Source organism: Butyrivibrio sp. Su6 (assembly GCF_900108105.1).
In the GTDB taxonomy this organism is placed as follows: Bacteria; Bacillota; Clostridia; order Lachnospirales; family Lachnospiraceae; genus Butyrivibrio.
This window is the reverse complement of record NZ_FNUR01000009.1, coordinates 115343-162327: the sequence shown is the minus strand read 5'-3', so window position 1 is coordinate 162327 and position 46985 is coordinate 115343. Positions and strand designations below refer to the sequence as shown.

Annotated in this window: 38 protein-coding genes (1 of these 38 cut by a window edge); 2 read left to right on the top strand and 36 right to left on the bottom strand. The window is 41.4% G+C overall.

From position 1 onward, the window contains the following. Positions 1 to 756 precede the first annotated feature (756 nt). The 32 genes from C4S54_RS11120 to gmd all read right to left on the bottom strand — a co-directional run bounded on the left by C4S54_RS11120 (position 757) and on the right by gmd (position 41067). A complete protein-coding gene (locus C4S54_RS11120) occupies positions 757 to 2028 on the bottom strand; it encodes a DegT/DnrJ/EryC1/StrS family aminotransferase (protein ID WP_200821067.1) in 1272 nt (423 codons plus the stop codon). A gap of 23 nt (positions 2029 to 2051) precedes the next feature. Continuing rightward, positions 2052 to 3989, bottom strand: coding sequence for a polysaccharide biosynthesis protein (locus C4S54_RS11115; protein ID WP_103869592.1), 1938 nt, complete (start codon positions 3987 to 3989; stop codon positions 2052 to 2054). A 2-nt stretch (positions 3990 to 3991) separates the two neighbouring features. After that, entirely contained in the window at positions 3992 to 6616 is a 2625-nt protein-coding gene (locus C4S54_RS11110; protein ID WP_103869591.1) for an O-antigen ligase family protein, read from the bottom strand. 71 nt (positions 6617 to 6687) lie between these two features. Continuing rightward, positions 6688 to 8346 (bottom strand): DUF6020 family protein, encoded by a 1659-nt coding sequence (locus C4S54_RS11105; protein ID WP_146059991.1) that lies wholly within the window; start codon positions 8344 to 8346, stop codon positions 6688 to 6690. Positions 8347 to 8392: 46 nt separating this feature from the next. Continuing rightward, positions 8393 to 9334 carry a glycosyltransferase family 2 protein gene (locus C4S54_RS11100; RefSeq protein ID WP_103869589.1) on the bottom strand — a complete coding sequence of 314 codons (942 nt, stop codon included), beginning with the start codon at positions 9332 to 9334 and terminating at the stop codon, positions 8393 to 8395. Beyond that, positions 9331 to 9846 (bottom strand): GNAT family N-acetyltransferase, encoded by a 516-nt coding sequence (locus C4S54_RS11095; RefSeq protein ID WP_103869588.1) that lies wholly within the window; start codon positions 9844 to 9846, stop codon positions 9331 to 9333. Before C4S54_RS11095 ends, C4S54_RS11100 begins: the two co-directional genes overlap by 4 nt. A 79-nt stretch (positions 9847 to 9925) precedes the next feature. After that, positions 9926 to 11689, bottom strand: coding sequence for a glycosyltransferase family 39 protein (locus C4S54_RS11090; protein ID WP_103869587.1), 1764 nt, complete (start codon positions 11687 to 11689; stop codon positions 9926 to 9928). Between the two features lie 15 nt (positions 11690 to 11704). Further along, entirely contained in the window at positions 11705 to 12841 is a 1137-nt protein-coding gene (rffA, locus tag C4S54_RS11085) for a dTDP-4-amino-4,6-dideoxygalactose transaminase (RefSeq protein WP_103869586.1), read from the bottom strand. A gap of 26 nt (positions 12842 to 12867) precedes the next feature. After that, complete coding sequence (locus C4S54_RS11080; protein ID WP_103869585.1) at positions 12868 to 13323, bottom strand: GtrA family protein; 456 nt, start codon at positions 13321 to 13323, stop codon at positions 12868 to 12870. 13 nt (positions 13324 to 13336) lie between these two features. Continuing rightward, entirely contained in the window at positions 13337 to 15082 is a 1746-nt protein-coding gene (locus C4S54_RS11075; protein ID WP_103869584.1) for a hypothetical protein, read from the bottom strand. Further along, on the bottom strand, positions 15076 to 16188 hold the full coding sequence (locus C4S54_RS11070; RefSeq protein ID WP_103869583.1) for an acyltransferase: 1113 nt from the start codon (positions 16186 to 16188) through the stop codon (positions 15076 to 15078). The genes C4S54_RS11075 and C4S54_RS11070 overlap by 7 nt, the downstream gene beginning before the upstream one ends. Further along, positions 16185 to 17933, bottom strand: a complete 1749-nt coding sequence (locus C4S54_RS11065) for an ABC transporter ATP-binding protein (protein WP_103869582.1) — start codon at positions 17931 to 17933, stop codon at positions 16185 to 16187. Before C4S54_RS11065 ends, C4S54_RS11070 begins: the two co-directional genes overlap by 4 nt. A 20-nt stretch (positions 17934 to 17953) precedes the next feature. Beyond that, the gene (locus tag C4S54_RS11060; protein WP_103869581.1) at positions 17954 to 19024 is read right to left on the bottom strand and encodes a glycosyltransferase family 52; all 1071 of its coding nucleotides are present in this window, start codon (positions 19022 to 19024) and stop codon (positions 17954 to 17956) included. A 1-nt stretch (position 19025) separates the two neighbouring features. Beyond that, positions 19026 to 20084 (bottom strand): glycosyltransferase family 2 protein, encoded by a 1059-nt coding sequence (locus C4S54_RS11055; protein ID WP_103869580.1) that lies wholly within the window; start codon positions 20082 to 20084, stop codon positions 19026 to 19028. Next, the gene (gene pseG, locus C4S54_RS11050; RefSeq protein ID WP_103869579.1) at positions 20081 to 21166 is read right to left on the bottom strand and encodes a UDP-2,4-diacetamido-2,4,6-trideoxy-beta-L-altropyranose hydrolase; all 1086 of its coding nucleotides are present in this window, start codon (positions 21164 to 21166) and stop codon (positions 20081 to 20083) included. Before pseG ends, C4S54_RS11055 begins: the two co-directional genes overlap by 4 nt. 12 nt (positions 21167 to 21178) lie before the next feature. After that, the gene (gene pseI, locus C4S54_RS11045; RefSeq protein ID WP_103869578.1) at positions 21179 to 22252 is read right to left on the bottom strand and encodes a pseudaminic acid synthase; all 1074 of its coding nucleotides are present in this window, start codon (positions 22250 to 22252) and stop codon (positions 21179 to 21181) included. Next, positions 22253 to 24181, bottom strand: a complete 1929-nt coding sequence (gene pseF, locus C4S54_RS16385; RefSeq protein WP_103869577.1) for a pseudaminic acid cytidylyltransferase — start codon at positions 24179 to 24181, stop codon at positions 22253 to 22255. After that, positions 24178 to 25383, bottom strand: coding sequence for an ATP-grasp domain-containing protein (locus C4S54_RS11035; RefSeq protein ID WP_103869576.1), 1206 nt, complete (start codon positions 25381 to 25383; stop codon positions 24178 to 24180). Before C4S54_RS11035 ends, pseF begins: the two co-directional genes overlap by 4 nt. Before the next feature lie 76 nt (positions 25384 to 25459). Further along, positions 25460 to 27025 (bottom strand): hypothetical protein, encoded by a 1566-nt coding sequence (locus C4S54_RS11030; protein WP_103869575.1) that lies wholly within the window; start codon positions 27023 to 27025, stop codon positions 25460 to 25462. Next, positions 27022 to 28029 (bottom strand): glycosyltransferase family 2 protein, encoded by a 1008-nt coding sequence (locus C4S54_RS11025; protein ID WP_103869574.1) that lies wholly within the window; start codon positions 28027 to 28029, stop codon positions 27022 to 27024. The genes C4S54_RS11030 and C4S54_RS11025 overlap by 4 nt, the downstream gene beginning before the upstream one ends. Beyond that, positions 28022 to 29257: a hypothetical protein gene (locus C4S54_RS11020; protein ID WP_103869573.1), complete on the bottom strand. Its 1236-nt coding sequence runs from the start codon at positions 29255 to 29257 to the stop codon at positions 28022 to 28024. Before C4S54_RS11020 ends, C4S54_RS11025 begins: the two co-directional genes overlap by 8 nt. A gap of 7 nt (positions 29258 to 29264) precedes the next feature. Further along, entirely contained in the window at positions 29265 to 30458 is a 1194-nt protein-coding gene (locus tag C4S54_RS11015) for a glycosyltransferase family 4 protein (RefSeq protein ID WP_103869572.1), read from the bottom strand. Positions 30459 to 30467: 9 nt separating this feature from the next. After that, complete coding sequence (locus C4S54_RS11010) at positions 30468 to 31745, bottom strand: glycosyltransferase family 4 protein (protein WP_103869571.1); 1278 nt, start codon at positions 31743 to 31745, stop codon at positions 30468 to 30470. Further along, positions 31742 to 32686, bottom strand: coding sequence for a glycosyltransferase (locus C4S54_RS11005; RefSeq protein WP_103869570.1), 945 nt, complete (start codon positions 32684 to 32686; stop codon positions 31742 to 31744). The genes C4S54_RS11010 and C4S54_RS11005 overlap by 4 nt, the downstream gene beginning before the upstream one ends. A gap of 10 nt (positions 32687 to 32696) precedes the next feature. Then, positions 32697 to 33809, bottom strand: a complete 1113-nt coding sequence (locus tag C4S54_RS11000) for an EpsG family protein (protein ID WP_103869569.1) — start codon at positions 33807 to 33809, stop codon at positions 32697 to 32699. Next, positions 33810 to 34619: a glycosyltransferase gene (locus C4S54_RS10995; protein WP_242973791.1), complete on the bottom strand. Its 810-nt coding sequence runs from the start codon at positions 34617 to 34619 to the stop codon at positions 33810 to 33812. A 15-nt stretch (positions 34620 to 34634) separates the two neighbouring features. Further along, positions 34635 to 35720 (bottom strand): YveK family protein, encoded by a 1086-nt coding sequence (locus C4S54_RS10990; RefSeq protein WP_103869567.1) that lies wholly within the window; start codon positions 35718 to 35720, stop codon positions 34635 to 34637. A 29-nt stretch (positions 35721 to 35749) separates the two neighbouring features. Beyond that, positions 35750 to 37156, bottom strand: a complete 1407-nt coding sequence (locus C4S54_RS10985; protein WP_103869566.1) for an exopolysaccharide biosynthesis polyprenyl glycosylphosphotransferase — start codon at positions 37154 to 37156, stop codon at positions 35750 to 35752. Positions 37157 to 37174: 18 nt separating this feature from the next. Continuing rightward, a complete protein-coding gene (locus C4S54_RS10980) occupies positions 37175 to 37924 on the bottom strand; it encodes a glycosyltransferase family 2 protein (protein ID WP_103869565.1) in 750 nt (249 codons plus the stop codon). Further along, a complete protein-coding gene (locus tag C4S54_RS10975; RefSeq protein WP_103869564.1) occupies positions 37924 to 38856 on the bottom strand; it encodes a glycosyltransferase family 2 protein in 933 nt (310 codons plus the stop codon). Before C4S54_RS10975 ends, C4S54_RS10980 begins: the two co-directional genes overlap by 1 nt. 154 nt (positions 38857 to 39010) lie before the next feature. After that, complete coding sequence (locus tag C4S54_RS10970; RefSeq protein ID WP_334293926.1) at positions 39011 to 39952, bottom strand: GDP-L-fucose synthase family protein; 942 nt, start codon at positions 39950 to 39952, stop codon at positions 39011 to 39013. Between the two features lie 23 nt (positions 39953 to 39975). Next, positions 39976 to 41067 (bottom strand): GDP-mannose 4,6-dehydratase, encoded by a 1092-nt coding sequence (gene gmd / locus C4S54_RS10965; protein WP_022772648.1) that lies wholly within the window; start codon positions 41065 to 41067, stop codon positions 39976 to 39978. Between the two features lie 155 nt (positions 41068 to 41222). Here gmd and C4S54_RS10960 point away from each other — a divergent pair, with 155 nt between their 5' ends. Together C4S54_RS10960 and C4S54_RS10955 are read left to right on the top strand one after the other, a co-directional pair. After that, positions 41223 to 42083 (top strand): helix-turn-helix transcriptional regulator, encoded by an 861-nt coding sequence (locus C4S54_RS10960; RefSeq protein WP_103869562.1) that lies wholly within the window; start codon positions 41223 to 41225, stop codon positions 42081 to 42083. A 208-nt stretch (positions 42084 to 42291) separates the two neighbouring features. Then, the gene (locus C4S54_RS10955; RefSeq protein ID WP_103869561.1) at positions 42292 to 42726 is read left to right on the top strand and encodes a CAP domain-containing protein; all 435 of its coding nucleotides are present in this window, start codon (positions 42292 to 42294) and stop codon (positions 42724 to 42726) included. Between the two features lie 82 nt (positions 42727 to 42808). On the opposite strand, the gene C4S54_RS10950 is transcribed toward C4S54_RS10955, so the two are convergent. From C4S54_RS10950 to C4S54_RS10935, 4 genes are all read right to left on the bottom strand, one after another. Further along, positions 42809 to 44620 carry an LIC_10190 family membrane protein gene (locus C4S54_RS10950; protein WP_103869560.1) on the bottom strand — a complete coding sequence of 604 codons (1812 nt, stop codon included), beginning with the start codon at positions 44618 to 44620 and terminating at the stop codon, positions 42809 to 42811. Positions 44621 to 44644: 24 nt separating this feature from the next. Next, positions 44645 to 45103: a divergent PAP2 family protein gene (locus C4S54_RS10945; protein WP_103869559.1), complete on the bottom strand. Its 459-nt coding sequence runs from the start codon at positions 45101 to 45103 to the stop codon at positions 44645 to 44647. Between the two features lie 17 nt (positions 45104 to 45120). Then, positions 45121 to 45990, bottom strand: coding sequence for a dTDP-4-dehydrorhamnose reductase (gene rfbD, locus C4S54_RS10940; RefSeq protein ID WP_103869558.1), 870 nt, complete (start codon positions 45988 to 45990; stop codon positions 45121 to 45123). A 69-nt stretch (positions 45991 to 46059) separates the two neighbouring features. Further along, on the bottom strand, positions 46060 to 46985 hold the 3' portion of the coding sequence (locus C4S54_RS10935; protein ID WP_160110751.1) for a DUF3048 domain-containing protein. 250 nt of this gene lie beyond the right edge of the window; 926 of the gene's 1176 nt are visible here — the last part of the coding sequence; its start codon lies beyond the right edge, outside the window — the gene reads right to left on this strand; it ends in the stop codon at positions 46060 to 46062.

Below are 46985 nucleotides of genomic sequence, written 5' to 3'. Positions count from 1 at the left end.
TAGCTCTCTGAGAGGGCATAGCCTGGTACGAGTAAAATCAGAACCAGGTCTTTTTACAAACGGTGATGGATCCGCAACAATAGAATCAATAGTTTCAAAAAACTTCTTTTTGATGTATGATGCTTTCATGAGTGCCTCCTTAAATCAATGTGTGGTCGGATACCTTTGATTTAAGGGGCCGCCTTTGCTAAAGCTTCTTTAGCAAAGGCGGCCGCACTTTTTGAGGCCTGTGTCAAGCCCTAATTTAAAAATTTTCAAATAAAAAAGTGATTCTTACGTTCTTTGTAGAATCACTTTTTCTTTTGCAATAATGTTTTTGATATGAAAGTATATATGAATTTCCTTAACTAAATGACATTGCTACTGTTCTCGGAGTCAGAGCCCGAGGCCCTGGTACCTAGCCACACCGAAGGTGCTTGCCATTGACGGGTTCTGAGGGAAACGCTACAATGCTGAATCCGACGGTGCGCGAATCTAATTACTGTTCCCATCATCCTCACCGTCGGCTCTAAGGCCAGGGCGTTTCCCTCAGGTTCAGTCAATGGTGGCGTACAGAGCCGCAATCTAAACTTTTCTTACAATAAAAGTAGAGTATCATTTCCAATACATATATTTATCTTCATGTGGTTTGTTCTATAAAGGATGAACTGATAATTAAAGAATGCTTACGCCACCGGCGTAAGCATTCGTAACAAAGATCAATTCAATTTATCAAACTCTCGCTGTAACACAAGAGTAAGTTTTTCCACGGCCACTTTATTTGAAACACCTCTTAACAACTTCGATGATCACATCCTGCTGCTCAGGGGTCATCTTGTTATCACTTGGAAGGCAAAGGCCTCTCTCAAAAATGTCACTTCCAACATCCTCAAAGCCGGTCTCCTTGATGTAGGCGTTACTTCTTGCTCTTCCGTTTCCTGCCTCTGTTACAAAGCCGTTCATGCGGTAGATTGGCTGCATGTGCATAGGCTTCCAGATTGGACGGCCTTCCGCATTTATAGCTGCGATTGCTTCCAGGATTTCTGTAGGACAGCTCTTTCCGGGTTCTGAAATGTAGAGAACATCTTTTTCTCCGCGAACCTGTTTGCACATAGCATCTTCATTGATGAGAAGACATGAGAGCCAGAAGTTAGGCTCACTGTTCTCTGCATCAAATGGGTTCATTGTAACAGGAAGATCCTTAAAGCCCTCTTTGTATCTCTCATAGATTGCCTTTTTCTGCGCGATGTGCTCCTCTAGGTATGGCATCTGACCTCTTACTACGCCTGCGATAACGTTACTCATGCGGTAGTTAAAGCCAAGCTCCTCGTGTTGATACCAGGCCGCATCTTCTCTTGACTGAGTTGACCACTTGCGGACCTTGTGGGCGTCATCTACATTATTTGTCAGGAACATTCCGCCTGATGAGCCTGTGATTATCTTATTGCCGTTAAAAGAAATAACGCTGTAATCGCCAAAGAGTCCTGTCTGCTGTCCCTTATAGGTTGCACCAAAAGACTCTGCAGCATCCTCAACTATAAGAGCTCCGTGTTCATCACAGATCTTTCTTATCTCATCTACTTTGCCGGGAGTTCCGTAAAGATGGGCAATTACTACAAGTTTTACCTCAGGATAGATCTCAAATGCTTTCTCAAGAGCAACCGGGTCCATGTTCCAGGTATCTCTTTCAGTATCGATATATACTGCTTCGCCGCCCTCATAAGCAACAGGATTTACTGTTGCATCGAATGTCATATCTGAACAAAAGACTTTTCTGCCCTCGAGGCTTCCGTGTCCAACCTTTGGCTGGCCATAAAGTCTTTCACCTGCAAGTTTGATTGCAAGGTGAAGGGCTGCTGTTCCGCAGGAAAGAGCTACAGCGTCCTTGCAGCCGATCTTTTCTGCTACAAGTCTCTCTGTCTCATTGATATTAGCTCCAACAGTTGACATCCAGTTGGTCTCATAGGCTTCCTGCATGTACTTAAGCTCATCTCCGTGCATTGTAGGAGATGAAAGATAAATTTTTTTCTCAAATCTTTTTATTTCCATGATATCTAACCTCAGCAAGTGCTCTACTCTTCGTTTATCTTTTCTGCTGCCTTTTTAAGAGCTTCCATATGCTCTGCTGTCTTGTCATCTTCGTTGTCTGTTGGATGATAGGTTGTTACTATCTCGCGTACTATTGATTTAATGTCCGGCGACTCAGCTCTTGCAGCCTTATGAAGTCTCTCAAGCTCCGCAAAGAACTTCATCTCATCGAGCTCGATTGGCTTTCCTATGTGGATCATCTTATTTGCTGTATCCTGAAGGCCTTCCTCGTCCATGAGCATCTCTTCATAGAGTTTTTCTCCGGGACGAAGTCCTGTAAATTCAATCTTTATATCCTCGCCAACCTTGAAGCCGGAAAGCTTAATAAGGTTCTCAGCAAGATCAAGGATCCTTACAGGCTCACCCATATCAAGAACGAAGATCTCTCCGCCCTTTGCAAAGGCTCCTGCCTGAAGCACGAGTGAAACTGCCTCGGATATAGTCATGAAGTATCTGATAATGTTAGGGTCTGTTACTGTAACCGGTCCACCTGCCATGATCTGTTTTTTAAAGAGCGGGATAACAGAGCCGTTTGAACCAAGTACGTTACCAAATCTAACTGCAACAAATTCTGTGTCATAGTGCTTGTTGAAGGTCTGTACGATCATCTCGCAGATTCTTTTGCTGGCTCCCATGACGTTTGTGGGGTTAACAGCCTTATCGGTTGAGATAAGGACAAACTTCTTGGTTCCGTTCATGGCTGCTGCCATGGCTGTCTTCCAGGTACCAAATACGTTATTCTTGATAGCCTCTCCCGGGCTGTCCTCCATAAGAGGAACATGCTTGTGAGCTGCTGCGTGATATACGATATCAGGCTGGTACTGCTCAAAAATAGTGTTTATTCTAAGTGTATTTCTAACTGAAGCAATAAGAACAACAAGATCAAGGTCAGGGCACTTTGTCTTAAGCTCCTGCTGAATGTCATAGGCGTTGTTCTCATAAATATCAACAATGATAAGTCTCTTTGGTGAGTGCTGGGCGATCTGTCTGCAAAGCTCAGAGCCGATTGAACCGCCACCACCTGTGACCATGACAGTCTTGCCGCTTACGTAGCCTGCAATGGAATCAAGGTCAACTGCGATGGGATCTCTTCCAAGAAGGTCCTCAACTTCTACGTCACGAAGTCTTGATACATTTACTTCGCCATTAACAAGCTGATACATTCCGGGAAGTGAACGGAGCTTACAATCTGTGTTCTTACAGATATCAAGTATTTTCCTGAGCTCCTGTCTGGAGATTGATGGCATTGCCACGATTATCTCATCGATGTCATAAAGGTCAGCGCACTCAACGATTCTCTCTCTTCCGCCTACAACTCTGATCCCCTGAATATATTTGCCCCACTTTTCTGTGTCATCATCAATGATGCACTTGATTGACATTGTGGAGTAGTTGCTTGTAATTATCTCTTTTATGATGATATTGGCAGCTTCTCCTGCGCCGATGATCATAACGGCCTTGGAGTTGTGCTTGTTCTCAGCTCTGTGTTTTTGTCCCCTTAAGAATCTGTAAGAGAATCTGCTGATAAAAATAAATGTTATGAGCAAAAACGTATACAGAAAATAGTAGCTCTGAGGAACAGGCTGATCTTCTGATTTAAAGAACTGAAGGCCAATGGCATTGATAACACCTGAAAGGACGCAGGCCATTACAAGGTTCTGCATCTCTCTTTCGCCGGCATAGGCCCACAAGCTGTCATAGAGCTTAAAGAAATAGAACACAGCCAAAGTTATCAATATATTAAGGGGCAAAAAGGTAGTTACAGGATCCAGGAAGTGATCAGGTATAGTACCGATCCTGAACTCATATCTTATAAGGATCGCCACGTAGCTTGCCACGATAACGCTTATGATATCGTAGATAATAAGGCCTGTTCTTCTATATAGTTTTTGATAGTTAAAGGGTTCTTTTTCTTTGCGCATTTTTATTTTGCCTTTTTCTGAAATAATAATGGAGCAATTGCAAACATGAGAGCAAGTGTCATAGGATTGCTGAACATAAATACCCACTCACTTATTCCTGCCACGGCAAAGCCCAGTACAACAGCAAAGGGCATAAGGGCGAGAGGCTCTTTTTTCTCTCTCTTGTAATATGCCGCACCGCATACAATTCCACCAATTATGAACAGTATAAATAAAGCTCCGACAATAACTCCGTGGTCGTATGCCACCTGAATGTAAGTATTGTGGGCATGTACTGCTATTTCACCATTTGGAAGCTCTGCTCCCATCTCATCATGTCCTGAAAGATTCAGCTCTTTTAAATAGGACCTGAATATAGTAATTCGGCCGTTTGAAAGGACATCAATGATGTTGGAAGAGTCAACGTATTCATTGACCTCTTCTGTAAGCATCAGGATTCCAAGCTCTGCCCTTGTTATCGCAGCGCTGGCCAAAAGCTCATCAGGATCATAGTCTGTTACAAATCCATATTTTTGCTCCTGCTCATCGCTTCCCTCGTAATCATTGCCATAGTAATCGAGGTAAGGGTCACCGGTTACGGGATCGTAGTTGTACAGATCCACCGGATAATTATAGTCGCCAACAGATATTCCAAGAATCTTACCTGCAAAAAGACCTGCAAATCTCTCCACGCACATAAAGTTAGGGCTATCCCACGCTGCGCCGCCTCTTATGAACTCATCAGTGTCGTCAATTGCGTACACAACAGGTCTTGCCACCATGGCAGGAATTATCCTCTGAAGGGTAAACGCACCAGGGAAGCACACGATTACTGACACTATCATGACAAGGAGCATTCTAAAGAACTGCTTTTTATATCTTGCTGCAGTTACAATAAGCACAAGCAAGATGCAAACGCCCATGGCAAGGTAAGCTGTCCTTGATACAGTAAATATCGCGTAGGATGCGATCCATCCAAAGAGCACAATTTCTTTCCAGGCTGTCTTTATAACCTGCTTAATTCCGATGTGGTTTGGAAGGGCTACTATCTTTGCTGTCAAAAGAACTGCTGCCACAGCCCCCATGAATGTGAAATACTCAGCAGTCACGGTAACTGTGTGGAAAAGAAATCCAAATCTTCCGCTTACGTATCCTGCAAAATAGCGGTGAAGAAGGCTAAACACAAGTGAAATAGCAAAGTTCATCATAAGTCCGCCGGATACGATCTTTATAAAGTCTTCTCTGTTTTTCCAGACTGAGAGTCTGATATACAGACAGGTAAAAGTAACTGCAAGTGCCACTCCCCACCATCTGGTATTTCTCATAATAACAATTGATGCAAGGAATACGAGCACCAAAAATCCATAAGGAGAAAGCCTGTACTCTGAGCTCTTTTTCTGAATGTCTTTTGACAAAACATCCATAACAAATCTCACAAGGAGTCTTATAAGGTTAAGTACAAGAAGTCCTCCGAGGATCACGATAATAATGCCGTATTTAAGAATCATATTGTGGAGGTCATATTCTTTTTCTGTATCTGCAAGGGCATTTACCTGATAGTAATGAACTCCGTAGATAACTGAGCCAATAAGCCAAAGGATATTGACCATGTTAACAAGCTCTTTGTAGCTGAGAGTAAAGATCATGAAGATCAAAAGCCAGATGAGCATCCTTCTCTCAGAAAGAGTGTGGTAAATATCGTAAAGGTCATTCATGTAATCGCAGGCATACCAGATGGACATTGCCATTGAGAACATCATGAGGATGTATCTAACCTTGTTTCCTGAATCAATTCCTTCCCAGAATGAAATACCAACCTCATGCCTTACAGTCTTGTGGTTAACTGCATAGAAGGCGATCCCTGCACTAATCATGAGACCAATCTCGTAAAAGACAATATCCAGAACTCTCATGTCAAATATTCTAAGCGGGAATACCATAACCATGAGGCTTCCAAAGAAGATTGCAATGATGGGATTAGCAACTACTTTAAGTGCCTGCCTTACAGTAACTAAGGTATTCCTGTCAGGTCTTTTCCTGAAATATAATCCTATGGCTGCCCACAGAATAAGGGCTACAGCAAGGATCCCTGCAATAAGCTCAAGTGAAAGAGTCTTGGAAATCGGAAGTCTGTAGTTGTAGATTGCCGCAAGGTGACGGGCAGGAACATCCACTCCATCCCTGAACACTCCGCCAACATAGGCAGAATCGGACTCAACACTCTCGTAGGCCACGCTGTATTTGGATCTGCAGCCACTAAGGTACAGGTAATAAACCTCGCCAACCTCAACATCGTATTCGATAGGAATAGTCACATAGCCCGGAATCTGGAACTTGCTGGTATCAACATATGCGTAAAAGAGCTCTCCATAGTACTTATCCATGAGAGTTGCACTTATGTATCTTCCTTTTTCCACGTCTGTAACATAGATCTGGATAGAGCTGAGCCTGTCATACTGAGTGACAAACTGCTGTGAGAGGTGATATTCGATGTTTACGAATTCGCTCTCATCAAGGCGCTGTCCACCTGCAGTGAAGCTGTCCACCTTTGTCCAGATCCTGAATGGAAATATACTAAGCACTGCCAAAAGAGCCAGCAATAACACCACGGCTCTGCATGCTGTTTTTTTATCTATAACTTTTCTCATATTTATTAAGCCTTTTCTCAAAAATGGTACAAAACACCATCGTTTAATAATACCATATAGGCCCTGGCTTATCAAATTTGGGTACTGCCTGTGTCAAGAAGTAGAGGCAACGCAAACCATAAGATCACAACGTAGCGGACAAGGTAGGTTGGGCCTAAGATCACGGTCAGCCAAACCAGGAGTATAGGCAAAAATGGCAGTATATTCCTGTAATCCTTTTTATAGAGCCTGTAAGCAAGTACATACAGATAAATGATTATAAGTAGTCCCGGTGAAAACAAAAGGGCCTGAACCTTGTGGTCTGTATGAAATGATCCGATGGATATGTATCTGTAAAACTTATCGATCATAGGAATTAAGCTGTGGCGCTCTCCGGGAAGTTCTACCTCGTAGCCAAAGTATGAGCTTTCATCGTAGGTAAAGGTGTAAACGGTGGTTCCTTTGTAGACGTTTATATTAGCCGGAGGATACCAGTATCCGTAGGATGTGAGAAGCCAGGCATTTACGTAGGTCATAGGATGGGCCTTAAAGAGCTTGAAATAGAGCTTCCAGAAATCCGCCTTATTCTGCTCGTAAAGTTCATTATTAAAGCCAACCTTCACAAGGTCAGAAACTCTTGGGGTGTATTTTACAAGGTTCTCTTCAGGAACATAGGACTCAAGAGTCGTAATGTCCTCTTTAGTCATGGAGTCTTTGTCATAGGTGTAGACCCTTGCCATCTGCATGATGGGCACAGTGAGCATCTCCTGATGATGTGGCGCAGCTGTTGTAAGAGCAGCCGACAGCGCTGTACTTATAAGGAGATACAGAATAACGGGTGTTACTGTTATGGCAACAAGTACCTTTGAAAGCTTTTTTCTGAAATAAATAAGGAAAAATGGTATAAATACCAGATAGGCATAAAAACCATTGTGTCTAAAGCAAGGCATCAAAACAGCTGCAGCTATAAAGGCTGCGCATTTGCTTTTATTATTCAGAAACGCCTCAGGATTCTCTAAGAGCTGTACCAAAAGAACTGTCATAAGAAGGAGCATTGCCGAAAAAAGCCCGTCCTTACTTGAACAGAGGCTGTACATGACAATTGTAGGGAAAACTCCATAATAGACTGTCCACAAAATGCGGCTCTTTTTACCCATGCCTCTTTTTTGCATATAGGTGATGACATAGGCCAGAATGCAAGTAATTACAAGCATCTGCAAAAAGATATATGCAAATATGCCAAGGTTCCAGGAACCTGTGATCTTGTGGAAAAGAGCTATTGTGCCCCCAAGGAGCAGCACGTGAAGAAGAGGGTGATGAGTCGTGAAGGTCCTTGTAAGCACTTCATTGAGCTCTTCCTGGGCATCATAGACAAAAAATCCCGGAAATTCTGCAAGAAGGACCACAAGTCCAAGGGCTGCTAAAATGCCCCAGGTACATAAGTGCTCCTTTGATAAAAATATCTTTTTATCTGAGGTATCAAGTGGTGATGCACTCTTTAAAGGAAAGAGGCCAAAAAGTTTCTGACCGCTGTGGGCCTGCTCGTAATTGCGCCATACATATCTGGTGTCAATTGCAATGACCAGCATAAGACAGGCCATGGTAAGCATGGCATTTCTGTCAGAAAGATCCACCTTATCAAGTGTTTCCAGCTGATAACCTATTACCAGGAAAAAACCTGTCAATATGCCAAATAAGCCTGACATAAGCCAGGCTCTGTAATTGATCTTATTATTTTTTTCGTTCCCCATTCTTTTATCCAAGTACACTTTAATGCCCCCAAAACTGATCTTTTCATTACTGTTTATGGGAAGTTGTTTCTCTTATGACATACTGAGGATTTTTATTCTGAGAGATGTAAACTCTTCCCAGGTACTCTCCTACCATACCAAGCATGAGCATAACCATTCCGCCAATGAACATGATGGCGCTCATAAGTGCAGAAAATCCAACCGGAACGTTAGGATTTACAAATTTCTTTATAACTGTATAAATACCATACAAAAATCCAAAGCATGCAAGCATGCTGCCGCTCATTGTAGCAATCCTGAGGGGTTTGATACTAAAGGCAGTAAAGCCGTTTATCCACAATCCAAGGAGCTTTGCGAATGTGTATCCACTGGTTCCGACTTCTCTTTTTCTGTGATTGACATCGACATTTACCACGTGCTTGGTAGTTCTAAGCACAAGGCCTATAACGTAAGGGTATGAGCTGTCATACTTGATCATCTCATCCACTACGAACCTTCTGACACCAAAATAGCTTGATACAAAAAGATCTTTTGGCTTACCAAGCATCACGCTTGCCATCCACTCATTCATGGCAGTTCCAAAGTTTCTGAAAAGGTTGTGCTGCTTGTGGCCGTATCTTGCATAGACTGCATCTGCGTCGCCTTCAAGGGCGGCAAGGAGTTTGCCCACTTCATTGGCAGGAGTCTGTCCGTCATCATCAAGGCATACCACAAAATCGCCCTTTGTATGTCTAAGGCCCGCCATCAGGGCTGCGTGCTGACCAAAGTTCTTGGCAAAGGTTATGCCAAACACTCTTTCATCAGTTCTTTTGCCTGCTATTTCCTGGATCTTACCCCAGGTATTGTCAGGGGAACCATCATTAACAAGGATGATCTCATAGTCATAATCCATCCCTGCCATAGTCTCGTCTATTTCATTTATAACTGATTCCAGAGTCTGCTCTGATCTGTAGCATGGAATCACAAAACTCACCAATTTTTTGCTCATATCTTCTGCTCCATAAGTATCATATCACTTTTCTCTCCATCACTGCATTCAACCAGCGGGAGGTCTTTTATCTTAACAAAGCCTGCGTGCTCATAGCTTCTTATGGCAACTTCGTTGTAGGTAAATACCCTGAGGATAAGCTTTGTAAGGCCAAGCTCTTTTCTTGCATACTCTGTTGCAAGGACTGCTGTCTCGTTGCCATAGCCCTTTCCTATGGCATCATCCTCACCAATAAATATACCATACTCTGCGCTGTGGGCGGTATTATCAATATCTCTGAAATACACGCTTCCTACAGGCCTGTTGTCATTGTTCTTCTCACAAATGATAAGCTGAACTACTTCTCCTGTCTCAACCTTTGTCTTTATCCAGTTCTCGTGGGTCTCATTTGTAAACTTTTCCCGATAAACAAAATTGTCTCTGACTCTTTGGTTGTTACGCCACTTGACGATAAGGTCGGTATCTTCTCTTGTCATGAGGCGAAGAGCCACTTTCTCCCCAACAACTAACATAAATCCTCCACATAAGTATTTATAAATTTTCAGGTTACTATATCAAATATCAAATATATCTACCGCTTAATAACTATCATCAATCATTCAGACTAACCTTGTAGATTCCAAAGGCGTCAGCCACTGTGTCCACTTGTGTGACCCCAATATCATAGCCTTTCTCGGTGTAGTAGTCAGTGAGCCACTCTATATCCTCAGACTTATTCTGAACCACGTACACATTATCAAGAAGGATCGCATCCTGCATGGAATCAAAGCCAAAGGCCTTAAATTTCTTTTCTGTGAGAGGGCTCTTTGACGCCCAGCCTCCCATGAGATCATGATTTGCATAGGTGTTATCCACATTCTTGAACATTTTTTCTGAAAAGAATGTCTCGCCCTCTGCCATGTCCTCGCCGCAGGAAACGCTTGTATAAACATCTATAAAATAAAAGTTATCCTTATTATCTGCAAAATAGTCATAGAGTGCATCGTAGTGCTGGCGCATCTTTTCCCTGGATGCCATCTCAGCTTTCAAGACAAAAACCTGATTAGGAATGGATACAAGAGAAACAATTATAAGAGCTGCCAAAGTTCCCAAGGCTATTTTTAGGCTCTTTTCTGCCCTTAAATACAGCATTCCCAAAAGAACTACGATTTCCATAAGGTACATGGGATGGGTGATCCTTATTGGGTCCCTGCCTCTAACGATAATATAGAGCCAGAGCGTGGTTCTGCAGGCAAACAAAAGAGCCAGCAAAGCTATTGCAAGAAGGGAAGTTTTCTTTTCCCTATTATTCTTAGGAAAAAGATACATCAGGAAAACTCCAACATACAAAATAAATGCAACCAGGTTCCAAGGAAAATCTGTCATTGGGTACTCAAAGCTCTTTTGATAGGAAACCTGTCTTAATCTGTACAGGTACTTGCCTGCTGCCTGGCGAAGCTGCGCAGGAAGCGGGATCTCATCAGTCTTTAGCTTATCTGCGTACTCAGCCACAGCCCAAAGCGTGTCCGCATTTATCTCATCATCAAGGCCAAAATTGTAGTTCACAAGAAGGTGCTGTTCGCTCTCAGAAAGGCCGATGCTCTCATAGAACTCCTTATTCTCCGCATAATCAGGGATGTACTGGAAGTCGTAGAGCTCTGTCCTTGCATTGAAAAGGTCTGTAAAATCCTTCCAGTCAGTGGATGAATAGGCCACTTTGTGGATAACCTGGCTTGCAACAATGATAAGGGCAATGGAAATAAGGAGTTTTAAGTAATTCATGAACTCTTTTCCTGTAAGCGCCCATTTTATCAGTATTCCAACCATTACAACAGGAAGTGTCAAAAGAAGCATCTCGGAGCGGAGAAGATATGCTATGGCTATTAGAACGGCTGCAAGGTACAGATTTTTGTCTTTTTCCTTGTGGGTGAAAATTAAAATAACAGCTGTTGCCGATAAAAAGCCACAGGTGAAGGTATATTGAACAAATAAGAAATGCGCTCCGATAACTCCAAGCATCAAAAACAAGCTCGAAGCAAGGGACATAAGCCAAAGCTTATTATCCTTAGATATCTCCAGTATCTTGTAAGTGATGATAAATACACAAAGAGCCTGAAGTAAACATAAAAAGATGCCGTACCAGTCAAGAGCCCCTGAAATTCTGTAAAGGACAGAGATCAGGGCACTTATTGGATACAGCATCTGTATATTGTGTCCCTCCGGAACGCCTGTGTAGGCACCGGAGAGAATATCCTTCATAAGGACGTCATCATTTAAGTCAAAAAAGTAGTCTCCACCAATAGCATTAAAGAGCATAACAAGGAAAGCAACTGCTGCACTCCCTTTTAGATTTAAGCTTTTTGATGTGTTCCCCATAATCTGACTCCAAATTTAAGTAAATCTATAGTACTCCTTTACCCTCATAACAACTTCATCAAGGTCCTCTTCCTTAAGGTTGTAGTACATAGGAAGACGAAGAAGTCTCTCGCTCTCTTTGGTAGTGTATTTATCCTCTCCTCTGAACTCACTAAAGCGAAGTCCTGCCTTGGAAGAGTGGAGCGGAATATAGTGAGAAGCAGGAAGAATATCATTGGCTTTAAGGTAATCAATAAGTCCCTGTCTCTCCTCAAAGTCTTTACACTTGATATAGAACATGTGAGCATTGTGAACGCACTCAGCAGGCACATAAGGAAGCTCGATAAGTCCCTTCTCAGCCATATCTCTGAAAGCGTCATAATATCTGTTCCAGGATTTAAGTCTGTTATTATTTATCTCATCTGCAAGCTGAAGCTGGGCATAGAGATAAGCTGCATTCATATCACTTGGAAGATATGAAGATCCCAGCTCGATCCAGCTGTATTTATCAACCTTACCAAGCTTGTAAAGTGTACGGTTAGTACCCTTTTCTCTGATGATGATGGCATCGTCAACATAGGTCTCATCTCTTAAAAGAAGTGCACCGCCTTCACCCATGCTGTAGTTTTTGGTCTCATGGAAACTGTAGTTACCAAAGTCACCGATTGCACCAAGAGCCTTGCCCTTGTATGTAGCCATTACGCCCTGAGCTGCATCCTCAATAACAAGGAGGTTGTGGCGTTTTGCTATATCCATGATAGTATCCATTTCACAGCCAACACCTGCGTAGTGTACAGGTACGATTGCTCTTGTCTTCTCTGTGATGGCAGCCTCGATCTTGGTCTCATCGATATTCATGGTATCAGGTCTGATGTCCACAAATATGATCTTAGCTCCACGAAGTGCAAAAGCATTGGCAGTGGAAACAAAAGTAAATGAAGGCATGATAACTTCATCGCCCTCTTTTATTCCTGCAAGGATTGCGGCCATCTCTGTTGCATGTGTGCAGGAGGTTGTAAGAAGCGCCTTAGATACTCCTGTCTTTTTCTCTATCCACTCGTTATCAAGAGCAGTGTATTTACCATCTCCACAAATTTTCTGGGCTTCAACACACTCTTTTATATAATCGAACTCTTTTCCGGTAAATGGTGGAACATTAAAATTAATTCTCATAACTTTAGCCTCTCTTCGCAAGTAAGTTATTTCTTTTCAAGGAAAATCTTTCTTGATATGAAATTATAAACCATTACTACGCCGGTTGCACCAAATTTAAAGAATACGTCCTTGGCAAAGCCTGCGCTCATGAAGCTCTGAAGCCATGGCCAGTTGAGATAGATCACGTCGAATCCAATGAAAAGACATATCTCGTTGATTCCAAGACCGATGATGCTAAGAACAAGGAAGATAACGAACTCTTTCTTCCTGCTCATATCCTCTTTTCTCTCAAATACGAACTTAAAGCTGAGGATGTAGTTGGCTATAACTGAAACTGTAAAACCAAGAAGCGCTGAGATCAGGTAATACTGTGGAAATACAGTGCTAAAACCTGTAGTCTCGAACACTACGTTAAAAATTCTGTAAATTACGTAATCGATGATGAAGGCAATGACTCCAACAACACCAAATTTAGCTATCTGCGCCAAAAGTTTATTCATAACATTACTCCTATTATCTGTTTTCGGCGAACACAATAAAACGATCGCCCTCGAAGATTTTATTATAATCGTGATTTACAATATAGTCCAATAAAATATCATATTTCATTCCTATGTTGGCGTACTCAGCCATGTCTTTTCCAATGATTATGGTAGGTGTAGGTGCACCTGAAACTGACAGCTCCATAAGCTGACTATCGAAGTTATCAACGCTGTAGCTGTCAAGGTCAGGCCAAGTAGTGTCAATTGCAGGATACAGGTCAAAAAGATATGAGATTCCGGGGATTCCACCGAATAAGATGACCTTTGTATCGCAGAGATCATTGGCTTTAAGGATTTCTGAAAGCTCCTCCAGAGTTTGGGCATTATAATCTGTTGTGACCATATGCTCTGCCTTTGCTATACTCACGTAAGAATCCCTCGGTGTTCCATCTGCGCCGTCCATAAATGAATATCCCAGGTGGAAAAGAGCTCCCTGGATAAAAAGAACTATGAGGACAAATGTAAACATAGCTTCCCAGGCAAAGTTAAAATGTCCTTCTCCGGCTCTTTGCATCATTCTTCTAAAGAGCCATAAAATAATAGGTGCTATTAAAAACAGGTCGTTTAGAATTGGGAATGTATAGTTGTTGCTGCCTATTGGAGTTACAAGGATGAGCAAAAGAGCTGCAAAGGCAAGTGTCTGCTCCTGCCTGCTTCCATTTAAGATCCCAAGGCTTCCGATAAGGGCTAAAATGATGCCAAATATGATGAACATCATGGCCGCCTGGAACATTGAATCGTAGTAGTAATAGTTTCTTGTGAAAACTCCTGTCGCAAAATAGTACTTTGTAAGAACTAATAATCCGCAGATAAAGAGTATCTTTTTTACCATCACGTATTTCTCAGGAATAAGTAAAAACATGATGATCCCTGCAGCTACGCAGGGCACCATTATGGCCATGTTGGAAATTGAAGTCATATAAGCTTCAAGAATAAGGCCTATCATTCCACCTGATGAGTAGTCAGATGCTCCCTCTGTCATGCCAAAAAGCCCCATGATCCCGGAAACATAGGCGGACGGGCCATATTTCGCAACTGTGAATATAAATGGCACTGCAAATCCTGCTACAAATCCCAGTATACAAACACCGGTCTTTTTAAGGATCTCCTGAAACTTATCTTTAGTTATAAATCCGTAAAACCACAGAACAAGGATAAGCGCTGTTTCAACAATATTTGGAAACCTTACCATTACGTTAAGTCCAAGGCAGACTCCTGCCACAAAGAGGTAAAGGTTCTGCCTTTTCCAGGCAAAAATTCCAAGCAAAAGAAAGACCGTTCCAAGAGTAAAAAAGAGATATGTAAGGTAGTTATAGAGGATAACTCTCGGGCTAAAGCAGATGCTCTCTGCTATAAACTCGCCGATAAAGATCATCCATCCCGGCATAAAGCCCTTTAGGAAATAGTAGGAAACAAGGGCAATAATGCTTGTTACAAAGCTGCAATAGATGCTAAAGCCAAGCATGGTTCCTGCCCCGGGAAGATGCATGATCGCAGCCCCGAATACATTACTTAAATATGTGGAAAAGAGCCACATAGGATTTAGGGTCTCTATAAATTCATAATTGGTAAGGGAATACATGGTGTCAGATATATCAAGTCCCTGATTGACACCGATCAAAGGGTATAATAGCAGAACCACCGGAAAGAAATATCTTTCCAGCGGTGATTGATACTTTTTTAAATTGTAAAAATAGCTTCTGATATTTTTTAACATAAGTCCTGATCCAACTGTCTTATTTTGTTAAAGAGCCAAGTGTCATGCAAGACTCTGCCTACGTACTCAAATATCATCTTGCGGATCCAGTCAACAAATACGCCTGCCGCAAAAATGATCACGATCGAAGCTGCCAGATGAAGGGCATAGAGAGGTACGCTGTAAGTTGGAACTTCGCCGATAAGATGCTCGATCCACTCTACCCATCTGTCTTTCATCTCAATATGCATATGAAGCAGGTAAACCCCAAAGGTAAATGGGGCAACAAATCTGATAACATCCGCAGCCTTATTTTCTTTTACCCTGTAATATCTAAAGAATGAGAACAGCCCAAGGGACCCTGTCAGAGTGAAAAAGAAATTAAGGTGGATAGGAACTTCTGCGTAATAGATAAAGCCACCTGTCATCAGGTTGATATAGTAAAGAACAAAGCTCATGGCAGCGATAATAACGCCTGATGCAAGGAAAACTATCATGCTGTTTCTGGCATTATAAAATACCTTTACATCGTACTTGCGAATGTATGCGGCAATGAGATAAAGAACTATGAACCATCCATAATCGTATCCAGCGTGGTCTGTGACAAACATTACAGGTACAAAGCTCTTTATGATGCAGAACCAGATCAAAAGTCCTATGATAACTGCCTTCATCTGCTTTCTTGAAAGGTTGTGGATACCTGCGTTAAGTACAGGCGCCAGCACATACATGATGATATAGGCTGTCACGAACCAGTAGTGCTCAGAAGATATCGGGAAAATATACTGAGCCATCTTGTAGATGTTATCAGCAGGGTGAACCACGTAGGTTCCTGCAATCATCATAGCCACTGAGATCAGTATAGTATAAAAATAAACCTGAAAAATGAGCTGAAGGATACGGCTAACTTTGACCTTTGATCCTGAAAGGAAATAACCACTAATAAATACATAGGTGTTAAGTCCTGTGATGCAAAAGGCCTCTAAGATAGTGGCATATGCCTGAACTCCTGTGACATTCTCCCCAAGGTGAAGAAGTGTGTCGCAGTGAGCGTTATAGTGCAAAACCAATATCATAACCATTGCTATTATTCGCAAGAGTTCAAAGTTAGCATTTCTTTTTGTCATTTGATCACGGCCTTTCCGTCATTTATGCTGTAAACCATATCGCATTTTTCAATAGTCTGAAGCCTGTGGGCGATGATAACAAGAGTCTTTCTGCCATGGAGACGGTTGATAGAATCCATGATAGCTGCCTCTGTCTCGTTATCAAGAGCAGAGGTAGCCTCATCAAGAACAAGTACCTCAGGGTCCTCAAAAAGAGCTCTGGCAATGCCGATTCTCTGTCGCTGACCACCTGAGAGTCTTATTCCTCTCTCACCGATCTTGGTATCGAGTCCTTCAGGAAGGCTTCTTACGAATTCATCAAGGGATGCCTCTTTAAGGGCCTGCCATACCTTGTTGTCGTCGATCTCATCATCAGCATAGCCAAAAGCTACATTTTTCCTGATTGTAGAATCGATCATAAAGATTGTCTGCGGAATGTATCCAATATTTTTAAGCCACTGTGGATAGTGCTCCATTACATCCACGCCATCGGCATAGATGTGGCCACTAACAGGCTTTAAAAGCCCCAGCATGACATCGACAATAGTTGTCTTTCCTGCGCCTGATGTTCCAACGATACCAACTGACTTTCCAACAGGTATCTCCATGTCTGCGTTATCGAGAATAAGCTTGTCAGTTCCAGGGTACTTATAGGAAATCTTATCAAGGTTGATGCTCTTAAGAACAGGGAGCTTTTCAACTTCTTTCTTTTTCCTGTAGTCGTCGCTGTTATATGATATTGAGCCATCGTGGATCTCCATCTGGAGATTGTCACTTACATTCATAAGGAATGGCTCAAAATAAGCAATTGATGTAAGGTAGTTATTAATTCTGTTGGCACTTGGAAGGAGTCTTGCTGCTGCAGCTGCAAGGACAGTAAGCTGAGGAAGGAGCTGAGTAAGGCTGGTTCCTCTGGCCATAACAACAAGCATATATCCGACCATTCCGGCAATAGCAATGGTCTCGATCAAAAGCCTTGGTGTTGAGTTGTAAAGATTGTACTTCTGAACTGCATTTACATAGCCTGCTCCGCAGTCTGCGTAACCGTTTATGAAGTAGTTCTCTTTATTGGCGATCTTGATCTCTTTTATACCTGTAACAGATTCATCAATCCACTTATAAAGTCCGCTGTAGTAATCCTGGTTCTCCTGTCCTGCCTTGGTCATAACGGGCTTGATAAAGTACTTGATTACAAGAAGAACCACAACAAGGAGAGCTGCGATCGTAATGGTCATCTCTGCGTCCTGGCTGATAAGGATAGCCACAAGACAGATAAATACGATGATCTCACTAATAAGCTGAAGGCTGCTGAGGATAAGGCCATACATGTTATTAACATCAGATGTTATGTTTCTCTGAATGACACTTGTGTCAGCATTTAAATAGTACTCGTAAGGTCTCTGCATGAAATTGATCATCATGCGCCTTGATGTGGCAAACTGATTGGTATATACAAATCTGAGCTGAACAACATTCATGAAGTACAGGAAAACATTCTTAACTACAAACACAAGAATGAGCATTACCATAATTAGGGCTGCCAGCTGTGTTGGAGATGTGAAATTAAACAGGTTATAAATAAATGAGAGTGCCTTGCTCTTCTGGATCTGCTCAGGGTCAACAACCACCTGCATAACAGGAGCTATAAGCGCTATTCCCATAGATTCAAGAACGCCGCCTATAAGCATCATTATAACTATGCCCACCATCTGCCTCTTTTGTCTGGCATCGAGTAGCTTCATAACCTTTTTGTAAATCTTACGCATAAAAATAAACCCTTCTGAATTTAGTCTGTAATAGCTTCATTCTGTCTGTGTATCTCCGGAGCTTCATATTTATCCATGAAGTCGTCGCCAAGATAGATTTTTTCATCCACAAATTGAATAGAATCAACAACCGTATACACAGAAACAAGTCTGTCAAATCTGACGTTCTCAATGAAGTTTAACATTTCCATTGGAAAAGAACCATCAAGAAGACAAGCATCAGGAAATTCCTTTTTGTAATCCAAAAGATCTCTTGGATGTTGTTTTATAATAACGCTTGCTTTTTGACCATTTATTGTTCCATAATCACGAATAATATCCTTAAATATTTTAGCCCTGGTGTCAAGGTCACATAAAGGTTCTGATAAAACAAGGAGAGTTTTGCCCTTTCCTTCCACTTTTTCCTGAATTTCTTTTGGGTTATCCACAAAAAGCTCCAGCATAAGGTTCTTTTCTTGTTGAGTTAACCTGTCAGTTAAGGTCTTTCTTGGAAGCTCTACATACTTAGGACATGGGTATTTGAGCACGGATATATCGTTCACTTCCATATCGATGCAATATCTTCCATAGCCATTTTGAATGTGGATAAGTCCAAGGGATGCCATAAAAGCCTTAAACTTAAAGTGGCCTCTGTTATCGTACCTTGCTGTGTCATAGTATCTTATGCAGTCAAGGCCATCCTCGAGGGCATGGTACTTTATCTTTTTGTAATTCAGGTAATACCCTATAGGATCAGAATCGCAGAATACATAGATTTCCTTATAATCCTTAAAGTCCACAGGTACATACTGCTCCTGGAGCTGGCCAAATTTTCTGCAGAACTTTATTCTTTTGAGCATGTTTACTGCGATGTTTCCTGAGTTTTCCTTAAGAGGCGCAAGCTCAGGAAAAAATGTATCAAGCTTTTCATCGTATTCGTAAACTTCGTCAAATATGGGGCTCTTTTTAGCTCTCTCCACCATTTTGCCGAAATTATTGGACATCTTGGATAGCACCAAAGTGGCCTTTCCACCGTCAGCAATCTGAAATTCCTTTAAACATGCCACATACACATGATAAAAGGTGTGGCATACGTATATTCTGTCTTTCATTTTAATTCTTTTTCCCGCTTCTTAATCCCCTGTAGAACCACAGTAATCTGTAATACAAATAAAAAAACAACTGTGATTTCATCTGATAAGCTATGAGTTTTTTCTCCTCCGGATGAATCTTATCTACATAGTATGGGTTATTTTGAAAATCAGGAAATGTCTCCTTCATTTCTTTTGCCAGAGCCTTTGTAAAAGAGTAGCACCCTTTAAGGCGTGACTGTTTAGGCATGGCCGAAAACAGAGTATTCACATAAAATAACACTGTATACTGAAATTCTATCTCTAGTTTGTAGTCCTCAAAATAGCCATTATCCCTGGCTTCCTGTATTATCTGCCTTCCGGCGCTCATTCTGTCTTCAAGATTCTTTTTGGAAATGCTGTGGACAGTTGATGCCTGATGCTGATAGTAAAAATAGAGAGGCTCAGGTATGTACTCAAAATGCTTGGACCTGAGCATCCAGGTATTACTTACGGCGTTGTCCTCATAAAAAATGTTCTCAGGGAACACCTCTAGTTTCTCTTTGGTACCCGGCTCATAATCCCCAACTATAAGGTTTCTTTTATAAACCTTTACTACAAGGCTTCCGGTTTCAAGAAGAAGGTTCTTGTAGCGCTGTTTATCCATAACGCCCGTTTGCGTATCATTATTGTTATGGACGATCTTTCCAACCTTGAAGCTGTGTTCATCTGTGAGGCAATAGTCGCATCCAACCATGTCTGCCCCTGTTTCCTCAGCTCTTTTTATAAGTCTTTCATAGTAATCAGGAACAATCCAGTCATCCGCATCAATAAATCCAAGCCACTCTCCCTTTGCCCTGGCAAGGCCAATGTTCTTGGCCCCTCCCTGATGAAGGTTAACAGGTGAATGAACAGCTATGAATCTGTCCGGATAGTCTCTTTGAAACTGCTGCAATACCTCATAGGAATTGTCTGTAGAGCAGTCATCAACTGCTATGATCTCGTAATCTGAAATTGTCTGATTAACCAGACTTTTTAAGCAAAAGTCCAGTTTTCCGTCTCCGGCCATATTATAAACAGGCACTATAATACTAAGTTTCATAACAACTCCAAAATCTCCCGGGCGATTCTTTCTGCGCCCTTACCATCTATAAGATTTCTGGCTTTATCGCTCATTCTTTTCCTAAAGCCCTTATTATCAACAGAGGCAGTGCCCCAGGTAGCTATTTTCTGAACCAACCTGTGATCAGTTCTGGCATCGCCTGCGTACCTTACTGCTCCGGCCTTGTCAAAGGCCTTTACAAATTCCATCTGATTGTCTGCCATGCTGAAAACTACAGTTGGAACTCCAATTGCGCAGAGCTCATAAAGTGTGGTTCCTCCCGCGGAAATTGCAAGATCCGCCTGCTTCATGATATCGGCCATATCCGATACGCCTTCATACAGGGTAACTGACGGATTTTCCGCAGCAAACTCCCTTAATTGCTTTTTATAATCCTCATCAAAAAGATCTCCCACAATGACAAGGCATCCAAAATCGTTGTAAGCAAGCACTTTTCTGCAAGGGCTGCTCTCGGAATAAATCTCTTCAAGAATATTTCCGATCACGTGGCAGGGGTCTGTTCCGCCGGATGAAAGAAAGGCTTTCCTTGCATGCTCTCTTACCTCGTAGTCGCATTTGGAGAACTGACTTCTAAGGGGAGAATACTTAACTCCAAGGAGCTGTTTTTCTGCACTGTAAAATCCCTCCGGAATCTCAAGGTCATAATTTATTATCATATCAACCGGGTAATCAAACTTGTAGAGATCATCTATATATCCGGTTTTTGTGGATAACACATGTTTTTTAATGATCTTGTTTAACTTATCAAAAAACTCTTTTTCAAGATAATAGGAGTCCATTAAAAAGAAATCCGGATTTTCAAGAACAAGCATATCCTCTAAAACCTTGAAATCCTCCATGGGATTAGAAAAGATGGTATTCAGGACTCTTGCCTCATAGCTCACTCCATCCTTTTGGGACAAAGAGGTCAAAATATCATGGCTTTCTTCTTCAGACAGAATAAAGAGAACGTCTGCGCCAAGGTCAGTGAGCTCTTTTGCTATAGTCATACATCTTCTCATATGCCCAAGGGCGATTGTTTCATTTGCATTTGCTTTGATCCAGATCTTTTTGCTTCCCATTATGCCTCCATATCAGCAAAAATCTTCTTTGTGAAGTGGTTCACCTCTAAACAAATCTTTTGAAGCTATCTTACCTATTACATTATCATACTCTACAGGAGGAAGGCCATTTCCCTGCTGAGGTCTTATGGACCTTATATTTTCAGGGGTAAGTGCCTCTCCTTTTTTGATATCCTCAACTATGAAAAGAGATCTCGCTCCTTCTCTTTCCTTTTCCTGGAAAGGAGTGAGTTTATAATCCCTGCTTCCAAGGGCTTTTTCAACTATTCTGATGCTCTTTACCATATCGGCGAACTCTTCAGGCTCCATTGAAAAAGCGCCGTCTGCTCCGCCATCTGCTCTTCTTAAGGTCAGGTGTTTCTCAACCATTCTTGCCCCAAGAGCTACTGCTGCTGTAGGAACGGTTCCTCCCATTGTGTGGTCTGAAAGTCCCATGATACAGCCATATTCATCAGAAAGACCCTGGATCATATTGAGGTTAACATCCTCGTAAGGAGTTGGATAAGCTGAAACACACTTAAGTAAAACAATGTCCTTATTGCCTTCCTGAAGGCAGGCCTCAATGGCGAGCCTGATGTCGTCCATCCGTGCCACGCCTGTTGCCAGGATCATTGGCTTCTTTTTGGCTGCACATAGCCTTATGAGGGGAATATCCGTAATCTCATAGGATGCGATCTTGATGGCCGGCATGTTCATCTCTTCCACAAAATCAAGGGAAGTCTTGTCAAAAGGAGTTGAAAAGCAGTCCATACCCAGCTTATTAGCTTCTTCCATAAGCCTTGGCTGCCACTCCCATGGTGTATAGGCTTCCTGATAGAGCTTGTAAAGAGTCTTTCCATCCCAAAGGGTTCCGCCATCTATCTGGAAATAGCTCTTGTCACTGTCAATTGTCATGGTGTCGGCTGTATAGGTCTGGAGTTTTATCGCATCTGCTCCTGCCTCATTTGCCGCATGTATTATCTCAACTGCTCTGTTAAAATCATTATTATGGTTTGCTGACATCTCAGCAACGATATACACAGGATCGTCCTTGCCAATATAGTGATCAGCAAGCTTTATCCTCTGGTTTAATTCAAATCTGGGCATTTAAATTCCCTCCTGGAAATGGTTCTTCATCATGAATTCCTCGTTAGTCCATGGACTTCTGGCTTCGTAAAAAGAACCATCACTCTTTTTTACATATACCGCAGGAAAATAATGTATAAAAAGTGGTGTAAGGCAGACTGTATAGCCGCCAGCGTTTGTAAACACTACTCTGTCTCCTGCCTTTAACTCACCAGCATTTTCAACCGGGAACATTCTGTCATATTCCATGCAGGTAGCACCGCAGACCATCTGTGATGGGATGAGGGCTCTGTCAGTCTCTTTTCCCTTATACTCAAGCCTGTGTGGATACCATCTTCTGGTAACCTGAGGGTTCATATTGACTCTGCTTCCGTCAATTATTACGTATCTGTGCTCTCTTACATCCTTTGTATCAATAACACTTGTCACAAAATTAAAGCTTGATGAAACCATGGATACACCGGGTTCCATAACGAGCTTTGTCTTATTTACATCAAAATACTCTGAAAGAACTCCTGCTATAGCAGGTACATAATCTCTAAAGTCAGGCTTTCCCTCTACTCCGCCGTAGTAGCCGCCTCCCATATCCACATAGTCAAGTGAAAGGTCATACTCTTTTGCAACGAGTACTGCCACCTTGGCCAGGGCCTTATAAGCCTCTGTAGATCTGGATTTTGTTGATGAGTGAAGGTGAAGGCCTGCAACTCTTACGTTTGAAAGAGCTTTGATCTTGTTTATTACTTTTTCAAGCTCTCCGTTTTCATAGCAATAGCCAAACCTGCTTCCCTCTTCATCTGCAAGAACTTCATCAGGAATAAGCTTTGCTATATCATAATTTACTCTGACACCTACGTTAAAAGTCTTATCAGGGCGGAACTCTGCCAGCTCTTTTAACCATTCAGGCTCGTAACTTGAATCCATATTCACAAGTCCACCGTTTAAAAGAACTTCTTTAAAGGTATCCTTGTCCTTAATAGGTCCGTTATAGATAATATCAGAGGCTCTAAAGCCTATTTTTCTTGATAATTCGTACTCTTCCTTTGAAACGACCTCAGCAAAAAAGCCGTTGTCCCTAAAGTGGGCAAGGAGCCATGGAAGGGAGTTAGTCTTTACTGAATAAGAACAGATGTAATTATTCCAACTGCCCTGCAGTGCGGTTTTCAGCATATTGATATCCGCATCAAGTGCACTCTCATCAATCCTATAATAAGGTGTTTTTAATGAGGCGTCATCAAAGAGCCTATGCTCATCGCTAGCTGCTCTTTCCTTTTTTGCCCTGAGAGCTTTAAACTTCTCCTCGGCAATTCTCCAGTCCTCAAAGGTATCTATATCCTGAACTTCATCTTCGCTTAAGATAACAGGGACCATATCATCAACGTCTGTTGTGTTATCCCTGAAAAAGGCATCTGTTCTGCAAGCATAGAACTGGCCACTATCATGGTAGAGCTTTTCAAGGTCCTGAGATCTTGTAGTAGCAAACTCAGGATACTTTCTCACAAGCCTCTCGTTTTCTATAATAAAGCCTCTCTGTGGAGGATATGAAAACTGTGTAACAGGTGTAACTGATTCGTGGGTATCCAGGCACTTCATTGCTTCTGAAAGTCTCTGGGCTGTTATAAAAGGAGCTGTTGGATAAATGCAGCAGAATCTGTCAAACTCAATGCCTCTTTCTTTATAGGCACCTAGGACTTCAGCGATAACTTCATCGGTTGTTGCAAAATCACCTGAAGTCTCATTGGATCTCATAAATGGGACCTTTGCTCCTGCCTTTTTGGCAACTTCAGCTATGGCCTCATCATCAGTTGAGACCATTACTTCATCAAATGCTCCGCTTTCAATAGCAGCAGATATCGAATATGCAATTATGGGCTTTCCGCAAAATTCCTTTATGTTCTTTCCGGGGATTCTTTTGCTTCCGCCCCTGGCTGTAATAATTGCAACGCTTGTCACTCTATTACTTCCTCCACTTCAAACTCGCTCTTTATCTCATCACACAAACGGTCAAGCTCCTCTTTGGATGAGCCTTCAAGTACAAAGAAGCCTCTTCCCATAATTGAGGCGCCATTTGTCACTTTTCCAAGGGTCATGCCCTTTTCTATATTGCAGTTCCATGCCTTCAGAGGATATTTTTCCTTGAGGAACTTTTCCTCCGGCACTTTATTTACTCTGACATTTTCAAAATCAAAATATCTGATGATCATATGCTTTTTAACATTGGGTTCAAAAACATATCTTCTTCCAAGATCAGGAAGCGCATACTTTATGAACTCTACAACCTCATCCACTCCGCTTGCCATTGGGGTAAAGAGATTGTGAAGATTATGGCCCGATGGTCTTGCTGAGGTCTCAATGATAAATGGCTTCCCATTTACATCCTTGATGATATCAGCGTGGATAAGGTTATTCTCAAAGCCAAGGGCCTCTCCTGTCTTCTGCATAAGGTCTTTTACCATTTCAAAAAAGGCTCTGTTTTCCTCATCCTCAATTATAGAATAATAACCTACACATTCCCTGTAGGGAGGCAGGGTATTTCTTTTACCTCTAAGAAGGATCAGATGAAAGATCCCGTCTGTAAATACGCCGTCAACTCCATATTCAGGGCCTTCTATGCAGCTTTCAATGCAGTAATCCTCATCATAGGGCATCTCCAGCAAAAAGCCCTTTACCAGGTCTTCTTTTGTGTTGTAGATCTGAACACCTCTGCTTCCTGAGCCAAATCTGGGCTTAACCACCACCGGGTACTGCTCATTGAGCTCATCCGGGTCGCTGTACTCGCACCCTGCAGGAATGAGATACAGCTCCGCATTTCTGAGCCCTCTCTCACTTAAGATTCTGTGAAACTCATATTTATCAGTGCAAAGCTTTGCTGCATGCTCTGAAACACCGCAAAGTCCGTAGTGATCATTGACAGCTCCCGTAGTTGTAAGGTACCTTCCGATGGGCACCGGTAAAACCACATCCGGCCTGTTTTCATCAAGTACTTCCAGGACTTTTTCCACATCTCTTATGTCTACGACAAAGGACTTATCAGCTGCCTTAAGTCCCGGAGCATTAGGGTCTCCGTCAAGGGCAACCACTTCAATGCCCATTTCTTTTGCTTTTCCAATTGTATAAATTGACTCCGAGCTGGCGCCAATAACTGCTGCTCTCATACATTTCCTCACTTTACATTACAGTATATCATAGCCTGCGCAATGTAGTTTGCTGTTCATTTTATTGATAAAAATACTATCTAAGTTCATAGGTGGTCCACATGTCTTCACCACTTATGTAGGTTTTAGTTTCTATATTTTGGCAGGCGTTTGTCAGATTCTCTATAGCCTGCTCCTGACAGTCTTCGTCAGCTACATAAAGAATTATCTTTTCTGCATCAGTGACACTTGTGTCAGTTAGTGGTTCAAGGTTTTCTTCATTCATATAGAACACCTTGTCATACTCTAAAAGTTCATCAGTTAAACGCCATACATTATAAGGTGTGGCGGGATTATACATAACAACCGCTATTGAATCTTTATTATCCTGAGCATACTGAATCTTGGCTACATCTTCCTTGTAGAGGAATAGCACATTCCCATCATAGATAAGGCCCTTTAAAAGAAATGCCGCCATAGCTGCAGTAAAGGCATAGAGATAAGTCTTGCTCTCCGCCGCATCAAATACATAGTAAATATCCCAAAAAAGAAGAAGGATAATAAGACCATATATTGGCATCTCGTATCTGTTTGAAGCACTTCCAACCAAAAGAGCTGATTTCGCAGTCAGAAGGAAGTACCCAAGAGTTCCAATCGTCAAAAGAACTGCTTCCTGCTTGATCTTTTTGTGCTTTTTATTTTTTATCATAAGGGCCATAATGGCCATTACCAGCAAAAGAGCTGCTATTATAAGTCCACCTGCAAAGACATAGTCATTAAGAAGTCCAATGAAAAATGAAAGTCTTACAAGGGAGTTCTTTATATCAAAAAGGCTTCCTGCTGCATCACTTCCCCTGTAGCCCCCAAACATGTGATGAACACTGGCTGGATAAGTAAGCACTGCAAGTCCCAGCGATACAGCACAGGACACAACATAGATCAGTGTGTTATAGACATCTTTTTTATAAAAGAACATCCATACCGCCAGGCTAAATCCGATACTCACAAAGAAGAAAATGTAGAAGTACTGGATAAGAAATCCTACATAGGAAACGGCCATTACAGGGAGCATGAGCTTTATAATAAAGTCTTTTACCCTGTTCTTATATCTGTCATATTCCTGCATGACTCTCACATGGGTGTAAGCGCAGAGAAAAATTGCTGCTGTGAGCCAAGCATACATTCTGATGAGCATATTGCTTGAAATGGTAGCCGGATTGATTCCCCAGAATATAAGAGTCATAAGCTTCACATAATAGGGAACACCGAGTCTCCCCATCAGTGCTGCCAGCGCAAGAAATGAAATAACAAAAGCTATTAAATTGGTGATTATTCCTGTCCACTTGGTAAATGTTCCCGGTACAATGGAGCAAAGGGTGTGGAATATCATGTAGTAAACAGGCGGGTGTACATCCCAGGACTGAACAAGCTTTACAAGTCCGTAGTTAAAGCCCTCTCTCTCTTTTACCACAAATTCATCAATGATGGTCTGTCTGTCCTGCCACTGTCTGTCAGGCTCATAAAGGCCAAGGCTTCTGTTTGATGAGTAATAGGTATAGTACTCATCCTCGTGATAGCCCTGTTTCTGAAAGCCATAGAACACACTGACTAAAAGAGATATGAACATTATTATGTAGATTGAAGCTCTTTTGATATTACTCATAGCCCTCTTACCCTGGCATGTGCCTTTCGAACAAATCTTGGGGCAGGCGCCAAAATGCAAAGATACATTTTCTGCTTTGTGGTCAAAAGTGGGTTAGACACCATTTTGCCAAAATTTCCCCTGATATTTTTAACAACGTCCATGTAAAATCCATTGTCTTTTGTCATCTTAGAAACAGGTATGTGCAAAAGATAGTCAAGCCTTTGGACAAATCCAAATCTCTCGGCAACCTTTGTAAGCTCCGGGTAGTCCTTTTTTACCAGTTCCAGCGCAACGTCTGCGTTTCTCACAATGTCGGTAAATACTGATGGAAAATAGTCCTTATCTTCCTTATTTTTCCTGGAGTTGCTGCCAAGCCTGTAGAACACGTGATAATACTGCTCAGGTAGGATAACAAGCTTATTTACATACTTCATGACATGTATCATGAGATAGAAATCTTCATTGAGCTCGCCCTCTGGAAATCTAAAGCCCTGATCAAATATCTTTTTCCTGGTTATCTTGGTGCAAAAAGAGGCATCTCCCACATGCATAAGAAGCCTTTTCATCTGCTCCGCAGGACTTATTATCTCCTCTGAATCAGGGGGAGTTACAACATCGGGGAGCCTTGTTCCATCTTCTGCTATCTCGTCCCTTGATATCTGCACCATATCTGCATCATTTCGCTCTGCGGCCTCAATCAGAGTGGAATACATATGCTCATCAACAAAATCGTCGCTGTCAACAAAGCCAAGGTACTCGCCTGAAGCAGCTTCAATGCCCACATTTCTGGCACTGCTTGATCCGCCGTTTTCTTTGTGGATAACCTTCATATTGGAATACTTTTTTGCGAGTTTTTCTGCAACTAAAAGCGTCCCATCCGTAGATCCGTCATCTACAACGATTATCTCAAGAAGGTCTTTTGGATAATCCTGCATTGCCACAGATTCCACGCACTTTTCAAGAAGGTTTTCCACATTATATGCAGGTATGATTACAGTCAGCGACTTATCTAAACTAGCCATTTACAATCTCCGTGCTCTTTTCAGGAACATTCATCTGAAGGTAGAGGTCATAACCAATGATCAGTATGATCACAAGCATTGCGCAGGTAAGTGGCCACAGTGAAAGAACTGTTGAGCCAAATAAAAATCTTGAATATGTGATCATAGTTATAACCTGAAGTGCTGCACATACAGGCATTCTCTTGTAGCTAAAGAGCGCATATACGACAGTTAATATCTCAGGAAGATATCCATATCTTTCGTGCATTGCAGGAAGGCAGAAACAGCATACCTCCGCTGTAAATATAACAAGAGTTATCATAAATCTTGTGGTAATTTCAAATCTCTTTTTATAGGAATAGTAAGCTATCATACCCATTATTATCACTGTAGCCATTGTTCCGGCTGAAATGATGATCTTCCTTACATCCTTTGAAAGGTCTGATGCGATAATGGTGTAGATGCTTGGATAGTTCATTGAAAGTCTTGAAAACATTGTTACCTGTTTTCCATAGATTCCAAGAAGGTCAGCCCAGCTTCTTCCGGCAATGGCGCATGGGATCATTGCTGCAACGTGAACTACAGGAACCCATAAGATGTATCTGATCTTAATTCTGTTCTTGAGCCACATGATTATGATAAATGGCATAAAGAAAATGGCCTGCTGCTTGAAGCTATAAGATAACGCAAGATATATAAATGCCCTGTTATCTTTTCCCTTAATAACACTGAGTAGAGATAAAAGAATGAATGATGTAAAGATTGAATCATTCTGAGCCCAAGCTGCGCTGTTAAGTACAACTGAAGGAAGGAACATAACTGCCGCAAAAGCCATAAGAGACTTTCTGACACTTCCGGCTGTAACGTTATATGCAATGCGCATGATAGTAATAGCTGCAACATAATCAAATATGACAGAAACTGTTTTTACCAGATACATATCGTCGATCCCGCCGCCAATATAGTGAAGAATCACGATTATATACTGGAACATACAGTTGTAATCGAAGGTACTTGCATCACTGACGCCGGGCTTAATACCAAGGTAAGCAAATCCGCCTGCCTCGTGACACTCTCTCATCCAATCCGCAAAGGCAAGAGTGTAGTCACCTGACGCAATGTCGTAAAGTGATAGTCTAAAGTAAAGTCCAAGGCACGCAATGATCGTAAAAAAGAACAGATCAAAAAGCGTGATGGTCACTCCAAAAATAGTAATTTCTGTTTCAAAAAACTTGTCGATAGATCTCATAATTTCCTCATTCTAAGTGATTATCTTCCTGCATGGTCCTCAAAAATCCTGCAGGTCTTATATTAATAGCTTCGCTCATGGGGCCGTCTGCAGCCGGCATAGGCTCTTTTCCTTCAAGGAATTCACTGCAAAATCTTACAAATTCCTTTGCTGCATTCTCGGCATTCCACAATTTTTCTATAGTTTCTCTTGCTTTTCCACCAAAAGCCTCTATGTTTTCCTTGTTTTCAAACAGGCTCAGGATCTTCCCGGAAAAATCCTCAAAACTTCCATTAACATAAGAATATCCATTATAGCCATTCTTTATCAAAAATGGAACAGCGCCTGCTTCCCTTGAAGCAACCACCGCGCAGCCACAGCCCATGGCCTCGTTAACAACTGCTCCCCAGCCTTCCAGGTAGTTACTTGTAAAAAGAAATACATCAGAAGCTTTCATATACTCCAAAACTTCAGCCGGGTTCTTTTGTCCAACGAAATTCACAAGGTCCGAAAGTCCCATATCTGCTGCAAGCTTCTCAAGAGATTGTTTCTGGTTGCCATCTCCCACTATATCAAGAGAAAAATCATATCCCTTTTCCTTAAGTAGTCCTGCAACCTTCACAGCAAATTCGGGATGCTTTAGCTTGATAAGCCTCCCAGCCCAACAGATCTTAACTTTTCTGCCGGATATAGGCTCTTTATCCACATTTATGCTGCTGATATCAGGGAAATATCCCCATTTTAGCTTCTTGTGTGGATAACAGCGTATAAGATCAAAGTCCGATGCCACGTATGCTCCGGCACACAAAAGATATACCGGCTTATGCCTGTAAACTAAGTGCTGATGATACTTTTTTATAAGACCTCTGGGGCTTACTGCCTTCCACTGGCCTTCCCTGTAAATTCTCTCGCTGAGCCTGAAAGAGAGCTTCCCTGATGAAAGTCTCTTTTTTTCAAGATTCTCAATAAGTTCGTCGGACCAGCCAAAGATCACAACGTCGCTGTCAGAAATAAGTTTTTCACACTTTTCCCGGTCTTCGTAAAAAAGCTCAACATAAGGATAAGCTTTTGGATCAACAGCCCATCCCATTTCTATTCGCTCTTTTTCCATAGGACTTGTCTGGATAAAGGTAAAAGAGCCTTTTCCGGCCACCTTCTCCATAGCATTGCAATACGGGATCTGATGGTGATTTATGTAATTGGACACAAAAGTAATTACCATGTTTTCCCCTTATTTACTGCTGATCTCATCGTATATTTCAAGAAGCCTCTTATAATTGGCATCAGGATCATGAGTGATCCTTGCCTTTTTTGCTGCATTTTCTCCATAAACAGAAGAAATCACAGGTTCATCCCACATCTGCAATATGGCTCTTACAAGTTCGTCCACATTTCCTCTCTCAAAAAGGATTCCGTCCTTGCCTGAATTTATAAGGCTTGGGATTCCACCGGCCATTGATGCTACAACAGGAACTCCCAAAAGCATAGCCTCTCCCACTGAATTGGGAGAATTTTCCAGAATTGACGGGCAGATAAAGAGACTGCTCTTTAAGTATCTTTCTTTCATCTCAAGATCGGATAATAGTCCCACCATAGTCACCTTATTTTTCAGCTTTCCTGCGGAAATAAGGGATTTAATGTATTTGCCGTAGGCACTGGCTCTCAAAAAATATGGGTACTTACTCTTTCCCTTGCCAATTATATTGTTGCCGGCAACGTATAGATGAGCATCCGGATATTTTTCCAAAATCTTTGGCATAGCCTGAAGTACAAAATGAAAACCTTTAAGTGGATAATCTCCCTGAGATAAAAAAATACTGTGGGGCTCCACATTTTTTTCATCCCATTTGCCAGCGTAAAAACAAGGCCTCATGGTCTCATTCATGGCAAAATATTTGGCATTTGGGTTTATCTTAGAAGTGACACTTCTGTCAAAAGCAGTTCTTCCTGTGATATTTCCTGTCAGCAAAATCGCCTGTTTCTCATGGTCTGCTCTTAGCTTATACTTTTCAACCTGATCAAGAAGGGAATCTTTTTTTAGCCTGTCCCTGAAGGTTGCTGAGTTTTGAACCTTTTCAGGAATCTGCGCCATATAATCTTTTTCTATTTCACAGCAAAGGCCCTGGATTCCCACAAGAGCTTTCTTAGGATCATCCATCACCTTAAGCATGGCAAGTGTATGTGGAAATTCCGTGCCAAATATATGGACAATATCAGGTTTGAAATCTTCTAATATGTCATGGAATCTTCCTTCAAGAGACTGGTCATAGTTTTCAGGGTGAGTAAGATCCTCATCAAATCCATAAAATGTGATGCCTTCAATTTCCTCTTTATCCTGAACTATTTCGGACTCTTTCGGAAAACAAATAGCCAGTGTTATTTTATTATCATCAGCTTTTTGGAGCCTTTCAAGGCACCCGGAAAGCCATCCCTCTCTAACGGAAAAAGAGATATCTTTTGCCCTGGCATATACCGGAAGCATTATGTTGCAAAGCCACAGTACTCTCAATTCTTTTTATCCTCTCTTTTACCTCTGACATTGTAGATGGCATTCTTTACAAGATTGTACCCCTTGGAAGTCACTTTGTTGGAATCAAGAAATGTCCTGAATTTGGCAAAAGTCACAACCCTGAGGAAGTCGTATTTTCTGATCTGAGAGCCTGTAAGATAGTGCTTTATGATCTCTTTTCTCTCTTCTTCAGATATCTTTTTATTCTGGGCTGAGTATCCGCCGCCCTCATAGTTGGCAATAGTTATGCCCATGTAGTCAGTCACCGCTTTTTCTCTGTAAAAGCATCTCAAAAACTGCTCATAGTCTGCTCTGACTTTGTATTTAAGGTCAAAATGATTGCCAAACATCAGCCTCTCATCATAAAAGCAGGCCTGATGTGAAGGAACATTTCTATAGCAGGCATAGTCGTCAATATGCGGATTGGAAGGAATCCTGTTTCCCGTTGTCTGGTCAAAAATGTCTCCATAAAAAATAGTAGGAAGTGTTGTGCCCTCTTTTTCCTGCCTACTCACAATAAAATCATGTACATTTTGTAAAACGTTTTCATCTCTGAACTCGTCGCCGCAATTTAAGAAATAGATATAGGAAGGAGCTTCTCCTGCCCTTAAAATCCTCACTTCATCTGTCTGTTCATCCAGGTCTTTGCCCCTGGCATCAATTATTTTTTCCTCAAGATAGGAAACTGCAATATTCATAGCATGGTAGATACCATTGTCGCAGCTCTCAACAAGAGTCATTTTTCCTTCTGCATCTTTGCCATCAGCAGAGAACCTGTACTTTTCCCTGAGCATATCTATAGAGCCATCAGTTGACATTCCGTCTTTGATAAGGACCCTGTAGCTGTCATAGGTCTGCTTTTTGATACTCTCAATGGTGTCGATTATTCTTTTTCCCGGATTATATGAAACTACAATTATAGTAAAAAAAGGCTTTTTCATATGTCGCTCCTTAGTAGCCCCTTTCTGAAAGTGTCAGAGGCATCTCATCGAAAAGAATTGTCTTATAGGGAAGTATCCTGACTCCATCCGCTGAAGCTCCCCTCATATAAAGGGCAAAATACCCTATGCAGAAAAGAACTGTCAAAACCGTCAGAAGTTTCTTTTTCCTGTCATCCCTGATATGAAGCAAAAGAGCCGGTATAAACAGTATATGTGTAACTGTCATGTAATAACCGATTCTGGAGATTATAGGTAAAAAAGATCCAAATACGTAAAGGGCAAGAGCCATGATATTGCAGTGGAAATAGAACATATAGCGCTTGTCTGTATTTACCACATCTTTAAACAGCCACAGGGATATCACCAGTATTAAAAAACACCTTAATATGCTAACAGGGCTTGTTCCGCCTGAAAGATATTCCGTATCCTTGTAAGAGGGATATAAGAATATCACTATTTTCAGATAAAGATCCTGCAAAAAGAGGCAGGATATGCACATGAGTCCAAAAAGCCCATACATCCACCTTCTCCACTTGATAGAAGCAAGGGGATATAAGACCAGGATCACCAACACGGATTTGTGGAAAAGTGCTCCGATCAAGACCATCAAAAGAAATCTTGGCCAGTCTTTTTTCAGTACAAACTTTACTGAATACAGGGCCATTCCAAGGGCCAGGTAATATCTAACTGTACTGATTGACTGGAAGTAGTAACCAAGCAGCATGAACATCATAAAGCTGAAGGAAAACCACTCGCTCTGCTGCCACATGGCTGTCATAAAAAATAAAACGGTAAAAAAGGTAAATACTGCAAAAACCAGAATATAATTCTCAAATCCGCAAAGGTAATAAATTGCATAGGTCAAAGCGTTAAATCCGGGCTCCGTAGGAACATAGGCGTGGCTGAAAACCAGGTGCATGAACTCAACGTACTTGGCGTAGTCATTGCCCACGTTTACTCTCAGGGCAGAAACCCAAAACAGCGTAGAAAAGATAAAGAGCAAAACTATTACGTTTACTGCTCCCTGTCTTGTCACTGTACCGCTTCCGATATTTAGTTTCGTCTGCCTAAGAAGTAGTGCCAGAAGCACAACTACTGCAGTCAGTGTCAGATATATCGCCATTTATACCTTCTCTAGTGTCTTTCCGTGGTCAACTCCGTCCCACAGTACCTTTACACTCTTAAAAAGTCCCATTTCATTACACATGATATTTCTATTTTTTAATAAATATCTAAAGCCCAGAGCCTTAGCCATTTTCCCGTAAAGAAAATGGTATAGGACTCCTCTGTCAAAAAAGAACTTGTTGTTGTAGCCCTTAAACCAGGTAGACTCATTTGGTCTTTCATGTCCCACAACAACTGTGGTTCTGTAAAGATTAAGGCCGGCCTTTAAGCAGTCATGTAAAAAGAGGCTGTCCTCGCCGTTCATATAGGGTGCTCCACCGCCAAAAAGCAGAGAAAATCTCACATTTTTTTCTATTATCTTTTCTCTCCTGGCAAATACTGCATAGGAGGGATATCTTCCATAATTTTTCCAGTTAACCTTTGCAAAGTCCTCATTCCAGTAGGTTTCTCTGCCTTCCTGAGCCTTTACGTTAAAAAGAAGAAGGTCAGCCTCGGGATGAGCGTCAAATTCATCAAGGACTTTTTGCACATAGCCATCATCATAGATAATGTCATCATCGGCAAACTGGATGATCTCGTGATCAGCGTGCTCAAGAGCTGTGTTTCTGGAAAGGCCAACACCCTTCTCATTTCTTTGAAGGACCAGGATGTCTCTGCCTTTAAACTCTCTTTTTTTCTCAGTGTCAGGCGCTTTTTCACCTATTATCTGATTTACGATCACAGCATCTGAGGAAATGTTCATATCCTCAAGAAGACTGTCTATATTTTTATTTACAGCTGAAACCAGTATCTGTAGCCTCTCTGGCATGCATCTTACCTCTATTTATAGTCTGTAGTATTTTTTCAAAAACTTCTCATCTGCCCTGACAAGGACAACTCCTAGGATAGGGCACTCATGCTTCTGAAGCTGAGCCACTATGTGATCATTCATAGTTCCGCATCTTTTTCCTTCAGGGATTCCAAGGATAACACCGTCGCAGGTACCAATCTTCCTGTAGTTTTCAAGGACATTTCCCGGTGTCTCCATGGCAATGATTTTCTCTGTTTGGGCACTGAACCTGTTTCCAAGAGATTCTTTAACAGCCAAAAGATCTTTTTCTGAAACCGAAACATCCAATGCACTGTCAGTTGAAATAAAGATCACCTTTTCAGCCCCTGCCACATTTTTTTCGAAAGCAGCCTGAAGCTCGTTTCTAAAGTATTCACTCTTTCCTGCAACTCCAAGTACAGGAACGTCAAATCTCTTTTCAATATCCTCAGGAACATAGACCGCATCATCAAGGGCATCTACAAGCAAAAGTACAAATATGGTCAGAACAAAACATGCCACTGCTCCAAAAGCTGCTGCCGTGAAGGTCTTGTCACTATATGTCACAAGGGCAGCCTCTGACTTGCTAAGGAGCTTAATAGATGTGAAAGCATCATTGGTTTCGCCATAGCTTTCAAGGGATTTATCTGTCGCATCAGTAATGAGGTCTGCGTGGTCCTTATTATTGTTTTTTACTGTAACAAGAAGGAGTCGTACATCTGAAGGAATCTCGGCAGCAATAGACTCTGCCACTTCCTGCCTTGTTATCTCATCCTCTGAAACTCCTGCCTTTTTGAGATTACTCATGACTTCATCAAGGATGTCATCAGTAGTCATCAGAAGGCTCCAGGTATAAGCGTTATAGTAATCAACCTGGCTCTTTGCATTTTCATCATAAGCAAATTTTATATAGAGCTTTGACTCAGTGCTATAGGTCTTTTCAGGGCCAAAGGTTACGGTAACAAGCGTGTATATGCAGCCTGCAACTATAGCTCCTATAATCGCAGCAAGGGGAATGATCCATATTTTCTTAATGAGTCTTAAGTAAAAACTCCTGAGATCAAGAGTTTCATCCATATGTCTTAAATCGCTTCTTCCCATGTTGTCACCTCTGTAAAAGCATGTTTATGTCAAGAGTTCTTTTGTGCAGTAGTCTGTCCTGATTCAACCCCCTCAGTAGAATCCGGGGTGAAAAGAATCTTAACTGTAAGCAGCATCAGCTTAATATCAAGCCATACTGAATAGTTCTCAATGTAAGTAAGATCGAGCTTTAATTTGTCGTAAGGAGTGGTGTTGTATTTACCATAAACCTGCGCATAGCCCGCAAGTCCGGCTTTTACCTTCATTCTGAACGCAAACTCAGGCATCTCCTTAAGATACTGCTCAATGATCTCAGGTCTCTCAGGTCTTGGTCCGATAAAGGACATCTCTCCCTTGAGGATATTAAAGAGCTGAGGAAGTTCATCAATTCTGCAGGAGCGGATAAACTTACCGATTGGAGTTATTCTGGAGTCGTTCTTGGCAGCAAGGCGGGCAACTCCGTCTTTTTCTGCATCAACTTTCATGCTCCTGAATTTCATGATCCTGAACTCTTTCCTATTAACTGTACAACGAACCTGTTTATAGAGCACAGGGCCGCCATCATAGGCCTTTATGATAATGGCTGTGATCAGCATTATTGGCGATGTCAGTATTATGAGAACAAGAGAAATGATAATGTCAAAAAATCTCTTTATAGCTCTCTGCTCAATCTTTATGGCATATTCTCTAAGGAGCAGCACAGGTGTATCAAACAAATGAAGCTGTGATGAGCCTTTTAAGAGAACATCTGTTATCTTTGGCATTACATATATGCGAATATTGTTGCCATAGCAGTACTTTACAAGACCGTTTCTGAACTTGCTTGGTACATCCCAGATGATCACTCCGTCGTAATCACCCAGACACTCTGCATATATTTTGTCGATACCCTCATCAATGTTCATTTTCTTTTTGATGTGGTATTTATCTTTCCTGGAATTGAACTTGGTCACAATATCATCAACGGAGTACTCACCGCTTATAAGAAGGAGCTCTCTTGGCGGGAATATGGCCATATATATGGCGTTGGTGATATATGCCCAGGCAAAAGAAATAATGAGCTGGATCACAAATATCTCAACCATTGGGACAACTTTTACCAGCCAGTTTCTCAAAAGGGCAATCTGGAAATATGAGATGAAATTCACCATAAACAGCGCGAAAATCTGTGAAAAGAACACATCCATGGGCTTAAGATATCCAATCTTAAGACCGCCGTATGTATTTGAGAAGAATAAAAGCAATACAAAATATATTGCCAGAATCAACAGATGTCCACGAAAATACAGTTTTAATCCACTACCTAAATTGTATCCGTCGACACTGATACGAGTAGAAGAAACTATAGGATAATATGTGCTAAACCAAAACCATGCGTACACAGCAGTCTGCATACTTAATCCGATAAATCCCAAAAACAGCACAAGGATTCTCTTCACTGATTCCACATGTTTCATAAATTCCCCTTTTAGCGATCAAAAGAGCCTTCTAAGTGTAGCTCTTACCGCCCATCCTCCAAAATAAAATATTGATTCCAAGACTGATAAATTAGCAATGTTTCTATACAAAAACCAAATTCTCTCAACTGCAACAAGTTTATTGGAAGAAAGAGATTTGGCAGGCCTTCTGTAAATAGCAAGATTCTCATTAAGGCCGTAAGCGGTAATGCCGCTCTTTAGTATTCTCCACCAGGTAGCTGTGTCCTCACTTGGAACCTGGGGCATATGGATTATCTCCATATCTATTTTTTCTGTATCAAACATAACAGTTGTAGTAAAAATGATTGTTCTGGAAAGAGCCTTTCTAAAGGTAAGCTCCTTTGGAACCTTTACAACTTTGCCTGTAGGTTTGGCGTTCTCATCTCCAAACTCATAGGAATGGAAAGCAAAGGCTGCGCCGGTTTCTTCCATGAATGCTATCTCTTTTTCCAGCTTCTCCGGTTTCCAGACATCGTCGGCATCAAGGAAAGCAATGTATCTCCCAGCCGAAGCATCGATACCGGTATTTCTGGCTGCTGCTGCACCTTCATTTTTTTCTTTCCTGATGAGACGGATTCTTTTACCCATGGAAGAGATAAGCTCTTCGATGTAATCGGCACTTCCATCCCTTGACGCATCGTCTACCAGTATAAGCTCCCAATCCTTATAGGTCTGGGCGCACACCATGTCTATACAGTCTTTTATATATTTTTTTGCATTATAAACAGGAACTACAATACTGACCATCAAATTTCCTCTTTTACTATGTATAGTGGGCGCTTTTTAACCTCAAGGTATGTCTTTGAAAGATACTGGCCCACAATTCCTATACAAAAGAGCTGTACTCCGCTTACAAGCAAAATGATACAAACAAGTGATGGCCATCCACTTGTAGGATCTCCGTAAAGGGATTTTCTTACAATCGTAAAAATGATAAAGAAGAAAGCCAGCACACAGAACAAAACTCCTATAAGTGATGCAAACGCAAGAGGAACTGTTGAGAATGCCACAATTCCATCAAGTGCGTAAACAAAAAGCTTCCAGAAGGACCACTTTGTTTCGCCCTTCATACGCTCGATATTTTCAAATTCTATCCACTTATTCTTAAATCCAACCCAGCCAAAGATACCTTTGGAGAATCTGTTATATTCCTTCATTGAAAGGATGGCATCCACAAACTGTCTGGTCATGAGCCTGTAATCTCTTGCTCCATCAACGATCTCGGTTTTTGAAACCTTGTTGATAAGTTTGTAGAACATCCTTGCAAAGAATGATCTGATAGGTGGCTCGCCCTTTCTGTCTACTCTTCTGGTGGCTACGCTGTCATACCCCTCATTGACAATAGCCTCGTACATCTGTGGCAAAAGAGCCGGTGGATCCTGAAGATCACAGTCCATGATGGCAACGTAGTCGCCCTTAGACTTTTCAAGTCCCGCGTACATAGCAGGCTCTTTTCCAAAGTTTCTGGAAAAGTTAATGAGATGAACTCTCTCATCCTTAGCCGCAAGTTCTTTTACCTTTTCAACAGTCTTATCCTTAGAGCCGTCATTAACATAGATAAATTCAAAGTCAACATCATGACCTTTGAAATAAGCTTCGTTCTTCAATACCTCATTGTAGAAATCAACAATGTTCTCCTCTTCGTTATAGCAAGGCACTATAACACTTAACAGTCCCATTCTATCTACTCCCACCTTATAAATAAATTATCAGCGCATACTAAGCGCAATTCTATTCAGTATTTTACACTTAAAGCTATGGTCTTTCAACCTGTGGCCTTTATTGGACTAAAAAACCCGCCAGTGAGGCGGGTTTTCAAAATCTGCATATTTATTATCTTTCTGCGCGCATAGGATTGTTAAGGAAATCCTCGTAAGCAAGCTTGATACCATCATCAAGTTCTGTCTTGTAGGTCCATCCAAGGTTCTTGGCCTTTGATACATCAAGAAGCTTTCTTGGTGTGCCGTTTGGCTTTGAAGGATCCCATCTTATCTCTCCTGTGTAACCAATGATCTTGGCTACTTTCTCAGTAAGCTGCTTGATTGTCAGCTCTTTTCCTGTTCCTGCATTGACAGTCTCGTTGCCACTGTAGTTATTCATAAGGAATACACACAGGTTAGCAAGGTCATCTACATAAAGGAACTCTCTAAGTGGGCTTCCGTCTCCCCAACATGTAACGTAAGGAAGATTCTGCTCTTTTGCCTCGTGGAAACGACGGATAAGGGCAGGAAGCACGTGTGAGTGAGTTGGATGATAGTTATCATTTGGTCCGTAGAGGTTTGTAGGCATAACTGAGATATAGTCAGTTCCATACTGCTTGTTCAGATACTCGCAGTACTTAAGTCCTGAGATCTTAGCAAGGGCATATGCCTCATTTGTCTTCTCAAGCTCTGATGTAAGAAGACAGTCCTCTTTCATAGGCTGTGGAGCCATTCTTGGATAAATACATGATGATCCAAGGAACTCAACCTTTTTGCAGTTGTTCTTCCATGCTGAGTGGATAACGTTCATCTCAAGGATCATGTTCTCATACATGAAATCTGCAAGGGCCTCTGAGTTACCCATGATTCCACCAACCTTAGCAGCTGCAAGGAATACGTACTCAGGTTTCTCTTCTGCAAAGAACTTTTCAACCTCATCCTGTCTTGTAAGGTCAAGCTCTTTGTGAGTTCTTGTAACGATATTAAAATATCCCTGTCTGTGCAGTTCTCTGACAATGGCTGATCCAACCATTCCTCTGTGACCTGCTACATAAATCTTAGCATCAAAATCCATCATTGTTTTTTACCTTCTTTTAATTATTTATCAATACCTTTTTCAAGGAACTCTGCAAGGTTAAATTCAACATGCTCATTGGCTCTCTCAACAGCAACCTTGGCCATATCATGCTCAACCATGATTCTTACAAGGTCTTCGAAAGATGTTGACTGTGGATTCCAGTGAAGTTTCTCTTTTGCCTTTGTAGGATCACCCCAAAGGTTAACAACGTCTGTAGGTCTGTAGAAATCAGGTGAAACCTCTACAAGAACCTTACCTGTTGCCTTGTCATAACCCTTCTCGTCTGCGCCTTCGCCCTTGAACTCAAGCTCGATACCAGCATAGTGGAATGCAAGCTGTGCAAACTCTCTAACTGAGTGCTGAACACCTGTTGCGATAACGAAGTCTTCAGGCTTGTCATTCTGAAGGATAAGCCACATACACTCTACATAATCCTTAGCATATCCCCAGTCACGAAGACTTGAAAGATTTCCAAGATAAAGCTTGTCCTGTTTGCCCTGTGCGATTCTTGATGCAGCAAGAGTGATCTTACGTGTTACGAAAGTCTCTCCTCTTCTCTCTGACTCGTGATTGAAAAGAATACCTGAGCAGCAGAACATGTTGTAAGCTTCTCTGTACTCTTTTACGATCCAGTAGCCGTAGAGCTTAGCTACAGCATATGGGCTATATGGATGGAAAGGAGTCTTTTCATTCTGAGGAACTTCCTCAACCTTTCCGTAAAGTTCTGAAGTTGAAGCCTGGTAGATACGGCAAGTATCAGCAAGACCGCACTGACGAACAGCCTCTAATACTCTAAGGACACCTGTTGCGTCTACATCAGCAGTGAACTCAGGTGAGTCAAAAGAAACCTGAACGTGTGACTGTGCAGCCAGGTTGTAGATCTCGTCAGGACGAACCTTTCCTACAACACCAAGAATGCTCATTGAATCGCCAAGATCGCCATAATGAAGGTGGAAATGAGGCTGACCTTCAAGGTGAGCAATTCTTTCTCTGTAATCTACAGATGATCTTCTGATTATACCGTGAACGTCATATCCTTTTTCCAAAAGAAACTCTGCAAGATATGAACCATCCTGTCCTGTTATACCTGTTATTAAAGCTTTTTTTGCCATAAGTTTTCCTTTCAATTCAAAACAATTATTTGCATTTTTCTATGCTATTATATTGCGTGGCTTTCTCCTTTTAAATTCACTTTCTTGATTTTTATTTGCATTATCTTGATTAGTTGTTTATACTAGCAATTATCACTGTTATGGAGTATTTTATTATGAAAAACAGATTATTTCAAGGCGAATACGTATCCTCTGACAGACTCCTTTATACCCCGTCAGAATTCGCAAAAAGCAACCTTTTTTACCTGCAGGAAATAGGGTCTCTAAAGGCTCAGAAAAAACATACCAGCAAGAGACAGAACCTGTCCTCATTTTTGTTTTTTTACATAAGATCAGGGAGCGGATATTTGGATTATGAAGGCCGCGAATATGAGATAAAGGCAGGAGACTGCGTGTTTATCGATTGTCAGAAACCTTACTCCCACAGGACTTCTGAGGATCTGTGGTCTCTTGAATGGATCCACTTCGATGGAAATGTAGTTCTTCCTATTTATCTAAAGTACGTGGAAAGAGGCGGACAGCCCATTTTTCATCCCGATGATCCCGAGGAGATCGAAAGGATTTTCGACGGCATAAAGACTATTGCCTATTCCGATGATTACATAAGAGATATTAGGATCAACGAAGGGCTCTCATCCCTTCTTACATTCATTATGTCTTTTAGCTGGAATCCTGATATAGTACCGGAGAACAGTAATTCCAAGACTCTTTTCATGCTCAGGGAATACCTTGATAGTCACTATCAGGAGAAGATCACCTTGGATAATCTTGCAGATAAGTTCCTGATCAACAAATACGCTCTCTCCAGAGGCTTCAAAGAGCAGTTTGGAACGTCAATCATCAACTACCTATTATCTGTCAGGATAACCCACGCCAAACAACTCCTTCGATTCTCTTCTGACTCTGTTGAAGAAATCGGTAATCAGTGCGGCATTTCACCTCTCTACTATTTTTCCCGCATCTTTAAACAGATTGAAGGGATAAGTCCTATGGAGTACAGATCCCAGTGGAAGTGATACAAGAGCTTGTGTTATGGAGTTTAATCCTAAAAATAAAAATATAATTAACGTTTTATTAATATTTAATAAAACTCGAAAACGTTTGCCTTAAAAAACTGTTAAAACCTCTAAAATACAGTTAATAATCGGTTTTTCGTATATTAATTACAGTATCATCCATTTATAGGAAAGATTAATTTTCAGTTCTTATAAACGGGGATACTATATGAAAAGATTTCTGTGTGGATTTCTGCTCATAGTTTTTATGAGTATGTGGATAATTCCCATAAACTCGAAGGCTGCTTCGAAGGATGAGATTCTGACTCAGATAAATGCAGCAAGAGAAGCTGCAGGATTGTCTTCACTAACATACAGTGAAGACCTTGAGGCTGCCGCAACAATAAGGGCAGAAGAATGTGCCAGTAGTTTTTCGCATATCAGACCCTGCGGATCAGCCTGGTATACAGTTGGCTTTACCCGGGGTGAAAATCTGGCCCATGCGGAAAATGAAAATCAGCGCAAGGCTGAGAACGTCGTACTTGCCTGGCTCTTATCGCCCAAGCACAAAGAAAATGTGCTTCGAAGCTGTTTCACCTCAGTTGGAGTTTCTTACTACAGCGATTCAAACGGGCAGACATATATTGCTTGTGAGTTTAATTAAAATAAAGGCAGACAGTGGGGGACGGTTCTTTTGACTTATTGTGAACAATAAGTCAAAAGAACCGTCCCCACTGTCTGCCTTTTTATTGTCCTACACTTTTTAGTCCATCAGTTATAGTCTCTCCCAAAAGTTCAACTTCACCGGTAAGGTCATGAGTTGCAGCAGGAAATGGCGCATATCCTGCGCGGTCTCCTTCTGTGGGATAGTATATCGTGCTATCTCCAAGCTTAAAGGAATCAACATCGTAGGTTCCATAGTCCTGCTGAACAAGAAGGAACTTTGGATTAAATCTTGGGATTTCCTCATTAACTATATTTATTCCCTTGTAAACAAGCCATATGGCAAGAAGAGCAACCAGCGCTTTAAAAGATATCTCTTTTATCCCGCTGCCATTTTCTTCTAATTTATGAAAGAGCAATATTATCATTCTTCCAAAAACTATAGAGATTGTCGCAAGAACATAAACGATACCATATCTGATAAGGGGCGCGCTAAAGAACCAAAATACAAGGCATAAGATAAGCGTTCCGCTAAGTGTCAGAAAATCAGCAAGATTAAGCATACTCCTGCGACTTAGGTCGAATACTTTGTTACCAACAAGCTTGCCAGGTTTCTTTTTATATACTACTGCTACCACTCCAAAATATATGACGCAGCAAACATAAATAACGATCGATATTATTGAAAGCACCACCATTGCCTTATAGAAGAGCGAAAGCTGTCCAAACCAGTTAGGTACCCATTCTGAAAAAGGCACATTCATAAAAGCTTCCACATCATTATATCCGCGGCCAAAGGTCCTGATCTCCATTGAATCATACTGGGCAACGCCTTTTGGTATCTCCCATGCAAAGCCAAAGAGATCAAGGAATGTGACAGGATAGAGTATCCAGCCTGAGATCACTATATTTCTCCAAAAGAAAGGCATGGTTATCACCAAAGCAAGAAGCACCGAGAAGCCAAAGGCCTTTGATTTCTCCGTTGTCCTGTTGTGGAACAATTTATAGATCGGAATAATTGACAAAAGAACCATCGGCGCCGCTGAAAGCTTTACAGTAACTGCATATATTCCGACCATTGCAAGTAAGATGTATGGCACAAAAGCCTTTTCATGTCTCACATACATGTCGGTGCAGCAGATGATAATGTAAAAAACAAGTGTTGAGAGAAAATAGTCGGATGCAGGCGCTACCATCTCATCAAAGATCGTAAAAAGATAGTACATCGCTGCAATTCTTGGGAAATCAGAAATAACGATCTGTCTTCTTCTGACAATAGTCTTTATATCAAGACACTGCCACGCTAAAAGCAGTGCAAAAAATCCCGCCATTGTGTGAAACGACTGCTTACCCAAAAACGCAAAGCTATAAAAAGCCGAAAGGGTAAATGAAGCGCTGTTATAAGCAAGTCTCAAATGGAGATTACCAAGGCCCTTTACTATACCGACGCTCTCAATCCAGTGGATAGCCTGCGCATGATACAGGTCAGAGTCATAGTGCATGATTCCATGAGATGTTCCGTAAGCCATAAGAAGAAACACAAGAAGGTACCACAACCAGTCTCTTTTTGCTAAAAGAACATGTCTCATGAGATAGAATTCTTCAAATAATATGTTTCTGTAGTAAAAGGCTACAGCAATATCAAACAAAACCAAGAAGGCGTTAGCCATGAGACCAACGCCGCCAAATAAACTCAAAAACTGAGCAAATACAGTAACCACAACTATTCCGGCTACTATATAACTTTCCTGATATCTGATCTTATACTTTTTTGACACACCTTTTGAATTCACAAAAGCCATACAATCAAGTGATGTAATAGCATTTAGAAAAAAGAATCCTGTAAGATATGTGGTAGCTAAAACATAGATCCAAGTAAGTATAACTGTTATCATTATCAGTTATCTCCTGTGTTTTATTTATCCTATTGAGGAAACCACTGCGCCAACAATGATTCCAAGGATTGCGCCAAACAAAACCTGAAGCGGAGTATGTCCAACAAACTCTTTGAGTCTCTGCTCTGTTGGAATATCTTTATCAAGCTCTTTAAACCAGTCCATCATATTATTGATGACAACTGCCTGCTTTCCTGCCTGACGTCTTACGCCCATAGCATCATGCATAACGATCAGGGCTAAAACTCCTGAAATTGCAAACTCAAAGGTTCCTGCTCCATAATGATAAAAAGTTGATGTCACAAGAGCCATTACTGTAGCTGAATGGGAACTGGGCATTCCACCGTCTCCCATAAGTCTTTCAGGATTAAAGTTCTTGTTAACAATAACATATATTATGGTTTTCAGGACCTGAGCAACAAGCCATCCCCAAAATGATGCCATGAGTATAGTATTGCCAAATATATCATTTAATAATTGCATTTAAACCTCTATTCTGATCAAACAAGCTCTTTTATGTATCTCTCAATAGCCTCATGCCAGTCTGCAAACATAAAGTCAGATGTAAGTTTTAACATATAGTTCTCAAGAATACTATACGCTGGTCTTGGAGCAGACTGAGGATTCTTTGCCTGATATTCTGCTGTTGAAACATGGTTAACTTTTGTGTTCTTTCCTGCGAGTCTGAATATCTCTTCAGTGAAGTCTGCCCAGTTAGTTGAACCTTCGCATGTTCCATGGAAAATACCATAATTTTCAGTAGGAAGAAGATATGCTATAGCTTTTGCAAGCTCGTATGTACTTGTAGGTGTACCAAGCTGATCGTTAACAACGCTTACTTCGTCGTGATTTTCAGATAATGCGAGCATTGTCTTTACAAAATTCTTACCATCACCATAAAGCCATGCTGTTCTTAAGATAAAGAAATCTTTTGCAAACTGCTTTACAAACTCCTCACCTGCAAGCTTTGTTTTTCCATATACACTTACAGGATTGGGCTTATCAAACTCAACATATGGTCTTGTTCCATTGCCTTCAAATACATAATCAGTTGAAACGTGAACAAGCTTAGCCCCTGTCTCAGTTGCTGCAATTGCAAGGTTTCTTGGTCCGATCGCATTGATCTTGTAAGAAAGATCTATGTCGCTCTCCTGCTTATCAACTGCAGTATATGCAGCACAGTTAACAATAGCAACTGGCTTAACATCTCTTGCAAGCTTAAGCACCTGATCAACATTGGTTATATCCAAAGGTATAATTCCTTCCTGCTGAAAAACATCAGTATTTACAAGCTCATACTTGCCAGCAAGTTCTTTGTTTATTGCTCTTCCAAGCTGTCCATTACAACCGGTAACGATAATCTTATCCATGTTATTCCTCTCTTATTTAAAACCCAAAATCGGACGGCATCACTGCCGTCCGCTATAATGCCAGGTTTATCAATCTGCGTATGTGACACCGTTTACTGTAAACTTAGAGAAAGATCCGCCCTTCTCCTGAATTACAAATATCATTGTCTTACCTGTATTAAGTACAACTTCGTTGCCTGCATCATCATAGTAAGTTGTTGGTGCATAGTCACCAGTCTTCTCCCATGTTACGTGGATCATCTTACCCTTTGTGATGAAGTATCCGTCACGAGTTGTATCATGCATCTGATATGCAAGGTATCCGTTGTCATCACGAACTTCGTGGTATGTTCTTTGGATGATAACGTTAGCAAATGCAAGCTGTTCGCCTGTTACAGCATCCTTCTGTGCACTTCCATATAAAGTTTTAAGGTATACACCCTTTGACTCATCATATGTAAGAGCTGACTTTGTTACAGGGAAGCATCCTGACATATCGATATCAGTTGCCTCAACTGCTGATTCACCATAATCCTCTAAAGTGTTTGGATTAGAATATCCTGTAAATGTGAAGTGTGATTCACCTTCAAAATCATCTCTGTGCTCTGTTTCAAATTTAGCTTTTTCAATAGCAGCTGTTACGTGTGCGCCATCTGTGAAAGCTGTATGCTCAGATGTGCTTCCCTCAGGTACTCTGAAGAATGCGCCATAATCTGAACCCATTACACCGCCAACACCGTTTAAGTTGTCAACGTCGTCTCTTGTCAAAATAGTCTTAACATAGAGTTCAGGTCCGCCGTAGTGAACAATAATAGGATCATACTCAAGTGCTGCATATACAAAGTAATCACGAATGCTTCGGATATTACCGATTCTCTCAAGGCTTTCCCAATTCTCAAGGATACCCATCTGACGGCTCATGCTTCCTTCTTCCATGATCTCATAGAAAACTGCTACATTGCTAAGTCCGTACTGTGGCTGAGCCTCTTTGTTAATAGGGTACATAACAGCAAGTG

Bases quoted from the DNA above. Each gene is read 5' to 3' on its own strand.
- C4S54_RS10945 (WP_103869559.1), bottom strand. From the start codon at position 45,103: ATGCAATTATTAAATGATATATTTGGCAATACTATACTCATGGCATCA.
- C4S54_RS11060 (WP_103869581.1), bottom strand. From the start codon at position 19,024: ATGAAAGACAGAATATACGTATGCCACACCTTTTATCATGTGTATGTG.
- C4S54_RS11055 (WP_103869580.1), bottom strand. From the start codon at position 20,084: ATGAAACTTAGTATTATAGTGCCTGTTTATAATATGGCCGGAGACGGA.
- C4S54_RS10970 (WP_334293926.1), bottom strand. From the start codon at position 39,952: ATGGATTTTGATGCTAAGATTTATGTAGCAGGTCACAGAGGAATGGTT.
- C4S54_RS11100 (WP_103869589.1), bottom strand. From the start codon at position 9,334: ATGAGCAAAAAATTGGTGAGTTTTGTGATTCCATGCTACAGATCAGAG.
- C4S54_RS10975 (WP_103869564.1), bottom strand. From the start codon at position 38,856: ATGGGACTGTTAAGTGTTATAGTGCCTTGCTATAACGAAGAGGAGAAC.
- C4S54_RS11075 (WP_103869584.1), bottom strand. From the start codon at position 15,082: ATGTTAAAAAATATCAGAAGCTATTTTTACAATTTAAAAAAGTATCAA.
- rffA (WP_103869586.1), bottom strand. From the start codon at position 12,841: ATGAGAATTAATTTTAATGTTCCACCATTTACCGGAAAAGAGTTCGAT.
- C4S54_RS11115 (WP_103869592.1), bottom strand. From the start codon at position 3,989: ATGCGCAAAGAAAAAGAACCCTTTAACTATCAAAAACTATATAGAAGA.
- C4S54_RS11105 (WP_146059991.1), bottom strand. From the start codon at position 8,346: ATGGGGAACGAAAAAAATAATAAGATCAATTACAGAGCCTGGCTTATG.
- C4S54_RS10950 (WP_103869560.1), bottom strand. From the start codon at position 44,620: ATGATAACAGTTATACTTACTTGGATCTATGTTTTAGCTACCACATAT.
- C4S54_RS10990 (WP_103869567.1), bottom strand. From the start codon at position 35,720: ATGGGAAGAAGCGATTTAAGACATATGGATGAAACTCTTGATCTCAGG.
- C4S54_RS10985 (WP_103869566.1), bottom strand. From the start codon at position 37,156: ATGAAACATGTGGAATCAGTGAAGAGAATCCTTGTGCTGTTTTTGGGA.
- C4S54_RS11030 (WP_103869575.1), bottom strand. From the start codon at position 27,025: ATGAGTAATATCAAAAGAGCTTCAATCTACATAATAATGTTCATATCT.
- C4S54_RS11120 (WP_200821067.1), bottom strand. From the start codon at position 2,028: ATGGAAATAAAAAGATTTGAGAAAAAAATTTATCTTTCATCTCCTACA.
- rfbD (WP_103869558.1), bottom strand. From the start codon at position 45,990: ATGGATAAGATTATCGTTACCGGTTGTAATGGACAGCTTGGAAGAGCA.
- C4S54_RS11095 (WP_103869588.1), bottom strand. From the start codon at position 9,846: ATGTTAGTTGTTGGGGAGAAAGTGGCTCTTCGCCTCATGACAAGAGAA.
- C4S54_RS11090 (WP_103869587.1), bottom strand. From the start codon at position 11,689: ATGGGGAACACATCAAAAAGCTTAAATCTAAAAGGGAGTGCAGCAGTT.
- C4S54_RS11110 (WP_103869591.1), bottom strand. From the start codon at position 6,616: ATGAGAAAAGTTATAGATAAAAAAACAGCATGCAGAGCCGTGGTGTTA.
- C4S54_RS10960 (WP_103869562.1), top strand. From the start codon at position 41,223: ATGAAAAACAGATTATTTCAAGGCGAATACGTATCCTCTGACAGACTC.
- pseI (WP_103869578.1), bottom strand. From the start codon at position 22,252: ATGCCCAGATTTGAATTAAACCAGAGGATAAAGCTTGCTGATCACTAT.
- C4S54_RS11065 (WP_103869582.1), bottom strand. From the start codon at position 17,933: ATGCGTAAGATTTACAAAAAGGTTATGAAGCTACTCGATGCCAGACAA.
- C4S54_RS11020 (WP_103869573.1), bottom strand. From the start codon at position 29,257: ATGAGATCTATCGACAAGTTTTTTGAAACAGAAATTACTATTTTTGGA.
- gmd (WP_022772648.1), bottom strand. From the start codon at position 41,067: ATGGCAAAAAAAGCTTTAATAACAGGTATAACAGGACAGGATGGTTCA.
- C4S54_RS10995 (WP_242973791.1), bottom strand. From the start codon at position 34,619: ATGCCAGAGAGGCTACAGATACTGGTTTCAGCTGTAAATAAAAATATA.
- C4S54_RS11015 (WP_103869572.1), bottom strand. From the start codon at position 30,458: ATGGTAATTACTTTTGTGTCCAATTACATAAATCACCATCAGATCCCG.
- C4S54_RS11005 (WP_103869570.1), bottom strand. From the start codon at position 32,686: ATGAAAAAGCCTTTTTTTACTATAATTGTAGTTTCATATAATCCGGGA.
- pseG (WP_103869579.1), bottom strand. From the start codon at position 21,166: ATGGGAAGCAAAAAGATCTGGATCAAAGCAAATGCAAATGAAACAATC.
- C4S54_RS10980 (WP_103869565.1), bottom strand. From the start codon at position 37,924: ATGGTCAGTATTGTAGTTCCTGTTTATAATGCAAAAAAATATATAAAA.
- C4S54_RS10955 (WP_103869561.1), top strand. From the start codon at position 42,292: ATGAAAAGATTTCTGTGTGGATTTCTGCTCATAGTTTTTATGAGTATG.
- C4S54_RS11000 (WP_103869569.1), bottom strand. From the start codon at position 33,809: ATGGCGATATATCTGACACTGACTGCAGTAGTTGTGCTTCTGGCACTA.
- C4S54_RS11070 (WP_103869583.1), bottom strand. From the start codon at position 16,188: ATGACAAAAAGAAATGCTAACTTTGAACTCTTGCGAATAATAGCAATG.
- C4S54_RS11025 (WP_103869574.1), bottom strand. From the start codon at position 28,029: ATGGCTAGTTTAGATAAGTCGCTGACTGTAATCATACCTGCATATAAT.
- C4S54_RS11080 (WP_103869585.1), bottom strand. From the start codon at position 13,323: ATGAATAAACTTTTGGCGCAGATAGCTAAATTTGGTGTTGTTGGAGTC.
- C4S54_RS11035 (WP_103869576.1), bottom strand. From the start codon at position 25,383: ATGAGAGCAGCAGTTATTGGCGCCAGCTCGGAGTCAATTTATACAATT.